The organism is Kamptonema sp. UHCC 0994, from assembly GCF_029167235.1.
Classification (GTDB): domain Bacteria; phylum Cyanobacteriota; class Cyanobacteriia; order Cyanobacteriales; family Microcoleaceae; genus Kamptonema.
Genome location: NZ_JARFTR010000079.1, coordinates 1 through 56772, shown reverse-complemented (window position 1 = coordinate 56772; position 56772 = coordinate 1). Strand labels below are relative to the sequence as shown.

The 56772-nt window shown below is 47.0% G+C and carries 26 protein-coding genes; 16 read left to right on the top strand and 10 right to left on the bottom strand.

The features are described 5' to 3' along the window. Together PY364_RS08015 and PY364_RS08010 are read left to right on the top strand one after the other, a co-directional pair. A partial coding sequence (locus tag PY364_RS08015) for a photosystem II protein D1 (RefSeq protein WP_275519719.1) occupies positions 1 to 120 on the top strand: 120 nt, incomplete at its 5' end. Between the two features lie 282 nt (positions 121 to 402). Continuing rightward, positions 403 to 1287 carry an ROK family protein gene (locus PY364_RS08010; RefSeq protein ID WP_275521714.1) on the top strand — a complete coding sequence of 295 codons (885 nt, stop codon included), beginning with the start codon at positions 403 to 405 and terminating at the stop codon, positions 1285 to 1287. A 122-nt stretch (positions 1288 to 1409) separates the two neighbouring features. Here the strand turns inward: PY364_RS08010 and PY364_RS08005 are convergent, their stop codons facing one another. The 3 genes from PY364_RS08005 to PY364_RS07995 all read right to left on the bottom strand — a co-directional run bounded on the left by PY364_RS08005 (position 1410) and on the right by PY364_RS07995 (position 4546). Next, positions 1410 to 1832, bottom strand: coding sequence for a hypothetical protein (locus PY364_RS08005; protein ID WP_275521712.1), 423 nt, complete (start codon positions 1830 to 1832; stop codon positions 1410 to 1412). 189 nt (positions 1833 to 2021) lie between these two features. Continuing rightward, positions 2022 to 3731, bottom strand: a complete 1710-nt coding sequence (locus PY364_RS08000) for a CTP synthase (RefSeq protein ID WP_275521711.1) — start codon at positions 3729 to 3731, stop codon at positions 2022 to 2024. A gap of 377 nt (positions 3732 to 4108) precedes the next feature. Next, the gene (locus tag PY364_RS07995; protein ID WP_275521710.1) at positions 4109 to 4546 is read right to left on the bottom strand and encodes a hypothetical protein; all 438 of its coding nucleotides are present in this window, start codon (positions 4544 to 4546) and stop codon (positions 4109 to 4111) included. 359 nt (positions 4547 to 4905) lie between these two features. Between PY364_RS07995 and PY364_RS07990 the strand changes: the two genes are divergently transcribed. Continuing rightward, the gene (locus PY364_RS07990; protein ID WP_275521709.1) at positions 4906 to 7407 is read left to right on the top strand and encodes a VIT domain-containing protein; all 2502 of its coding nucleotides are present in this window, start codon (positions 4906 to 4908) and stop codon (positions 7405 to 7407) included. Between the two features lie 309 nt (positions 7408 to 7716). Continuing rightward, positions 7717 to 8103: a lactoylglutathione lyase gene (gene gloA / locus PY364_RS07985; RefSeq protein ID WP_275521708.1), complete on the top strand. Its 387-nt coding sequence runs from the start codon at positions 7717 to 7719 to the stop codon at positions 8101 to 8103. Between the two features lie 202 nt (positions 8104 to 8305). Here the strand turns inward: gloA and PY364_RS07980 are convergent, their stop codons facing one another. The 3 genes from PY364_RS07980 to PY364_RS07970 form a co-directional block, all read right to left on the bottom strand. Next, positions 8306 to 13945: a type I polyketide synthase gene (locus PY364_RS07980; protein ID WP_275521707.1), complete on the bottom strand. Its 5640-nt coding sequence runs from the start codon at positions 13943 to 13945 to the stop codon at positions 8306 to 8308. Further along, complete coding sequence (locus PY364_RS07975; RefSeq protein WP_275521706.1) at positions 13942 to 18960, bottom strand: type I polyketide synthase; 5019 nt, start codon at positions 18958 to 18960, stop codon at positions 13942 to 13944. Before PY364_RS07975 ends, PY364_RS07980 begins: the two co-directional genes overlap by 4 nt. A 213-nt stretch (positions 18961 to 19173) precedes the next feature. Beyond that, the gene (locus PY364_RS07970) at positions 19174 to 20595 is read right to left on the bottom strand and encodes an amidohydrolase family protein (RefSeq protein WP_275521705.1); all 1422 of its coding nucleotides are present in this window, start codon (positions 20593 to 20595) and stop codon (positions 19174 to 19176) included. Between the two features lie 503 nt (positions 20596 to 21098). On the opposite strand from PY364_RS07970, the gene PY364_RS07965 reads away from it, so the two are divergent. From PY364_RS07965 to PY364_RS07945, 5 genes are all read left to right on the top strand, one after another. Then, positions 21099 to 22073: a transposase gene (locus PY364_RS07965; protein WP_275521704.1), complete on the top strand. Its 975-nt coding sequence runs from the start codon at positions 21099 to 21101 to the stop codon at positions 22071 to 22073. Beyond that, positions 22042 to 23484, top strand: coding sequence for a guanitoxin biosynthesis MATE family efflux transporter GntT (gntT, locus tag PY364_RS07960; protein ID WP_275521703.1), 1443 nt, complete (start codon positions 22042 to 22044; stop codon positions 23482 to 23484). Before PY364_RS07965 ends, gntT begins: the two co-directional genes overlap by 32 nt. Before the next feature lie 80 nt (positions 23485 to 23564). Beyond that, entirely contained in the window at positions 23565 to 24740 is a 1176-nt protein-coding gene (locus PY364_RS07955) for an arginine deiminase family protein (RefSeq protein ID WP_275521702.1), read from the top strand. A 14-nt stretch (positions 24741 to 24754) separates the two neighbouring features. After that, positions 24755 to 33478 (top strand): polyketide synthase, encoded by an 8724-nt coding sequence (locus PY364_RS07950; protein WP_275521701.1) that lies wholly within the window; start codon positions 24755 to 24757, stop codon positions 33476 to 33478. A gap of 4 nt (positions 33479 to 33482) precedes the next feature. Further along, positions 33483 to 39158, top strand: a complete 5676-nt coding sequence (locus PY364_RS07945) for a type I polyketide synthase (protein ID WP_275521700.1) — start codon at positions 33483 to 33485, stop codon at positions 39156 to 39158. Positions 39159 to 39211: 53 nt separating this feature from the next. On the opposite strand, the gene PY364_RS07940 is transcribed toward PY364_RS07945, so the two are convergent. Beyond that, the gene (locus PY364_RS07940) at positions 39212 to 39997 is read right to left on the bottom strand and encodes a sulfotransferase (RefSeq protein ID WP_275521699.1); all 786 of its coding nucleotides are present in this window, start codon (positions 39995 to 39997) and stop codon (positions 39212 to 39214) included. Between the two features lie 473 nt (positions 39998 to 40470). Between PY364_RS07940 and PY364_RS07935 the strand changes: the two genes are divergently transcribed. The 7 genes from PY364_RS07935 to PY364_RS07905 all read left to right on the top strand — a co-directional run bounded on the left by PY364_RS07935 (position 40471) and on the right by PY364_RS07905 (position 53732). Then, positions 40471 to 44577, top strand: a complete 4107-nt coding sequence (locus tag PY364_RS07935) for a beta-ketoacyl synthase N-terminal-like domain-containing protein (RefSeq protein ID WP_275521698.1) — start codon at positions 40471 to 40473, stop codon at positions 44575 to 44577. A gap of 51 nt (positions 44578 to 44628) precedes the next feature. Then, complete coding sequence (locus tag PY364_RS07930; protein WP_275521697.1) at positions 44629 to 46065, top strand: amidohydrolase family protein; 1437 nt, start codon at positions 44629 to 44631, stop codon at positions 46063 to 46065. Between the two features lie 53 nt (positions 46066 to 46118). After that, a complete protein-coding gene (locus tag PY364_RS07925) occupies positions 46119 to 46952 on the top strand; it encodes a 2OG-Fe(II) oxygenase (RefSeq protein ID WP_275521696.1) in 834 nt (277 codons plus the stop codon). Between the two features lie 252 nt (positions 46953 to 47204). Further along, on the top strand, positions 47205 to 49910 hold the full coding sequence (clpB, locus tag PY364_RS07920; RefSeq protein ID WP_275521695.1) for an ATP-dependent chaperone ClpB: 2706 nt from the start codon (positions 47205 to 47207) through the stop codon (positions 49908 to 49910). Positions 49911 to 50545: 635 nt separating this feature from the next. Continuing rightward, on the top strand, positions 50546 to 52534 hold the full coding sequence (htpG, locus tag PY364_RS07915) for a molecular chaperone HtpG (RefSeq protein ID WP_275521694.1): 1989 nt from the start codon (positions 50546 to 50548) through the stop codon (positions 52532 to 52534). Between the two features lie 160 nt (positions 52535 to 52694). After that, positions 52695 to 52931, top strand: a complete 237-nt coding sequence (rpmB, locus tag PY364_RS07910) for a 50S ribosomal protein L28 (protein WP_007353560.1) — start codon at positions 52695 to 52697, stop codon at positions 52929 to 52931. A gap of 189 nt (positions 52932 to 53120) precedes the next feature. Next, complete coding sequence (locus PY364_RS07905) at positions 53121 to 53732, top strand: Uma2 family endonuclease (RefSeq protein WP_275521693.1); 612 nt, start codon at positions 53121 to 53123, stop codon at positions 53730 to 53732. A gap of 37 nt (positions 53733 to 53769) precedes the next feature. Here the strand turns inward: PY364_RS07905 and PY364_RS07900 are convergent, their stop codons facing one another. The 3 genes from PY364_RS07900 to hemE form a co-directional block, all read right to left on the bottom strand. After that, positions 53770 to 54279 carry a DUF29 family protein gene (locus PY364_RS07900; protein WP_275521692.1) on the bottom strand — a complete coding sequence of 170 codons (510 nt, stop codon included), beginning with the start codon at positions 54277 to 54279 and terminating at the stop codon, positions 53770 to 53772. A 73-nt stretch (positions 54280 to 54352) separates the two neighbouring features. Then, positions 54353 to 55312 carry an NAD(P)-dependent oxidoreductase gene (locus PY364_RS07895; protein WP_275521713.1) on the bottom strand — a complete coding sequence of 320 codons (960 nt, stop codon included), beginning with the start codon at positions 55310 to 55312 and terminating at the stop codon, positions 54353 to 54355. A 244-nt stretch (positions 55313 to 55556) separates the two neighbouring features. Beyond that, complete coding sequence (gene hemE, locus PY364_RS07890) at positions 55557 to 56612, bottom strand: uroporphyrinogen decarboxylase (RefSeq protein WP_275521691.1); 1056 nt, start codon at positions 56610 to 56612, stop codon at positions 55557 to 55559. Between the last annotated feature and the right edge of the window lie 160 nt (positions 56613 to 56772).

Sequence of the window (56772 nt, the reverse complement as noted above, 5' to 3'; positions counted from 1 at the left end):
AACCGGGCTAACTTGGGTATGGAAGTAATGCACGAGCGTAATGCTCACAACTTCCCTCTCGACTTGGCTGCTGGTGAGTCTACCCCAGTGGCTTTGGTTGCTCCTGCTATCAATGGCTAGGTTTTAGTTGTTGATTACAAAAGACGCTCTCAGAAATGAGAGCGTTTTTTGTTGGGGAAAGTAGACAAAACAGTAGAAAAAACAATTTCAGGGATGAAAATACGCCTTCAACTTTGGTACGATATTTATCAATATAAGAGATGGCGCTGTCAAACTATCGCCGATCGCCTTATATTTTTTGATTAATAATGTCACTTTCACCATAACTATTATTAATTATACAACCAAATCAATTAAAGAATTACAATAAACTAACAAGCAACAACTAACAACTAACCAATGATGAAACAGGTAATCGGCATTGACTTAGGCGGCACAGCAATTAAACTAGGCAGATTCAGCGAAGACGGGACTTGTCACCAATCTTTAACAGTTCCCACCCCACAACCTGCGACACCAGAAGCAGTTTTAGCTGCAATTGCAGGCGCAATTACCCAACTCAACCCAACTGCTAACTCTGTAAAAGCAATCGGTGTAGGTATCCCCGGCCCCGCAGACGCAACAGGCCGCATAGCTAGAGTAGCAATTAACCTCAAAAACTGGCACGATGTCCCCTTAGCTGATTGGTTAGAAGCCAAAACAGGCTTACGGACAGTATTAGGAAATGATGCAAACTGTGCAGGATTAGGAGAAGCTTGGTTGGGTGCCGGTCGCAACTTTAAGAACCTAATTTTGCTAACATTAGGAACTGGCGTAGGTGGTGCAATTATCCAAGATGGTAAACTATTTGTCGGTCATACAGGAACCGCCGGAGAATTAGGATTAATCACTATCAATCCTGATGGCCCAGAATGTAATAGTGGTAATCGTGGCTCTTTAGAACAATACATTTCCGTTCAAGGAATTCGCCGCGACACGGGTTTAGAACCATTAGAAGTAGCAAATTTAGCGAAGGCAGGAGATGCTAAAGCATTAGAATATTGGCAAAAATACGGGCGATATCTTGGTGCAGGTTTAGCAAATTTTATCTACATTTTAACACCAGAAGCAATTATTATTGGCGGCGGGATCGGTGCCGGTGCTGAATATTTCTTGCCAACAGTCAAAGCCGAAATTGAACAACGAGTCCTCCCCAGTTCCCGCGAAGGTTTGCAGATATTAATCGCAGAATTAGGTAATCAAGCTGGAATTGTCGGGGCAGCAAAATTAGCAATTGGTAATTGGTAATTGGTAATTGGTAATTGGTAATTGGTAATTGGTAATTGGTGATTGGTGATTGGTGATTGGTGAAAAATTCTCGCCCTCTCCTAGTCTCCTCTCTTCCTTCTTCCTTCTTCCTTCTTCCTTCATTAAGGCATAGAATGACCAGTTGTTTTTTGGATGAAATCGTTAATTTTTTGATAAGCTTCCCCGCTAGTTTGTGGGTTAATTACAAGATTAGTTGAACTATCAGGCAACCAAAAAGATAATCTACCGTTAGGTTCCCATACAAATGTAGTAATTCTAGTCAAATCAATAAAAAATTCCTTGCGGTCATAATTAATTGAAACCCACCAACCTTTAGAACTTTTTTCAGTAGTTTTTTTAACGTATTCCAGAACTTGCTTATAAGCATCTAAATTATTTTGAGGAATCAAAATAATTGGCTGACTGCTATTCGGCAACCAAAACGTAATCCGCTTATTGTCAATTTCACTAGAAAACGCACTAATACTCTCAAGATCGATTAGGTATATGCCGCGTTCATAATTTATTTTAACCCAGTAGCCCACAAGACCTCCTCAAAGCTGTGAGTTCTGGCATTTCAAATAGCTCATGTAACTCAAAACCAAGTAAAACACAGAAGTGGGTTAGAAAATTTCGTTTAGCCATTGACATCAGGGTGAAGACTATTCGCGGTCGTCAGCCATTAGTATTTAGTTTATACTAATTACCAATGGCTGAGGGGTGACAACTAATAGCTAAGACACCTCAGCAGGTAAATGTAGGATTGACTCAGGGTTCGTACCCTCAATTCCTATATCTTTCCCAGAGACTATACCATCTATGGCGACAACCTCTTCTATTTTGCCATTTCGTGATTCACTTGCGGCCTCAACAAACCCTTTAAACAAGGGATGGGGGGTGGAAGGTCTAGACTGGAATTCTGGATGGAATTGGGTAGCAATGAAAAAGGGATGTTTTGGCAATTCAATAATCTCTACTAAGCGACCGTCGGGAGATGTACCACTGATGACATAGCCTGTTTCTAAAAAAAGATTACGGTAGGCATTATTAAATTCATATCGATGACGATGACGCTCATAAATTACTTCCTGCTGATAGAGTTTGAAAGCAAGAGTATCAGCATTTAACCGGCAAGGATACAAACCAAGACGCATCGTACCACCTAAATCGACGACATCTTGCTGTTCCGGTAATAAATTAATCACCGGATTAGCAGTATTCGAGTCAAATTCAGCGCTATTGGCATCTTCCAACCCGCCGATGGTTCGTGCCCACTCAATCACTGCACATTGCATTCCCAGACACAATCCTAAAAATGGAATTTGCTTGCGTTTAGCGTATTCGATCGCTGCTATTTTACCATCAACTCCTCGAATCCCAAAGCCGCCGGGTACGACAATGCCATTGATACCATCGAAATAGCTTTCGATCTCTCCTGATTCTAAATCTTCAGAGTTGATCCAGTGTAAATTGATGTCACTGCCGATCGCGATCGCAGCGTGTCGCAAAGCTTCTACTACCGATAGGTAAGCATCGCTTAACCTGACATATTTCCCAACGATCGCAATATCAATTGTCTGAGTCGGACTATACATCCGATTTACCAAAGTCTCCCACTGAGTCAAATCGGGTTGTCGTTGTTCTAATTGCAACAAATCTAAAGCTTGTTCCGCCAACCCTTCCCTTTCCAGCATCAGCGGTACTTCATAAATACTTTTTGCATCGTGAGAAGTGATCACGCACTTTTCTTGTACGTCACAGAAAGTTGACAACTTCTCCTTCATCCCCGGTTGCAAAGGGCGATCGCATCTACAAACCAAAATATCAGGTTGAATCCCAATCGATCGCAAACTTCCCACCGAGTGCTGAGTCGGCTTAGTTTTCATCTCCCCCGCCGCCGCAATCCAAGGAACCAGCGTTACATGAATATAAATCACATTTTTGCGTCCTACATCCCTGCGGAACTGCCGAATCGCCTCCAAAAACGGTTGCGACTCAATATCCCCCACCGTACCGCCAATCTCAGTAATTACCACATCGGGATTCGTATTCTTCGCCACCCGGTGAATGCGTTCCTTAATCTCATTCGTAATGTGCGGAATCACCTGTACCGTCCCGCCGTGATAATCTCCCCGGCGTTCCTTATTAATCACCGCCTGATAGCATTGACCTTGAGTGACGCTGTTCAGACGCGATATCGACGTATCTGTAAACCGTTCATAGTGTCCCAAGTCCAAATCCGTTTCCGCGCCATCATCAGTCACGAACACTTCACCATGTTGAAACGGGCTCATAGTTCCCGGATCGACATTCAGATAGGGGTCTAGCTTCAGAATCGAGACAGAATAATCCCGCGACTTCAGCAAACGGCCCAAGGAAGCAGCGACAATCCCCTTGCCAATGCTGGAAACGACCCCACCAGTCACAAACACAAACTTGGTCATAGGATTTTAGCTTTCAACTTTAGATTTTTCTATCCAACTCCCACTCTAAAATCTAAAAGCCAAAATTGGAAATTGTCTAGCGGGGACTGGAGACTGGGTATTGGTGTCAACTTAATATCAAACCCTCATTCTGACAGGGCTTAAAACCCCCCTCTTATAGCTTAAGTCCTCTTCAGAGGACTAATGAGTTCTTTAATCCTCTTTAGAGGATTTAATCTTTGAGACAGGGGTTTTAACCCCTGGCAGTGTTTCAGTTTAATTTGACACCAGTGGGGACTGGGGAACCTCACCCAATTTGTAGGATGGGTGAAGAGAAGCGAAACCCATCTTACAAATTTTTGTTAACTGTTAACTGTTAACTATTAACTGTTAACTGTTTAAGGCGTTAAATGTACAGATACATTAGGAGAAATACCCAGCTTAATATCAACCGCAATCCCCTTAAGGGCTTTGAGATTCAATTTTTGTTGTAGATCCTTAGTAATGAGTAAGGCGTTGAGAATTGTCCCCAAAAGTTTGTTGCTGGGATGATCTGCTATCAGTTTTTGTACCGCTTCTTTATCGATCCGTTCAACCGAACCAGATAGAGTGGTTCTAATCTCAGGTACAAGTCCCATTTCTAGTTTAAAACTCTCCACAGTTAAACCCAGACTTTCTGCCATCGGCAAAACTTTTTGATATTCTTCCAGAATGGCATTAAATTGTTCTTGAGCAGCAGCCGAAATTCCTGCAACTTGTTCAGTGAGTTTGCCTGTAGCTCCTTGTGCTTTATCTTTCGCACCCTGTATCGGATTGCCTAGATTTTTGATGTCCATGAGTAAATTTTAGAAAAATTGGTAAATTTTAACTTTTCTAATTTGTAGCACAGCACCATTAAGACACTTATGCACTCAAAAAAGCTTACTTTTTAGAATAAGGAATTAAGGAGCAAAAGTCAACTATTTTTTGCAAAAATTTGCTATGATTATAATCTCGGCTAATTTTCCTAGACAATAGGACTTACACATCGACAATGCCAACCGAATCAGGGGGACAGAAATAGGGGTGGTCATAGGCTTTACCAAGCACGCGATCGCTACTGTAACTTTACCTCTCTATTGGTCAGGAACGTTTTTCTGTTGCCGGGGTCATGGTATGCAGACCTAACGCTGTCACATCTGCTATAGAAACTGCTATGAAGTTCGCCCCTATTTTCCCAGTCCAAGGGTTGCTTTCCGTAGGCATCGCACTCATCACTGGCATGGGCCAAGGCTCGCGGGCAACAGACTACAAGCCAAATTTTCTCCCTATGTCTGGCCATTCTCCCACTCAACCCCCTATCCGCCTCGCTAGAGCTGAAGCTAACTGCTCTTTTAACAGCTCATCTGAACCTAGATGTCAACCCAGCGGCTTGTACGTCGAAACTCCTGGCAAAACAGAACAAGTTTTTCCTCTCAAGCATACAGAAGTTAAGGCAAAAATTGCCGGCAATATTTCCCGCGTCGAAGTTTCTCAGAAGTTTGAAAATCCTTTTAATGAACCTCTAGAAGCAGTTTATATCTTTCCCTTGCCCGATGGTGCAGCGGTAGACGATATGGAGATTAAAATAGGTGCGCGGATAGTTAAAGCTGATATCAAACGCCGCGAAGAAGCTCAAGAAATTTACGAACGTGCCAAGCAACAAGGTCGCACTGCTGGACTTTTAGAACAAGAACGAGATAATATTTTTACTCAATCTCTTGCCAATATCAAGCCAGGGGAACAAATAGAAGTTACGATTCGCTACACAGATTCCCTCAAATTTGAAGGCGGCGACTATGAATTTGTGTTCCCAATGGTAGTAGGGCCGCGCTACATTCCAGGGACACCAATTCCTCCTAAATCCCCCAATTCAGAAATTAACACGGATCGCGTTCCCGATGCTTCCCGAATTAACCCGCCCATACTTCCTCCAAACACTCGTTCGGGACATGACATCGGCGTTTTTGTCGAAATTGATGCGGGTTTACCTATTAGTAATGTCCGCTCTACTTCTCATAAAATTGAAACTGCTGCGATTGGTAATACAGTCCGCGTTCAACTGGGGAATTTAGATACAATCCCTAATAAAGATTTGATTTTGCGCTATCGAGTGGCTGGTACTCAAACTCAGGCAACTGTGCTGACTCAAGCTGACAAAAGAGGGGGACATTTTGCCCTGTATCTAATTCCTGCTTTGCAGTACAAAAGTAATGAAATTGTGCCGAAAGATGTTGTATTCTTAATGGATACTTCCGGCTCTCAGCAAGGCGAACCTTTAGTTAAATCTAAGGAATTGATGCGCCGCTTTATTAACGGGCTAAATCCTAATGATACCTTTACGATTATTGATTTTGCTAATACTGCCAAAGCGCTTTCCGTTGCACCTCTGGCAAATACAGCAGAAAATCGGCAAAAGGCTTTAGCTTACATCGATCAATTACAAGCTAATGGCGGTACAGAGTTGCTAAATGGCGTTCAAGCAGTGATGAACTTTCCCGCTGCTGAGTCAGGAAGATTGCGGAGCGTTGTCTTAATTACAGATGGCTATATTGGCAATGAAAATGAGGTAATTTCCCAAGTACAACGAAGTTTAAAACCAGGAAATAGACTGTACAGTTTCGGGGTTGGTAGTTCGGTAAATCGGTTTTTACTCAACCGTTTGGCGGAAGTGGGAAGAGGCACATCTATTGTAATTCGTCAAGATGAACCAACCCAAGATTTAGTCGAAAAGTTTTTGACAGAAATTAATAATCCGGTGTTGACGAATATTGAAATGGTTTGGGAAGGGGGAGGGGAAAAACCAGAGATTTATCCTCTAGTTGCACCAGATTTATTTGCTAATCAGCCGTTAGTTTTGTTTGGGAAAAAGAGCGATCGCGCTAACGGTCAAATCCGCATTACTGGGACTGTTGCAGGAGGCAAACGCTATGAAAAGATCGTGCCAGTTAATTTTATGGCGGCTATGGAACTTCGCCAGCGGGAGTCAAATCCACCAAGTGCGATCGCAGATTTTGGCAATCCCGCGATCGCGCAACTCTGGGGACGTTCTAGAATTAAAGAATTGATGAGTCAAATGTTTGGCGGCGAGACTAAATCTCTGGTGGATGCTGTTACGAATACCGCCCTCACCTATCGCTTGCTGTCCCAATATACGGCTTTTGTCGCCGTCAGCGAAGAGGTGCGGGTAGAACCAGATGGAACTCGTCGCCGCGTCCAAGTCCCCGTAGAATTGCCAGAGGGCGTTAGCTATGACGCAATTCTTGAGCCGCAGCAGGAGGCGGAAGTAACTAGAGGCGGAGGAGTGCGGAGTTTGGCTGCGCCTGCACCTTATCCTAGTTCCCTACCCATTTCTCCCATACGAGAGATGAGAAATGCCCCCCCTACTTCTAACGTAGAGGTGGTAACTGTTGAGGGATTGGATGGAGGTGCGATCGCATCTCTAACTCAACACCTCAAAGCGATAAATTTAGTTAACGGAGTTGGCGGCGATATCGTCTTGGAGTTATTCGTTAAAGATGGGCGTGTCGATCGCATTGTCTTAGATGATAAAGCTTCGACGCTGCAACAGAAAGATGTTGTTGATACTTTGAAGCGATCGCTCTTTTCTTGGTCATCTCCTGCGGGATTGCGTGGGACTATTCGTATTAAGTTGCGAATTGTTCCTATACCCAATTAAAGACAATAAAGCTGAGATATTCTCAAATATTCCGGCGATTAGGTATGTAGTTGCGCTTCAGCGCTCTTGAGGCAGACAAAAGAGCGCTGAAGCGCAACTACATACCTTTGTTTATTATTATTTTTTCCAAGGCAACTTGGTTCCCATTTCAGTCATGGCTGAGAAGATGAGATAGATAACTAATAAACTCATACCTGCAATTAAGGAAAGTAAATCGTTTTCCATATTATGCTATAGCTTAGGACGCATCTAATTTTACCACTTGTTATAGAATAGTAGTCAAAGCTCAAGAAATTTGGAGTTAGCAAAATGCGCCTACTACACACGATGCTGCGAGTCGGAAATCTCGAAGAATCACTGAAGTTTTACACTGAAGTTCTCGGAATGAAACTCCTACGCCAAAAGGAATATCCAGATGGTAAATTTACTCTGGCTTTCGTGGGCTACGGCGATGAATCCGACCATACGGTATTAGAATTAACGTACAATTGGGGTACTGACAAGTACAATTTGGGGGATGCTTACGGTCACATTGCGATCGGCGTTGATGATATTTATGCTACTTGCGATCAAATTAAGACTCGTGGTGGTAAAGTTAGTCGGGAACCAGGGCCGATGAAACATGGTTCAACAGTAATTGCATTTGTGCAAGATCCTGATGGTTATAAAGTTGAATTAATTCAATTGAAAGCTTAAAGTGGCGCAGAAAAAGCATTGATTGGGCGGTTGAAACCGCGTCTTGTCAAACAAAACCCGCCTGCGCGGGTTGAAATTCTATTAGTCCGCGTAGGCGGACTTCGTTTGTTTAGCCGCGAATTCTATTCGCCAGGGCTTATGTTAACTCTTCGCCATTTGTTCCAATCGCCAAAAGTTGCCAAGACCCGAACCGTATTGACACCTAATCTAGGTGTTTCGATAATTTTTGCAGGATGGCAGACAAAGATTCATCCTCATCTGTTGTACGAGGCATATGCTTTTGCATCGTACTGTCTAGCACATCTGTTTTGTTATCAAGGCTTGTTCCGAGGGAGGAGGGATCAAGGTTCTGGAAACTACTCGGCGACGAGTCTGCGAGTATGTTTGGCAACGAGTCTGCTTGCTGCGATGCTGCGCTTTCCATCGGCGTGAGTACGATTTCTGTGAGGTACTCAACCGCTAATTCTATGGTGGGGTAGTCAAAGGCAAAAGTGACAGGCAATGAGCAATCTAACGTGCGTTGTAAACTGTTACGCAGTTCGATAGAGGTGAGCGAGTCAAGACCTAATGTGACAAAACCGACTCCTTCTTCGCTTGGTAGATCCGCCGCGTTTATTCCTAACAATTGAGCGACTTGAAAGCGAAGGTGAACTTCTAACAATTTAGGTCGATCTTGCACGGCAGCTTGCTTCAGTTTTGTCTGAATATCTTCTATTTTGGTAGAATCATACGAAGCTTGCTTATAACTAGACTTAGAAAACTTCTCATAAAAAGGTGAATTGCCTTTTTGATAGTCCAAGAAGCGAGTCCATTGAATTGGTATGACACCAATTTGAGCGGCTGGCTCGTTCAGTAATTCGCCGAAGAGGTCTAAGCCTTTCTGTAACGGGATAGCCTCTTCGCCTCTTTGCGGCAATTTGTCCAGTAGCCCTTGTCGTGCCGCCATGCCAACTTCATCCCAAGCCCCCCAGTTGATGGAGAGGCTGGGTAGCCCTAGCCCTTGCCGATAGGCTGCCAAGCTATCCAGAAAGGCATTGGCTGCGGCATAGTTCCCCTGCCCAGGCGCGCCCAACAGAGAGCTGGCAGAAGAAAAGAGAACAAAGAAGTCTAGTGGCTGCTCAAGGGTCAGCTTATGCAGATTCCAAGCCCCCTGTACTTTTGGCAACAAGACATTTTTGAGTTTGGCTGGGGTTTGTTGGAGCAGACTGGCATCATCAAGCAGCCCTGCGGCGTGGATCGCACCACGCAGAGGTACGGTCAGATCGGTCAAAATCTGTGCCAATGCGTTCTCATCGCTAATATCGGCTTGAGCCACGATGATTTGCGCCCCTACTGCTTCTAGTTCATCCAACACCAGACGAACTTCGGTGCTAGGCTGACTGCGCCCCACCAAAACGAGATGTTTTGCCCCCTGTTCCACCAACCACCGTGCGACTTGTAATCCGACACCGCTCCGTCCTCCAGTAATCAAATAGCTGCTATCGTTGCGGATTTCAAGTGGTTGTTCGGATTTAGGTTTGTATCGGCCCAGACGTGGCACGTATGCTTGACCATTGCGCCAAGCCAACTGACTCTCTTGGCGTAGGCGCAGCCCGCCGCAGGCATCGCTTGATAGATGGCTTGTTAGCTGTGTAAATATCGTGTTCGCCATCTCTTCCCGTGAATATCCGGCCCCTACATCCATGTAGACACAGGACAATTCTGGGTGTTCTAGCATGATGACTTTGGCAAGCCCCCATAAAGATGATTGCGCGAAGCCATTTACTCGATCCTGTTCAACCACCGCTTGTGCATCACAGGTGACAATCAGGAAGGCTGGCGGGGTTGCGTATGTGTTGAGCAAGGCTTGCACAAGGTGTAGCACCGCCGTGCAGTTATCTTGTGCTTGCTGCATGGGGTGACAATCCTCTTTTCGATCCAACCCCCATAAATAGACAACTTGTTGTAAATCTGGCAAGGTAGGGAATATCAGCTCGTAGTTGGCCAGTTGCTCCGCCTGTATCGCGATCGCTGGCACCCCAGCAGTGTCCAACCTTTCCGCCAATGCAGCCCCTATTCCGCTCTTATCTGCTAAAACTAAGCAACTACCAGAGATAGCACCATCAGAAGGGACTATCGAATCAGGCGATTGAGCTTGCCACTCAATGTCTACGAGCCAGTTGTGTATGTGTTTTGTTCCAAGGAATTTTTCGGGAGAGGCTTCGCGAAGTACAAAGCCAATGGCTTTGGCAAAGGTTTCTCCGGCTTCATTCATAATCTGGAAGTCATATTTGAATTCCCCAACCTTCCTCGCGTAACACCACCACTCTGTTCCCGTGACGGGTTTGTAAAGTTGCAGAGAAGCAAATGACAAAGGCACTCTGGTTGCGGAGTCCCCGTACTCGTACTCCATAACAGCAGTGGTCGAAAGCGAACTATCAAGCAATATGCCGTGAAGTTGGTGTCCCGATACGGAGCCGATCGCCTCTGGTATCTGAAGACGGGTCAATGCTTCATCTTCCCCATGCCAAAGTTGCTGTACCCACCTAAAGGAGGGCCCCATTTCAAATTTTTGTTTGACTAAGCTATTGTACCAGTCATGACCATTGACGGTGTGCGGACAACGCTGACGTATATCATTCGGGGAGAGTGTTGGCGGTTGGGCATCGCGCAACATACGAAGACACCCTGTTACATGGACTTTTGGTTCGTTCTCTAAGCGACCATCCGGCATGAAGCTAATAATCTGGAAGGTCATAGGTGGGAATGTTCGATCGCTTTGATTCTCGCGTGACGTATCGGGTGTGAGAATCGCCTGCACGATGACCGTATCATCGTCATGAAAGATAATTGGCTGGTAAAAAGCAATATCGGTTAATTCATGCCGATCGTCTGGGTATAAAACTTGCGCCGCATTGAAGATTAATGAGGCTAATACTGCCCCCGGTACAATGACTTCACCGTAAATCCGATGATCGTAGATATGAGGCATCTGTCGCACGCCAAACTCGGTTTCAAACACCACCTTTTTCTCTGATGGCAGCCGAATCATCTTATCCAACATTGGGCCGACCCCTTGTTGTTGGGGCTTTTTGAGGGTACTTTCGACCCAATGTCGTTCTCTCTGAAATGGATAGGTAGGCAACAATATTTTGTGTCGCGAATAATCCTTGTCAAAGCCCGCCCAGTCAATCTCGACTCCATTGACTACGAGTTGGCTGCACGTAGAAAGCATCTGCTGCCAATCGCTGCCCTCTTCGCGCAAACTAGGTAGCATGAGCGGATGACTAGCTGAAGCGTTGTCACTATGAATCTGCTTTGCCATGCCCAACAATGTTGGTTTGGGCCCCACTTCTAGGAAGATATCAGTATTCTGTTCTTGCAATGTGGCAATACCATCGGCAAAACGGACGGTAGAGTGGACATGACGCACCCAATAATCAGGTGTGGCTACCTCGTCGGTTGCCAATTGCCCTGTGACGTTAGAAATCAGCGACAAGCTGGGTGGTGTATAGCTGATGGTGTTTGCAACGTCTCGGAATGCGTTTAGTATGGGAGTCATCATTGGCGAGTGGAAAGCGTGAGAGACGGTGAGCAAGTGTGTTTTAATGCCTTCCGATGCGAACTGTGCTGCTAGCTTGTCTATAATTTCATCTTTGCCAGAGATGACCACACTTTGCGGCCCGTTAATAGCTGCGATCGCCACATCTGCGCGGTAAGGCGCGATCGTCGCTTCCACTCGCTTCTCATCGCTTCTGATGCTAAGCATTTTTCCGTGAGGTAATCCTTGCATCAAACGACCACGCGCCGCAATCAGCTTTAGCCCATCTTCTAAACTAAAGACACCCGCCAGACAAGCGGCCACATATTCACCCACGCTGTGTCCCAGCACGACATCAGGTTCAATGCCCCATGATATCCATAGTTTTGCTAGGGCATATTCAAAAGCAAAAAGGGCAGGTTGGGTATAAACGGTTCGATCGAGTGGCGAATCTTGCGAGTAGCTTTGCGTCGTGCTACGTGAAGTGTAGAGTATGTTCAGAATCGATTCACCCAGCAATGGACGCAGAATGCCGTCACAGTCGTCCATAGTCCGACGGAAGGTGGGCTGAGTTTCATAAAGCTCGCGCCCCATGTCGATGTATTGCGACCCTTGGCCAGTAAACAGAAAAGCGATTTTAGGGCTTAGTTGATTATCCGGCACCACATTATGCTGCATTTGCATTGAGGGCCGCTGTGGATAGCATTTTAATTGTTCTGTTAACTGCGCGATCGAGTCGGAGATAATGCTTAAGCGATCGCCAAAATGATTACGCCCGACATTTGCGCTGTAACATAGATCCGCCAGGGACATGGCGGGCGCTTCATGGAGAAATGCCACGTAACGGGCTACCAAGGCGTTGAGCGCCGCTTCGTTTTTGGCTGAAAGCGTCAGAATGTGCCAAGGACGTTCAGGGCTATTTTCTGATTTTTCGTTTTGGCGTGCAGGTGCTTCTTCTACGACTAGATGACAGTTTGTACCACTCATACCAAACGAACTCACCCCAGCGATGCGCTTTTTCGCAGACCAAGGTATACATTGTGTCGGCACTCGAACTGGCGAAGATTCCCAATCAATGAAGGGATTCGGGTTTTTGAAATGGAGACTGGGAGGAATCTGTTTTTTTTGTAATGATAAAACGACTTTTATCAACCCCGCAATACCAGCGGCTGGTTCTAGGTGTCCGATATTGGTCTTCACAGAGCCAATCCACAAGGGTTCTGAACGAGAGGCTCCAAATACGGCCGTCAATGCTCCCACTTCAATCGGATCGCCCAGTTGTGTCCCCGTGCCATGCGCTTCGATGTAACTGACCGCTTCAGGCTGAACCTTAGCGTTTTGTAGCGCCTGACGCAGCAAGGCTTCTTGAGCCAGCTTGTTGGGAGCAGTTAAGCCACTGCTGCGCCCGCCATGATTGACTGCACTACCCCGTAGCACGGCTAAAATCGGATCGCCTGCCGCTAGAGCATCGCCGAGCCGTTTGAGTACGATCGCGCCACAACCCTCGCCCCGTCCATAGCCATCGGCGGCCGCGTCAAACGTTTTACAGCGACCTTCGGTCGCAAAGGCATTTAACTGGGCAGTCCCAATCATAGGGTCTGGCATTAACATCAGCTGAACGCCACCAGCCAGCGCCAGATCGCATTCCCCTAGCCGCAAACTTTGACAGGCAAGATGTACAGCGACTAAGGAGGAGGAACAGGCAGTATCGACAATCATGTTAGGGCCTTGAAGTCCCAACAGATAGGATAAACGCCCCGCAGCATAATAATTGCTATTGCCCGTTGCAGCGTAGACATTATCATGAGCCCCAGTATTTTTAAGGTGAGCGTAATAATCATTTTCGCTCATCCCGACAAAGACCCCTGTTTGGCTATCCATCAATTGGCTGGGAGCAATTCCAGCCCTTTCAAATGCCTCCCAAGCCACCTCAAGAAGCATTCTATGCTGGGGATCTATACTGGCCGCTTCACGTGGCGAAATATCAAAAAACGAGGCATCGAATTTATCCACCGCATCAACAAATGCGGCTTCGCGAATATACATTTTGCCTGACTGCCCAGGTTTGGGATCGTAGTAGTCATCGACTGCCCAGCGATCGGCGGGGATTTCGGCTACCATATCAACACCATTCTGAAGTAGTTTCCAGAATGCCTGTGGTGAATCCGCGCCCGGAAAACGCAGCCCCAGCCCCACAATTGCGATCGGTTCGTGCGTTCGGCGTTGCATCGCTTCAAGTTGTTGGCGTGCTTCCTGTAGGGCTAGCCCTACACGCTGAAGTAATGTAGCTGCATCTTCATTTCCTGTCATCTTTTCTGTCATTGTCGATCTCCTTTCATCTCATTCAGTAAGGATTCAAGTGCGAATAAATCTTCTGTTATGGAAGTAATACTGGGATCGACAGAAGCGCTGGTACTTTTGTCCTTATCGCTGTCTTTGTCCTCCGCATTTTCATCTAATGTGAGAATTGCTGAGGTGTCTGGCTCACACTGTATGTTGATTTGAGTCAATAAAAACTTAGCTAAACGATCCACCATCGGATAATCGAATGCAAGCGTTGCAGGCATCTGAATTTGCAGACTTTCTTCCAAACGCCGCCTCAATTCAAGTGACATCAACGAATCTATCCCCAACTCAGTGAAGGGTTGGTGGACTTTGGGTAATTCGGGACTACGCAAGACACCGGCAACTTGCGTCTGTAGATGGCGCAGCAAGATTTTCTCTCGCTCTTTTGGCCGAGCTTGCTGTAATTGTTCGAGCAAGGTAGGGCCGACTTCATGACGAGGTGTAGGGATATCTTGGGTGGTGGTGGAGGATATATCGCGATCGAGCAAAGCAAAAAAGGCCGAGCGTGTGTCGGACATCGTGCGAAGCCCATCCTTAGAAATGGCAGCAATTTGGGCCGATGGTTGTTGCAAGAGATAGGCAAAGAGTTGTAATCCCTGTTCTGGTGCAATTTCTAAAGTGCTACTATCTTGTCCAACTGCGGCGCTTTGTGAAGAAGCTTGTTTGAGACGTGCGGCCATTCCCACCTCAGACCAAGCATCCCAGTTAATCGAGAGCGCTGGCAAGCCTTGTCTTCGCCGATGATGAGCAAAGGCATCCAGAAAGGCATTGGCGGCAGCATAGTTAGCTTGTCCAGCATTGCCTAGCAATCCTGCACTTGAAGAGAAACAAACAAAGAAATCAAGCGGCATTTCTTTAGTTAGTGTATGTAGATGCCAAGCCCCCTCTAGTTTGGGGACGAACACCTTGCGAAAACGTGCCCAATTTTGCTGCAACAAGATCCCGTCGTCCAATACACCAGCAGCATGAACAATACCAGCTAAAGGATATGCTTTGTCGATCTGTACCAAGACATCAGCCACTTGGGAGCGTATCCCAACATCGGCTTGCGCCACCGTCACCGTTGCACCCAGCGCGGCTATCTCTTGCAGTTGTTGTTGGGCTGCTGGTTTGGGTTGGCCGCGTCCGATCAGCACTAGATGAGTAGCCCCCTGTTCGACCATCCACCGCGCCACAAGCAAGCCCAAACCACCCAAGCCACCCGTAATCAGATAAGTGGCATCTGGTCTAATCAGCATTTTTGGTGATGTCGGGGGATGCTGCTGATAACGCTTGAGTCGTGCCACATAGCGAGTCCCATTGCGCCAAGCGACTTGACTTTCGTGTGGTCTGGCGGTGTGTGTGAACTCAGAGGCGGCGCGGAGTTCAGCCGCCAGAAACTTGGCCTGTTCGTCTGGAAACCCTTCGCCATCGAGGTCAATCGATACACAGTTGAGTTCAGGGTGTTCTAAGGCTATCACCTTGCCCATGCCCCATAAGGGTGACTGAAGCACTCCGACTACGCTATCGTCTTTACGCACAGCTTGGGCGTTACTTGTCACGAGCCACAAGCTAGGGGTGGGCATCTCAAGTTGCACGACTGCCTGTAGCAAATGTAACAGAGTGCCAGTATTTAATTGTACGTTCTCGATTAGGTCTGATACTCTATCCAAGCTAGGTATATCTAAGCTCCAAAGATGAACGATACCGTACAAGCGAGGGAGAACAGCCAACAACCTTTTATAATCCTCCCCTTGCGTCGGATCGATCCGAAAATATGGGGTGTCCCCTTCGGTATTTGGTTCATTGTTAGCCGAGTGATATTCTTGGCCAGCATAGACGAGCGTAGTTATATCCCCTTGCTGGCGTAATTGAGCTGCAAGTGCTTCGCCGTAGCCACTAGCATCGGCAAAGATTAGCCATTGTCTGCCCTCTGTTGCTACGGCAGGTGCTTTGACAGGTAAAGTAGATAGCGGCAGTAACTGCGGTTGCCAAACTACTTCATAAAGCCAATCGTAGATTTGCGCTTGTGTCGCTTGTTCGCGCTGTTGTGTCACCAACAGTTCGATGATGCTGGGTAGGGCTTCCCGTGCGTCGCCTGAAAGTACATCCGTTGCCACCAACAGGTCTACGATTTGCTGCACGTTGCCTTGTTGGAGATGCTGCACAATTGTAGTCGAGGGCCGGACTTCTGTTGTTTCTAAAGGTGGAGCAGCCTGTTCCTCTATCCAATAACGTTGACGCTTCCAAGCGTAGGTCGGCAGGCGTACCTTGCGTCTGGCGTAATCCCCATCAAAGCCCGCCCAATCTACCTGGACACCAAGCGCATACAGTTGGCCCAAACTCTCCAACAGTGTCTGCCAGTTGGGTTGGTTGGGGCGCAACGTGGGAATAGTGACGGGGCGATCGCGATGAGCCACCTCGTCAAAACATTGTTGCACTAATCCTGACAAGGTAGGTTTTGGGCCAACTTCGAGGAAGACTCTGACATCCTGCGCTTGCATAGTCGCAACACCATCAGCAAAACGCACAGGATTGCACACATGATTTACCCAGTAAGCAGGGGAAGCGATCGCTCCTTCCTCAAGAGCAGACTCATCGGAAATCAAGTCGCCGGTTAGGTTACTGACAAGAGCTATTTTTGGAGCGCTATAGTTGATTTCCCTCGCCACCTGCGCGAACTCCTGCTGCATTGGTTCCATCAATGGAGAGTGGAAAGCGTGTGAAACGGACAATCTCTTGCACCGGATTCCTTGAAGTTCTAGCGTGTTGGTGACGACTTGTACGGCTTGGCGATCGCCCGAAATGACGACGCTTCGTGGGCCATTCACCGCTGCGATCGCGACTCGGCGGTAAGATTGAATAGCCGACCTCACTTCCTTGAGGGAGGCCGATATAGCAACCATCTCGCCATCTTGCGGTAGTGCCTGCATCAAACGGCCTCTTTCGGCAGCGAGTTTGAGACCATCCTCCAGAGAAAAGATACCCGCCACACAAGCTGCTACATATTCACCTATGCTATGGCCCATTACGATATCTGGCTCGATTCCCCACGATCGCCACATCTGTGCAAGCGCATATTCTACGGCAAAAAGGGCAGGTTGGGTATAAGCCGTCTGGTCAATTTCGTTTGAGTCATGGTCTGGATATAACACTGAAAGCAGCGGGTTTGCCCACGGACTGTTTCTTGATGAAAAAATGGATTGCAAGATTTCGGCACAGCGATCTAAACAATCACGGAAGGTAGGCTGAGTCTCATAAAGTTCTCGCGCCATCTGCACATACTGCGAACCTTGGCCTGTAAAGAGAAAAGCGACCTTCGGCGCACGAATGCTTGCAGGGGCGTAACCTTGATTGATGTCCAAACTTATCGACCCTTCTTTATAAGCGGCCAGATGAGCCTGCATTTGGACGCATGAAGTGGCAGATAGAGCAAGGCGATGAGCAAAATGGGTGCGTGCTGTATTGGCGGTGTGGCATATATCAGCAAGACTTGCATCAGTAGCGATCAGAAACTCTTGATAGCGCCCAACTAAGTTAGCCAATGCTTCTTCATTCTTGGCACTAAGGGTCAGCAAGTGCGATGGTCTTTCCACTGACGCGCGATCGCCGATTGGTTCGCTAGATGGGGCTTCAGACAACACAATGTGGGCGTTGGTGCCACTGAAGCTAAAAGCACTAACGCCTGCAATCCGCTTTCTATCCTTCGATGTCTTGTTATCCCAAGCATGAAGCGCGATCGGAATTTTAACGGGGAGATTTTTCCAATTAATATATGGATTTGGTGTCTTGAAATGCAAGTGAGGAGGAATCTGCTTGTTTTCTAGCATCAAGACAACCTTGATGAGCCCTGCAATGCCTGCGGCGGCTTCTAAATGACCAATATTTGTCTTAACCGAACCCACCCAAAGTGGTTCCGTTCGCTGACCAAACACTTCGTTCAATGAATCCATCTCAATAGGATCGCCAAGGGGGGTGCCTGTGCCATGCGCTTCTATATAACTCACGTCATCTGGCGCAACACCTGCTCTATGCAAGGCTTGCTTAATGACAGAGACTTGTGCGGGGCCTCTTGGAGCCGTTAAACCGCTGCTATGACCATCATGATTAATCATCGACCCGCGAATGATTGCCAGAATATTATCCCCATCTGCCGTTGCATCCGAGAGACGCTTCAGAGCAATCATTCCGCAGCCTTCGCCTCGCACATAGCCATTGGCATTTGCATCAAATGTCTTACAACTGCCATCAGGTGCCAGCATCCCCCCCTGAGAAAGGGCAATCATCTCATTTGGATCGATGAGTAAACCGACTCCGCCAGCTAGTGCTAGATCGCATTCTCGCTGACGCAGACTCTGACAGGCTTGATGAACAGAGACCAAAGAAGATGAACAAGCTGTATCGATCGCAAAACTGGGGCCCATCAAACCCAGGATATAGGATATCCTCCCCGCAGCGACGCTCACATCAGTGCCACTTAAGTCATACAAATCGGTTTTCCCAATCCGGTTCCTATTTTCGATCGTTAAAGATTTGTAGTTGCTGCCACCAATACCGATAAATACACCAGTCGAACTATCAAAAAGAGTTGCGGGAACGATATTCGCCGATTCAAGAGCTTCCCAACTGACTTCAAGCAGTAAGCGTTGCTGTGGGTCCATGCTAACGGCTTCACGCGCAGAAATGTTAAAGAATGATGGCTCAAATGTATCGATCTCATCCAAAAAACCACCATAACGAGTAAGCATTTTCCCGACCGATGTGGGGTCGGCATCATAATATTTATCCACATCCCAGCGATCGGCAGGAATTTCTGTGACGGATGATCTACCCTCGCGCAGTAATACCCAAAAACGCTCTGGAGTGGTAGCACCGCCCGGAAAACGGCAACTCATACCAACAATGGCGATCGGCTCATTCTTTTGGGCTTCTACCGCAGCTAATTGCGATCGGAGGCTATTGATCTCGTTCAAGGCATTTTTCATCAAAACGCCATAATTTGGCTGAGTCATCTTCGCTTATTACCCTGGGTAAGCCCCCATATCTTCTGACAGGGCTGTTTTATTCTAAGTTACTCCCTTCCCGCCAGAAAATTTTTGTATCTGGGGGTGGACAAATTATGCGATCGCACTGGTGGCCAGCCCGCCAGATCGACAAAACTATATTCGCCAAAAGTTATTAGCAATTAAATACTTGTGGCTACACTAGATAACTCAAGACCATTCCTACAATTGACCCCTCGCGATCGCCTCCATCAGCATCATTTTTTTGTGGATGGGATCGGCCGCCACACATTGGGACAATCGTTGGGCTTCTACTTGCGCGTCGGCAACGATCGCGGATTCATCTACAGTCAGAACTTGGTAGTCTTCAACTAACAGTTTTCCCGCAACCATAACACTTTTAACTTCATGTCCTGAAGCAGCGTACACGAAGTTGGGCACGAGATTGCGAATTGGATCGAGCAAGGTAGGCGAGAGGTTAAGGGCACTGAGGTCTACTAAGATCAGGTCAGCTTCTTTGCCAACTTCAAGGGAGCCAATCTTGCGATCCAAGCCGATGGCCCGCGCCCCTTCGATGGTAGCCATGCGTAAGACTTCCCAAGCTGGCATGATGGTTGGATCGTGATATTTGATTTTGTTGAATAAGGCGGTCAGTTTCATCTCATTGAAGAGATTATTGTAGCTGCTGCCGATCGCAACGGGGCCACCTGCCTGCCGAAAGACGTGCGCGGGCGGCACTATACCGTCGATGATGCCAATCATGCCCGAACAGAGCACCATGCCAGCACCACTTTTGGCTACTTGTATCGCTTCTTCATCTGTGGCATCTGTCAGGTGAACCGCCAGCAACTGTTCGTCCAAATAGCCAATGTCAGCCAGAAAAGCGATGGGACGCTTACCATATCGTTTAAGGATTTGCTCTGTTTCTCTATGTCCCTGCGCCACATGAAAATGCAGCATTAAGCCTTCCCGTTGTGCAATCTCTTTGGCTTCGCGTAGCATCTCAAGCGGCACCATATCTGGCGAATACATCCCTAACATGGTGGTGATACGTCCCTCTGCCGCCCCATTCCAGGCACGGGAAAAGTCCACAGCCTCTGCCATTGCACGCCGTCCCGCCTTTATATCGAAGGGATAAAGCTCCCCCTCCTGAAGCGGTGGAAATTCCAGTGGAAGTGCGTCGAACATAGGGGCCAGACTAGCCCGTACTCCAATTTCATCAAAAAATTCTCCCCAGAGAGGGCTAAAAACTTTATTATCGCAAAATGTTGTTGTGCCTGCCTTCAACTCTTCGACCACTCTCAAGCGTGTTGCAGCCATGCTCGCTATGGGTGTCATATGGGTGAAATAAGGCATTGTCGCGTCCATTAGCCAATTGGTTACATCTTGCGCCGCCCCACGCATAAGCACCAAACTTGTGTCTACGTGAGCATTAATCAGCCCCGGCAAGACGGCACAATTCGCGGCTTCAATAACCTTTTTGCCCTCAAAATGACTCAGCAACGCCTCGGTAGAATCAACGGCTACAATACGGCTACCCTCAATCGCGATCGCCCCATCAGCAATATATCCCACCCCCGCGCCCTGCATGGTAAAGAGATGAGCGTGGATCGCTAATGTATCTACCTGTTTTTTTGTTGTCATAAGATTCATGTTCGCTTCAGAAGAACGTAAACTTGAGATGAAAGACTGAAACTAAGTAATACCAAGTCCGGTTGTCAAAACTCTTTTATAAAAACTGACCCAATTCCGTTCTATCACCATCATCTTAGCTGCTGATACCGCTGCTCGTAGTAGTCCATACCAGGGTCGGCGTACTGTCCGCCAGTAGTCCAGAGCCGTTAGAAAACGGGACTTAAACGAAAATAGACAAGCAATAAAGGTACAATCCAGGCATGGCAGCAGATATTTCACATTAAAGCTTGAGTGATGAAAGAGCCAACTTCCGCCGCCATGCCTCCTTGCTTCCATAGATGGTGTAAACGCTTTGATGTTCTCTGGACACATCAAGCCCAAAAAAGGGAGTTTAGGAACTATATTGGGGGGTAACAACTGTTTGCAAAAGTCTACCTAAATCTGCTCAAATCTACCTAAAAACTGTACTATGACGACTAAATGAGGAGAAATCAAAAACGGTAATTGAGATTATGTACGCCATCAAACTCGAACTCAAACTCAATAATAAGGAACGTACCTTGATGGCGCGACATTCTGGTTACGCTAGATTTTGCTACAACTACGCATTGAGCCTTTATCAAGAAGTGAAAAACCTCCCAGGTGGTAGCACAAAAAAAGTAGCAGCAATCGAAAGAGTTTTCACCAACCATGTCAAAAAGATGCCGGAATATCAATGGACTAACACCCTGTCTTCTAGGGTTTACAAAATGACATTCCGGCATTTTAAGGAGGCTTTATCCCGTTTCTTCAAAGGATTAGGAGAGTTCCCTAAATTCAAAAGAAAAAAAGATGGTGATTCATTCACTGTGGATGCTGCTGATTGGAATCACTCACTTTTATTGACAGCTAATAAGTCAATTAAAATTCCGACTCTCGGAACATTTCGACTCAAAGAATTTATCCCATTTCCCTGCGTAGCGCAGACGTTTACCATCTCTCGCACGGCGGATAAATGGTATGTATCCTTTGCTATTAAAGCCGAAAAAATACCACCAATGTTTCATCCCGTTCCTGAACCAGTGGGAATTGACTTAGGGGTATCAACATTTGCGACTCTTTCTGATGGCAATTCTTACGAGTCTCCTCGTCCACTCACTCAAGCGAAAACCAAGCTGAGCAAAGAACAGTGGAGAAATCGAAAAAAAGAATTGGGCAACAGAAAGTTAGATGTAAAAGCATCAAAAAATGCTCACAAACACTATCGTAGAGTTGCTAAAATTCACGCGAAAGTCGCTAATCAACGCCGTGATTTCTTGCAGAAAACCACAACAGAAATTAGCCAAAAATATGCTCACATTCGCATCGAAGATTTGAATGTGAGCGGGATGATTGCTAATCATAAGTTAGCGGCAGCCATTTCCGATTGTGGATTTTATGAATTTCGTCGTCAGTTGACGTATAAATCTGAAATGTATGCCACGAAAGACGTTTCCAAGCCAGTATGACTTTATACCCCGCTACTTCAGACTAGCTTTTACCAACGTCCTATCGAATATTATGGTACCGCTGGCTAATTTAGTCAGTATCATGTTCTTAGGTCATCTCTCGGAAATCCACCACCTAGCTGGAGTAGCCCTAGCTGGAAACCTGCTTAACTTTCTCTACTTTGTTTTATCATTTTTACGAATGGGTACCACTGGGATAACAGCACAAGCAGTCGGACGAGATGACCGAGAGGGTGTGCTGTTGGTGGGACTGCGTAATGCTTTAATCGCTTTGGTGCTGGGGGTTGCGATCGTAATGTTGCAGTACCCGTTGGGGGTGGTGGGATTTTCTATACTAGATGTCGCCCCAGAGGTTAAGTCTTCAGCTCAAGCGTATTTTAACACCCAGAGTTGGGGAGCGCCTGCCATTTTGCTCAACTTTGTCCTGCTTGGCTGGTTTCTGGGACGGGAAAAAAATGGCTTAGTTGTGCTGTTGTCGGTTGTGGGCAATGCTGCCAATATCGCACTCGATTACTTGTTTATTATCCACTTAGACTGGTCGAGCATGGGGGCAGGAGTGGCTTCTGCTACAAGTCAATATCTCACCCTATTGGTGGGATTGTTTTTTGTGTGCAAAGAAATCCCTTGGCCAGAGGTACGAGAAATAGCTGGAAAAATTTGGGACATAAAAGCTATACGCTCCAACTTAACTCTCAATGGAAACATCTTTGTCAGCAATTTAGTTTTTATGTTTACCGCCTTAACGTTTAACTACGAGGGGGCGCAAATGGGGACAATTATCTACGCTCAAAATGCCTTACTCTTACAAATATGGAGTTTGAGTCTCTACATTGTTGAAGGATTGGGATTCGGTACAGAAACTCTGGCAGGAAACTTTAAAGGGAAAGGAGCCACAGAACAGTTAGTACCCCTGGCAAAAGTTTCTGTGGGAATGGCTCTGCTGGTGAGTCTGGTTTTCGGCGGAGTGTGTTGGCTATTTCCCGATACTGTTTTTGGGTTGTTAACCAACCACGCGGAAATCATTGAGAATATTGATATTTTTATTCCCTGGTTGGTACTTCTCCTAGTATGCAATTCAGTATATTGCATACTAAGTGGGTACTTCTTGGGTTTGGCTCAAGGGAATATCCTCCGCAATGTTAGCTTAGTCGCGGTTAGTGTAGGATTTTTACCTGCGGATGTAGCCGCAGTTAAATTTGAGAGCAACCATATCTTGTGGTTGGCTTTCTTTTTGTTCAACGCTATTGGAATGCTGATGTTTGGAGTCCAGATGGCCAGAACATATATCAGTGATGTTGAGGAGAATAGTGTATCTATTCCAGCTTTAGAAGCTTCTCGCACCTTGACTTTAACTATAGAAGAAACCAGTCAAAAGATGGTAGCTGAAAAAGTGGAGGTAGGTCAGGATTAAAGGTCATTGATAAACTAATGGTTAAATGTACTAAGAACAACAAACAACCAACAACTAACCCCAAAAATGTAGCGCGAGATATGCAAAAAAGAATTGTTAATGCCTGGAATGAATGGGATGAACTAGAAGAGATAGTGGTCGGGATTGCAGATGATGCCTATTTTGAACCGACTGAGCCAGGCAACCGCCCCACTTTACGCGACAAAAACATTGCGGAAATATTACCTTTCCCCAGGGGGTTCAAAAAGCAAGAAGTCACAGAGAAAGCTAATGAGGAGTTGAATGGGCTGGTAACACTTCTAGAATCACACTGCGTAACTGTGCGCCGCCCAGAGAAACATAACTTTGGCGTGTCTGTGAAGACACCGCTCTTTGAGGTAGAGAATCAATATTGTGCTGTCTGCCCGCGTGATGTTCTGATCACCTTTGGCAACGAAATTCTCGAAGCAACTATGTCACGGCGATCGCGTTTCTTCGAGTATCTGCCTTATCGTAAGCTGGTCTACGAATATTGGCACAACGATCCTTATATGATCTGGAATAGTGCGCCCAAACCGACCATGCAGGATGCCATGTATCGCGAAGAGTTTTGGGAGTGGCCGCTAGAAGAGCGCTTTAAGCGTATGCACGATTTTGAATTTTGCATAACTCAGGATGAGGTGATTTTTGACGCGGCAGACTGTAGCCGCTTTGGCTGTGATATCTTTGTGCAGGAGTCCATGACGACCAATCGTCTAGGAATTCTCTGGCTCAAACGGCATTTGGAGCCACGTGGCTTCCGCGTGCATGATGTTCACTTCCCACTAGATCTTTTTCCCTCCCACATTGACTGTACCTTTGTCCCGTTGGCACCTGGCGTTGTGCTAACGAATCCAGAGCGCCCCATCAAAGAGGGCGAAGAGAAAGTCTTCATGGACAACGATTGGCAATTCATCGAAGCACCATCCCCCACTTCAAGCAACGAGGAGATGCCCATGTTCTGCCAGTCAAGCAAATGGTTGGCGATGAATGTGTTGAGCATCTCACCCAAGAAGGTCATCTGCGAAGCGCAAGAGCATCGGCTCCATGATTTGCTCGACAAGCATGGCTTTGAGGTCTACCCGATTCCCTTCCGCAATGTCTATGAGTTTGGCGGCTCTCTGCACTGTGCAACGTGGGATATCCGTCGCAGGGGAACCTGTGAGGATTACTTCCCTAAACTAAACTACACGCCGCTAGCTGCAACAACCAATGGCGTGTCCTGCTTAATTATGTAGAAGGCCCTCCACCCATGACAGAGAAAGAACGTCAACAGGTTTTATTTGATTGGAACGCAACGCAAGCTGAGTTTCCAGATATCTGCGTTCACCAATTGTTTGAGCAACAAGTTTCAGAACAACCGGACGCGATCGCACTCATTGAGGAGGGGCAATCTCTTACCTATGGGGAACTAAATGTACGCGCTAACTACGTAGCCCAGCATCTCTTGTCCCTAGACTGCCAGCCTGATGACCTCATCGCCATCTGCATTGAGCGATCGGCTGAACTGTTCATTGGTCTGTTGGGTATCCTGAAGGCTGGATGTGCATACGTGCCGTTAGATGCGGGTTATCCTGCCGATCGCATCAACTATATGTTGCGCGACTCTGGCGCAGGTGTGTTGCTGAGCTCAAACAACCTTGCCCAGAAACTTGCGTCAACCGTACCTGCGCTGCGAGGGTGCCAGCTTGTTTGTTTGGATGGAGAGTTTGAGGTTTTTCAAGAAAAGACGGTCTCTGACACGCTACAAACAGAAGTTTCTCCCAACAATCTCGCTTACTGCATCTACACCTCTGGTTCCACTGGCAATCCCAAAGGGGTTTTGATGGAACATCGCTCGCTGGTCAATATGCTCTGGTGGCATCAGCAGACGCGGCGATCGGTTCGGGGTGTCAGGACGTTGCAATTTTGTGCAGTCAGCTTTGACTTCTCTTTCCATGAGATATTCTCCACCCTCTGTCTCGGCGGGACGCTGGTCTTAGTTCCAGAGGCAGTACGCCAAAATCCCTTTGCGCTGGCCGAGTTCATCAGCCAACAGGCGATCGAGAAATTGTTCCTGCCCGTCACCGCGCTGCTACAGTTAGCCGAGGCTGTCGATGGAAGCAGCCACATCCCAACTGCGCTTTGCGAAGTCATCACCACAGGCGAACAGATGCGCGTTACACCCGCCGTCGCCAACCTCTTTCGACAGACCGGTGCCATCTTGCACAATCACTATGGGGCAACGGAATTTCAAGATGCCACCACCCATACCTTAGATGGCGATCCAGAGAGTTGGCCGATGGTGGTGCCAGTGGGGTGTCCGCTGCACAATGTTCAAGTGTATATTCTCGATGAGGCCCAGCAACCTGTGCCTGTTGGTGAAGAGGGTGAGTTCTATGTTGGTGGTATTGGTGTAGCCCGTGGCTATCACAATCTGCCTGACCTGACGAATGAGAAATTTATCCCCAATCTATTTCAGGAATCCACTGAGGCTAACGGGCAGGGAGGAAAACTCTACCGCACGGGCGATCTAGCACGCTACCTGCCCGACGGCACGATCGAGCATTTGGGACGCATGGATCATCAAGTCAAGATTCGTGGCTTCCGTGTAGAGCTAGGTGAAATCGAGACTGTGTTGGCACGTCACCAGGCTGTGCGCGAATGTGTCGTTGTGGCACGGGAGGTTGCAGGTGATACGCAGTTGGTGGGGTATGTCATCAAAAACGATACAGATGGAGTCAGTTTCGATGAACTAGAACCCATCTGGCGGCGACATTTAGAAGAGGCGCTGCCAGAACACATGATACCCTCCCAATTTATCCAGCTCGACGTTATGCCGTTGACCCCCAGTGGAAAGCGCGATCGCCATGCCTTGCCTGTTCCCAAGCGTGCGCGTCCAGCTTTGTCCACACCATTGGTCAAGCCCCATACGCAGACGGAGCAACGTCTGGCAGAAATTTGGAGTAGACATCTTGCACTGGATAGCGTTGGCATTCATGACAATTTCTTTGAGTTGGGGGGTACATCTCTGCTCTTGACCCAGGCGCACAAAGCATTGCACAGCGTCTTTGACATTCAACTGTCGGCTGTTGCGCTCTTTCAATATCCGACGATTCAGACATTGGCCAATCATATCGACTCCCAGCGGCATGGAAGCCAAAACGGAGACAGTCAAAAAGGCGTACACGAGAATCTACGCCAGCGTTTTGCGTCTCGCCAATCTGAATCTGCACCATCTAATATTGCCATCATCGCAATGGCTGGACGCTTTCCTGGGGCCGAAACCATTGAGCAATTTTGGCAGAATCTCTGCAATGGTGTCGAATCCATCGCCTTCTTCAGCGATGATGAGTTGGAACAGAGTGCGCCAGAACTTTGCAAAAATCCCAATTACGTCAAAGCAGGCGCAGTATTGAATGACATCGATCGCTTTGACGCTGACTTTTTTGGCTACAGCCCCAAAGAAGCTGCTGCGTGCGATCCGCAGCAGCGTATATTGCTCGAATGTGCATGGGAAGCCTTTGAACGCGCTGGCTACAATCCCGAAACGTATCCAGGGCCAGTTGGTGTTTATGCCGGTTCGAGCCTGAGTACCTATCTGCTCAACAATATCTGCTCCGATTTAGGCATCATTACCGATCGCCCTTTTATCGAAACGGATATGGCGCAGTTTCAGGCCAAAATTGGCAACGATCGCAGCTATCTAGCCACACGCATTTCCTACAAGCTCAACCTCAAAGGGCCGAGTGTCAATGTGCAGTCTGCCTGCTCAACCTCATTAGTAGCAGTCCACATGGCCTGCCAGAGTCTCATTAGTGGAGAGAGTGACATGGCTTTGGCAGGTGGCATCTCGGTGGTTGTCCCGCATAAAGGGGGCTATCTCTATGAAGAGGGCATGATTCGATCGCGGGATGGTCACTGTCGCGCCTTTGATGCAGAAGCGCAGGGGACTCTTTTTGGTAATGGGGGGGGCTTGGTCTTGCTCAAACGCTTGCAGGATGCGCTGGATGATAACGATAACATTGTGGCTGTCATCAAAGGTTCGGCCATCAACAACGACGGTGCCCTCAAGATGGGCTACACAGCTCCAAGCGTAGATAGACAGGCCGATGTTATCAGTGATGCACTTGCCAGGGCTAACGTGGATGCTAGCACTATTGGTTATGTGGAAACGCACGGCACAGGCACCAAACTAGGCGACCCGATTGAAGTTGCAGGGTTAACACAGGCATTTCAACGCAGTACGGACAGCGTACTTGATGCACGGCAATGTGCCATAGGTTCGGTTAAAACCAACATCGGTCACTTGGATGAAGCGGCAGGCATTGCTGGTTTGATCAAGGCGGCGTTGGCTGTGCAACATGGGCAGATTCCACCGAGTTTGCACTATGTCAAACCCAACCCCCAGATTGATTTTGACGCAACCCCGTTCTTTGTCAACACGGAATTACGCGAATGGTCTAGGAATGGTCATCCGCGACGGGCGGGCGTGAGTTCTTTTGGTGTCGGTGGAACCAACAGCCACGTTGTGCTGGAAGAACCTCCTGTGCGAGAAACCACAGCGACTTCCTCTTTGCCAGAACGGAGTCATCACCTATTAACGCTCTCTGCCCCTACACAAAAAGCTTTACACGATCTGGTGCAACGCTACATCCACCAGATCGAGACACACCCTAATATTGAGTTAGCCGATCTCTGTTTCACAGCCAATACAGGACGCAAGCATTTTGAGCATCGTTTGGCAGTGGTGGCCGATTCAATTTTAGGCTTGCAAACCCAACTCAAAACTGCACAGAGTGCGATTTCAGCACAACAAGAAAATGCCACGCCGACGATCGCCTTCCTGTTTACAGGACAAGGTTCGCAGTACATCAATATGGGGCGTACCCTCTACGATACTGAACCAACATTCCGAGCAACCCTCGATCTCTGTGATGCCATCCTGCAACAAGATTTAGGGATCGAATCTATTCTCTCTGTCATTTTTGGCTCATCTGAGCATAGCCTCTCGTTAGATAACACGGCCTATCTCCAGCCCGCCCTCTTTGCCGTCGAATATGCGCTCTATCAATTATGGAGCTCGTGGGGCATCCAGCCGACCGTGGTGATGGGTCATAGCTTGGGTGAATACGTGGCTGCTTGCGTGGCGGGGGTCTTTAGCCTAGAAGATGGGCTTAAACTGGTTGCAGAGCGGGGACGGCTGATGCAGGCACTCCCTCGTGATGGGAGCATGATTTCTGTGATGGCAAGTGAGGCGGAGGTCACAGATTTCATTCGGCCTTATGTGGGGCAGGTGGCGATCGCAGCGATTAATGGCCCGCAAAGTGTTGTAATTTCTGGGCAACAGGAAGCGATCGCTGCTATTTGTGCCACGTTGGAAACTGAGAAAATCAAAAGCGAAAGGCTAAACGTCTCCCATGCCTTCCACTCGCCGCTAATGGAACCGATATTGGACTCTTTCTTGCAGGTTGCACAAGAGGTGACATACTCGGAACCGAAAATCAAGCTCATCTCCAATTTGACGGGAAAATTAGCAAACCAGGAAGCTTGTAGCGAGGAACCTCCGATCGCCACCGCAGAGTATTGGGTGCGCCACGTGCGGCAGCCTGTCCGATTTGCGGCGGGAATGGAGAGCCTTGAGCGTCAAGGGGCAAACATATTTATAGAAATCGGCCCCAAACCCGTTCTTTTGGGCATGGGACGCAACTGCTTATCCGAAGGCGAGGGGGTTTGGTTGCCTAGTTTGCGCCCGAAACAGGATGATTGGCAACAGCTATTAAGCAGTTTGTGCAAGCTTTACTTAGCAGGCGTGCCCGTCGATTGGGTCGGCTTTGATCGCGGGTATGCTCGTCGCCGCGTGCTACTACCGACTTATCCTTGGCAGCGAGAGCGGTATTGGGTAGAGCCAATTAGCGGCGATCGGCGATCGCTACCACCAGCCACAAATACTACCAAGCCAACTCGCTACGGCAGCGTGGCAGAGCATCCTCTGCTTGGTCAACGGCTCCATTTGTCCCGTACTCAAGAGATTTACTTTCAAAGCTTCATCCACTCCGACTCCCCAATTTGGGTTGCCGATCATAAAGTATTTGGAAATGTCATCATTCCGGGTGTCGCCTATTGCGAGATGGCACTGGCAGCAGGGAAGGCACTCAGACCAGAAAGTACATTCTGGCTCGAAGATGTGTCCATCGCGCAAGCACTCATTATTCCCGATGAAGGGAAAACTGTGCAAATAGTCTTAAACCCAAAAGAACATTCCGCTTATTTTTTTGAAATCCTCTCTTTAGAACAAGAAAACTCTTGGGTGCTTCATGCCTCTGGTAAGCTATTCGTCCCAGAGCAAGTGCTAGAAACCGAACCCATCGACTTGATGGCGTTACAGGCACATTGTTCCGAAGAAGTATCGGTAGATGTGCTTTATCAGGAAGAAATGGCGCGTCAGATGGATATGGGGCCAATGATGCGGGGGGTGAAGCAGCTTTGGCGTTATCCAGTCTCATTTGCCAAAAGCCATGATGCAGTGGCACTCGCCAAAGTCAGCCTGCCAGAAATCTTGCTTCAGGAGTCCAATGCCTACCAATTCCATCCCGTACTCTTGGATGCGGGACTTCAAACGATCACGGTATCTTATCCTGAAGCAAGCCAAGGTCAGACTTATGTACCCGTTGGTATGGAGCGCTTACAAGTCTATAGTCGTCCGAGTTCAGAACTTTGGTGTCGCGCCCAATATCGGCCTCCTTTGAGTACAGATCGAGGGCAGGGTATTGATTTTCCACCAAAGAAACTGATTGCAGATATTCATTTATTTGATAACCAGGGACGTGCGATCGCCATCATGTCCGGCGTGCAATCTGTCCTCGTGTCCCGTGAAGCGATGTTGCGATGGCGAAACGCCGCGCCGAAGGCATCGCCAGAATCTTGGCGAAATTGGCTTTATCAGGTCGTGTGGAAACCTCAAGCGCGTTTTGGACTCTTACCGAATTACCTGCCAACGCCAGATCGGATGCGGAAGCGCCTCGAAACAAAGTTAGCGACAGCGATCGTCGAGGCTGATTTGGCGACTTATGGGGTCGCCTTTACCCAACTCGAAAGGTTAAGTCTGGCTTACGTTGTGGACGCTTGCCGACAAATGGGGTGGCTGTTTGAGCTTGGCGAACGTTTTTCCACCGCCCAGAAGGAATCGGAGTTGGGGGTTGTCGATCGACATCGGCAACTGTTCGCTCGTTTGCTCGATATGCTAGCCGAAGCAGAAATACTCCGAGGCGAAAAGTCGATGACGATATGGGAAGTCATTTCACAGCCTGAAGCGATCGACCTACAAGTGTTTCTTGATGAACTCGAAGCAAAAGAAGCACAAGCTGAGATCGCACTGGTCTCGCGTTGCGGTGCAAAATTGGCCGAAGTTCTACAAGGAAGATACGACCCCATACAGTTGCTCTTCCCTGCGGGCGACACAACAACGTTAAGCAAGCTCTATGGCGAAGCCAAAGTTTTGGGTGTCACGAATACTCTTGTACAAGAAGCGGTTCTTTCCGCCCTTGAGCAGTTGCCGCCGGAACGCGGTTGGCGAATTTTAGAGATTGGTGCTGGCACAGGCGGAACCACAGCCTACTTGTTACCGCATCTGCCTGTCGATCGCACAGAATATGTCTTTACTGACATCAGTTCCTTTTTTATCGGCAAAGCGAGAGAGCGCTTTAAAGATTACCCGTTTGTGCGCTATCAGTTATTAAACATCGAACAAGCGCCACAGGCGCAAGGATTTGCATCCCTAACTTACGATTTAATCGTGGCGGCGGATGTATTACATACTACTAGCGACTTGCGTCAAACGCTGGCAAATGTCCGACAATTGTTGGCACCGGGCGGGATGTTGATCCTGATGGAAGACAGCGAACCCGCACGTTGGGCCGATATAACTTTTGGCTTAACAGAAGGCTGGTGGAAGTTTACAGACCGTGACTTACGCCCCAACCATCCGCTATTGTCTCCCGATCGCTGGCAAATGTTGTTGCAAGAAATGGGATTCAGCCAAACAACTGCTTTATGGCCAGAAATAGATGGCCCGCATAAATTGCCACGCGAGGCGGCGATCGTGGCGCATAAGGAATCAGCAGTCAGAAAACCGCGAAGATGGCTGCTTTTGGCTGATGAGGAGATTGGTGGGCTACTAGCAAAACGGTTGCGGGGAGAAGGAGAGGATTGTACGCTCCTCTTGCCAGGAGAAAAGTACGCAGAGATAGACTCGCAAACGTTTACGATCGCTCCTACAAGCCTTGAAGATTGGAAACAATTGTGGAAGCGGGTATCAAACATCCAAGAAATCGTGCATTGTTGGAGCATGGTTTCAACTGACTTGGGCGCGGCCAATCTTTTAAGTTGTGGCAGTACGCTGCACTTAATTCAAGCGCTGGCAAGCTATTCAGAAACCCCTCGCTTATCACTGGTCACGCTGGGCGCACAAGCCGTCAACGAACATCACGTTCAAAATGTGGTTGAATCGGCCCTGTGGGGGATGGGAAAAGTAATTGCGATCGAACACCCAGAGCTAGGGGTGGTGCAAGTGGATTTAGACCCCAATGCGAAAGTTGAGGCGCAAGTGGAAGCGCTTAAGGGCGAACTTCTCGCGATCGCAGAGCCTGCATTAACAACATCTGCACCCGATCTGCAAACGCGACCTCGCGAACAGCAAATAGCATTTCGCGAGCAAACGCGGTATGTAGCAAGACTTTCGCCCTTAGCCCCCCCCAACTCTAGAGGGGAAGGCAAACAACAGCCTCTCACAATCCGCGACGATGGTAGCTATCTGATTGCTGGTGGTTTAGGCGGACTGGGGTTACTGGTGGCTCGTTTTCTGGTTACGCATGGAGCCAAGCACCTTGTGCTGGTTGGACGACGCGGTGCGAGGGAGGAGCAGCAAGCTCAATTAAGCGAACTAGAGCAACTGGGAGCTTCCGTGAAAGTCGTACAAGCCGATATTGCCGATGCAGAACAACTAGCCCGATCGCTTGCAGCAGCAACCTACCCACCATTACGGGGTGTTATTCACGCGGCAGGTACATTGAACGATCGGATTCTACAGCAGCAAAGTTGGCAAGCCTTTGAAGAAGTGATGGCTCCCAAGGTAGCAGGTGCGTGGAACCTACATACACTGACCAAAAATCAGCCTTTAGATTTCTTTGTTTTGTTCTCTTCCGCTACTTCTTTGCTAGGTAACGCTGGGCAAGCCAATCACGCCGCCGCAAATGCTTTCCTGGATGCGATCGCCTCTTATCGTCGCCACTTAGGGCTACCGAGCCTCTCGATTAATTGGGGTACGTGGAGCGAAGTGGGAATTGCGGCTCGACTTGGACTAGATAAGTTGTCCAGCAAACAGGGAGAGGGAACCATTACCCTTGCACAGGGCTTGCAAATTCTCGATCAATTGCTCAAAGACGAGAGTGCGGTGCATCAAGTGGGTGTCATGCCGATCGACTGGCCACAATTCTTAGCAAGGCAATTGACTCCGCAGCCGTTCTTCAGCGATGCCATGAAAAATATTGACACCTCCGTAGGTAAACTAACCTTGCAGGAGAGGGACTCTCGCTTCCAAGCTTACGGGCATAATATCCGAGATCAATTAGAGAAAGCTCCGCCCAAAGAGGGTATGACTCTCTTGCAGGCTCATGTTCGGGAGCAGGTGGCCCTAGTTTTGGGAATAGACGCGAAGACTCTACTGACAAAGCAAGAGGTGGGCTTCTTTACCCTGGGCATGGATTCGCTGGCATCTGTCGAGTTAAGAAACAGGTTACAAGCCAGTTTGGGTTGCTCTCTTTCTTCTACTTTGGCTTTAGACTATCCAACGCAACAGGTTCTCGTGAATTACCTTGCCGACGAATTGCTCGAAGCACCTAAGCAGCTACAACAGCCTGAATCTGATGAAGAAGATGAGATGTCGTCAATAGATGAGATAACGCAGTTACTTGCCGCGAAACTAGAGATAGAACTTTAAGCAGATGGATAAAAAACTAGAAATATACGAACGATTAGTCAAGCAATCCTATCACAAGATAGAGGCTCTGGAAGCTGAAGTTAACAGGTTGAAGGAGAGCCAACGCGAACCCATCGCGATCGTTGGTATGGGCTGTCGATTTCCGGGTGCGAATAGTCCAGAAGCGTTCTGGCAGTTGTTGCGTGATGGGGTTGATGCTATTGGTGAGGTACCAAAAGATCGCTGGGATGTTGATGCCTATGTAGACGGAAATCTGGAAAGCGCAGACAAGATGTCAATTCGCTTTGGTGGGTTTGTCGAGCAACTTGAGGAGTTTGATGCCCAATTCTTTGGCATATCACCGCGAGAAGCGGTTTCTCTTGACCCGCAGCAACGTTTGCTATTGGAGGTGACTTGGGAAGCGCTGGAAAACGCAGGGGTGATGCCACCTTCGGCAACAGGCGTATTTGTCGGTATTAGTAACCTTGATTATCGTGAAATACTCTTAAAGCAAGGAGCAATTGATACTTATTTGGCTTCGGGTAATGCTCATAGCACAGCCAGTGGTCGCTTGTCCTACTTTCTAGGTCTGACAGGCCCCTGTCTCTCGATAGATACGGCTTGTTCTTCGTCGTTGGTCGCTGTACATCAGTCACTGATCAGTCTGCGCCAGCGAGAATGTGACTTAGCGTTGGTTGGGGGAGTCTATCGACTGATAGCGCCAGAGGAAAGTATCTCGTTAGCAAAAGCCCGTATGTTGTCTCCCGATGGTCGTTGCAAAGTCTTTGATGCGTCGGCAAACGGGTATGTCCGAGCCGAAGGATGTGGCGCGATCGTGCTCAAGCGATTGTCAGACGCACAAGCCGATGGGGACAACATCTTGGCGTTGATTCGCGGGTCAGCCATCAACCAAGACGGTCGCACGAGTGGCTTGACCGTTCCGAATGGCCCCCAACAAGCTGCCGTAATTCGCCAAGCGATCGCTAATAGCGGAATCACACCAGAACAAGTTAACTATATAGAAGCTCATGGCACAGGGACTTCATTAGGAGACCCGATTGAGGTCGGCGCGTTGGGAACAATCTTTAATCAGCGATCGCAGCCTTTAATTATTGGTTCAGTCAAAACAAATATTGGGCATTTAGAAGCCGCAGCAGGGATTGCTGGACTGATTAAAGTCGTCCTTACCATGCAGTATGGGGAAATTCCGCCTAATTTACACTTTCACCAGCCCAATCCTCGCATTAACTGGGAGCGATTGCCGATCGCCATCCCAACAGAACGAACAGCTTGGCCTGCTGGCGATCGATTTGCAGGGATAAGTTCTTTCGGTTTCAGTGGCACCAATGCTCATGTCGTGTTAGAGGAAGCCCCAAAAATAGAGCCGTCTACTGTAGAGATTCATTCAAAGCAGCGTATTTTTACCTTATCAGCAGAGACACCTCAAGCACTACAAGAACTTGCTCGGCGTTATGTGACTTATCTAACTGAACGCTTCCAGGAGAGTCTGGCGGATATTTGCTTTACAGCCAACACAGGGCGCAAACATTTTAAACATCGCTTTGCAGCAGTAGCAGAGTCTAAAACGCAGTTGCGCCAGCAATTGGAAACGTTTGCGCGATCGGGAGACGGGCTCTTTGAGGCGACCTCTCTCTCAAAAATAGCTTTTCTCTTTACAGGTCAAGGCTCACAGTATGTAGGAATGGGGCAAGAACTTTATGAGAGCCAACCTACCTTCCGGCAAACGATTGACCGCTGCGATCGGATTTTGCGATCGCATTTGGGCAAGTCAATCCTCTCAATACTCTATCCCAGGCAAGAGATGGGAGTGGACGCACCATCCCAAATTGATGAAACGGCTTATACTCAACCCGCTCTTTTCGCTCTCGAATATGCACTGGTGCAGTTGTGGCGATCGTGGGGCATTGAGCCTGATGTGGTGATGGGGCATAGTGTAGGAGAATATGTAGCCGCTTGTGTGGCGGGTGTCTTTTCTTTAGAGGATGGTCTCAAACTGATTGCTGAAAGAGGCCGTCTGATGCAAGAATTGCCGAGCGATGGAGCGATGGTATCGGTGATGGCCAATAAATCGCGCATAGAGCAAGCGATCGCACCTTTCAGCCGAGAGGTTTCTATTGCGGCCGTCAATGGCCCAGAGAGTGTGGTTATCTCTGGTAAAAGGGAGACATTACAACAGATTACCCAACAGCTAGTTGCCGAAGGCATCAAGACACGCCAACTGACTGTCTCTCATGCCTTTCACTCGCCATTGATGGAGCCAATATTAGGTCAATTCCGCCGAGTTGCCAACACCATCACCTATCAACCACCGCAGCTAAACCTGATCTCGAATGTCACAGGCCGACGAATATATGAAGAAATCGCCACTCCCGATTACTGGGTGAGACATTTGCAAGAGGCTGTCCGTTTTGCGGATGGGGTTAAGGTGTTACACGAACAGAATGTCAACTTCACGATCGAAATCGGCCCCAAACCCACACTGCTTGGCATGGTTGAGTTACAAAGTTCTGAGAATTCATCCTCTACACCAATGATGATGATGCCCAGTTTGCGCGAGCATCGTAGCGACTGGCAGCAGATGTTGGAGAGCTTGAGTCAACTTTATCTACATGGCGTTGAGATTGACTGGATCGGTTTTGATAAAGACTATGTGCGACATAAAGTTGTCCTGCCGACATACCCCTGGCAGCGGCAGCGTTACTGGGTAGAATCAGCCCAACAGAAGCAGGCCGCTAAAAGCTTGCGTCCTCTGATCGACAGGTGCATGAAACTGCCGCGTCATCACGAAACAATCTTTGAGAAAGAATTTAGTCTAGAGACATTGCCCTTTCTTGATGACTATCGCATTTATGGTTCAGTTGTGTTGCCAAGTGCAAGTTATCTATCAATGCTACTGAGTATTGCCGAGTCATATACAAATGGTCATGTAAATGGAGGGAATAGTGCAAAGCAAACTACCTATTTGCTAAAAGATGTGACATTCCCTGTACCTCTGGCGATCGCAGATGAAGCAAGTCGCACAGTGCAAGTCGCCTGTTCTCCCTCTAATGCTGCGCCACGCTTGGGTGGCGAGACGCAGTTTGAATTGTTCAGCTTTGCCGAGGATGTACCTGAGAGCAACAGTACAGATGCTAATTTTGAGACACCCCTCACCCATGCCAAGGGGCAATTTAAGCTTGAAAATACAGTGTCTCCTAGAGTGGAGCTAGAAGAAATACAAGCACGTTGCCCGCAGGAAATCGATCGCAATCTTTTCTATCAAACATTCACAGACAAAGGTCTGGTTTTTGGCCCTCGTTTTCGCTGGTTAGAAAAAGTATGGATAGGCAATGGAGAAGCATTGGCGCGTCTGCAAAAACCGGAAAGCATTGGATCGTTCAACGGATATGTGATTCATCCCGGTTTGTTGGATGCCTGTACGCAAGTGCCATTTGCTATTTCGTCTGGCGATCAAAGTGGGAAATCAGAACCGACAGTGCCCTTTGCGCTAAATGAACTACGTTGTTATCAGCCTGCAAGCGGACAAACGTGGTGGGTTCATGCCACAGAAAAAAATAGATACACATGGGATGTTTCTTTGTTTGATGAGAGTGGGCAAGCGATCGCGGAATTTGTAGGGTTAGAAGATCGTGTTGCTATGCCCGAAGCCGTGCAAGCGGTAGACTTTTGGCATGACTGGCTCTATACAGTCGATTGGCGATCGCAACCTCTACTAATCTCGGAGGGGCTGGATATTAATAAAACAGGTGCAGAAACGTGGCTTCTTTTTGCACAACCAGAAGGAATAGGGGCGGACTTGGCAGCACATTTGCAGAGTCAAGGAAAGCGCTGTATTTTTGTAGTGCCTGGGCGTGAATATACTGTTACCGAGCAACACATTGCACGCGCTGGAAATCTTGGTGATGTCGCCCTTAATGATGTGACAAAATTAACAACAGTTGTCACACTTAATCCCGCTTTTCTTAATGACTATAAATGTTTTTTGGAAACTCTGACTGACAGTGGATCGCCTTGTCAATATGTACTCTATCTGTGGAATCGTCACGATCTAACAAATGTCTTTAATAATTTAATAGTGCCAGATATCGTCCTAAACTTATGTGGTGGTCTTCTTCATTTGGTACAAGCCCTCAGCGAGATAGAGTGGACACCCAAACTATGGTTAATTACACAAAATAGTCAAGCGGTTGGTGATGACTTAGCGAATTTACAGATCGAACAAGCACCCTTATGGGCATTGAGTCGAACCATCCGTGCCGAACATCCTGAATTTGATTGTCGTTGTTTGGATTTTGATACGCTTTCAAATGGAGTACCACTGTTATTGAACGAGCTGCAAGCCACAGAAGGCGAATCTCAAATTGCTTACCGCCAAGGAATACGATATGTTGCAAGGTTGATTCGTTATCAAGTAGAAAATCACGCGCTGATTCAAACAGAAATCAAGCCCGATGGAGGCTATCTGATCGCAGGTGGATTAGGCGGTCTGGGATTGCAAGTGGCACTTGCACTTGCGGATGCTGGGGCAAAGCACTTAATTCTTAACAGTCGCCGTGGTACGCTCTCGAACGAAGCCCAGTTGATTATCGACCGACTACGCCAAGAGGGTATCAGCGTTGATTTGATTGTTGCAGATGTCTCTGATGCGGCAGATTGCGAACGACTTTTAGTAGAAAGTCAGAGCAAGACCTCTATCCGAGGGATTGTTCACGCGGCGGGTGTCCTGGATGATGGCATCCTGATCCAACAAAATCGAGAGCGTTTTGAAAAGGTGATGGCGGCAAAGGTTCGCGGAGCTTGGCATCTGCACCAACAGAGCCAAACCCTCGACTTAGATTTCTTTGTCGCGTTCTCGTCTGTTGCATCGCTCATAGAAGAGCCAGGACAAGCTAATTACGCCGCAGCCAATGCGTTTTTGGATTCATTAATGTATTATCGTCACGCCAGGGGATCTAACAGCTTGACTATCAACTGGGGGGCTTGGGCAGAAGTTGGCATGGCAGCTAATTTATCATTCAAACAACAGGGAATCGCGGCAATTCCGCCAAAGCAAGGAGGGCATATTCTCGTCGAACTTATTCAAAAACTTAATAAGCATACAATTCCCCAAGTTGCCGTACAACCGACTAATTGGGCCGAATATCTATCCTCTGTTGGCATGAATATGCCATTTTATGAATACTTTGCACACCACTTGCGTAACGAAGAAGAAGCCAAGTTGCAGCAAATAGTAGGCAGCACCTCAGAGAAAGTCAGTCTGCGACAACAACTTCAAACACTCCCGGAGACAGACCGCGATGCCCTTTTGATGGAACATCTTGAAACAACAGCACTCAAAGTTCTCGGTTTTGCTTCTAATCAAAAAATCGATCCTTCTCAGGGATTAATGAATATGGGACTGGACTCTTTGATGGCGGTTGAATTTCGGAATCAGTTGATATGTAGTTTGGAACTCCCTCTGCCAGCCACTCTACTCTTTAATTGCCCAACACTTAATTCATTACATGACTACCTAGTAGCAAAAATGTTTGATGATGATACCTCTATGCAAAAGACAGAGCAAATGGCACAATCAACAGCACAGACAGCACCAAGCATTTCAATAGAATCTAAAATAGATGATAATGAAAGCGTGGATGATATTGCGCGAATGCTGGCAGAAGCACTCAATATGGGGTAAAACTAGGGGTGACAATCTGCCCCAGTTCTTCTTCCTAGAGTAACAAAAGAGGGCTAAGAAAGTCGAAATTGATATAATTCCTGATAAATTTCATCGCAACGTTCACAGATATTGACAAGATGTAGCGGCAACGGCTCATCCTTAGCCTGATAGGGGAGAAAATTGGTAGAGCTTGCTACGGTGCTGTACCAAGGGGCTAGTTTTTCGTTCAACTCGACCTGCATGGGGGGCCAACTGAGCATAGCCTCAGTAAACTCAACCCCTACAGCCTGACAAAGCTTGGAGAGCATTCGCGGCGGATTATTCAGCAGGTCATGTGCATCTATGACAGGCGGAATTGCTCCGCTGTTTTGATGTACATAGTCAAACAGCCGTTTTAATTCGATCCAGCCTGTTTCTTCAAAGGTAAAATGCGGCACAATCTTATGAAAAGATAAGAGCATTTCTTTGGGTTGGCGAATCAGAAAGCAGTTGGTGAAGGGCAAGATCCACTCAAGCCCCATTATCTCTTCGATTAAATGATACGCTTGATGCTTCTGATAGCAAATCGATTTCCCTTCGGGCAGGGGAGCCTTTAACAGCTCGATGATGTATTGCAAATTCTCTTCGGGTACGGGAGCCTTTAACCGCTCAATAACGTATTGCCAATCTGTGTAGGGCATTTGGCTAGAATCAAGATCCGCCCAAGTAAAGCCCAGATCCTTGCCTTTGATAAAGAGATAGGGAAAGGAGAGAATTTCATCAAAGACAGCGGTATCTGGCCGACTCGACCAGGCTTGTAGCAGCACTGTACCAAAACTGCGTGGCACAGACCACATTGCGATGCGTTTTTCTTGCATGATATGCTCCTTTACATAAGAATTAGGTGGGTCAAGCTTCAAACTTGCCTTCTCATCAGTCAATATTTAGACACTATATCCCTATTTTATCCGCGAACTTTTTATTAAACAAATATCTCATGGCTATACCCAAATTGGCGAAAAAAGTTGACTATCATTACCACTCCCAAATGTACTGCATCTGCGATAACTTTTTTGAGTTTCCTTGATGCGAAAAACATAATTTTGTAAATGCTTTCTTTTGACTATATAGGACATATATTATATGGAATATGCTGTATTTTCCAAAAAATATTTAGATAATTACATGAAAAAAGATTTGGTTTAAGGGTTAATCTGATAGCTGGACTAGACAATTACGAACTTCGGCCAACCCTATTAATAAATAAGGAAAGCTTATAATTGACGGGCGCGATCGCCTAATTTCAGACTCCACATTACCCCAGCGACGACTTTTGCAAGAGGTCTAATCAATGAATAATTTGCCAGAGAATCAGGTAACTTCTATAGTCAAGAAGGCATTGAATAAAATAGAGGAGCTAAAAGCCGAGCTTGACCTTTTAAAATACGCGCAACGAGAACCCATCGCCATTATCGGAATGAGTTGTCGTTTTCCGGGTGCGGATACGCCCGAAGAATTATGGCAACTATTACGCAATGGGGTTGACGCAATTAGTGAGATTCCCAAAACCCGTTGGGATGTTGATAAATATTACGATCCGATGCCAGCTACACCGAACAAAATGTACGCACGCTATGCTGGTCTTCTGAAGCAGATAGATGGGTTCGATCCAGACTTTTTTCGGATCTCCGCGCGCGAGGCCGTTAGCTTAGACCCACAACAACGGCTGCTTTTGGAGGTGAGTTGGGAAGCATTAGAACGCGCTGGGCTGACAGGCAATGGCCTTAGTAAACAGACAGGGGTCTTTGTTGGCATCAGTGATTGCGATTATCGCGATCTGATTATGCGTAATAGTTCCGAACTAGATGTTTACTCTGGTTCTGGTAACTGCCATAGTACAGCCAGCGGTCGTCTATCCTATTATTTGGGACTTACTGGCCCCAATCTGGCCCTTGATACCGCCTGTTCATCCTCTTTGGTTTCTGTAGCATTGGCCGTCAAGAGCCTGCGTCAACAGGACTGCGATCTGGCCTTGGCGGGTGGTGTACAGACACAATTGGCACCAGATGGCTTTATCAGAGCCTGCCGATCGCGTATGTTGTCGCCTGATGGACGCTGCAAAACATTTGATGTGCGGGCAGATGGTTATGTCCGTGCTGAGGGATGTGGCATGGTAGTTCTCAAACGCCTATCCGATGCCATTACCGACAAGGACAATATCCTTGCCTTGATTCGTGGTGTCGCGGTCAATCATGATGGCTACACGAGTGGCTTAACGGTGCCCAGCGGGCCCTCACAACAGGCGGTGATCCGGCAGGCATTAGCGGATGGTGGGCTACACCCAGATAAAATTAGCTATATCGAGGCACATGGCACAGGTACGTCATTAGGCGATCCCATCGAAATGGGTGCGCTTGGGCAAGTCTTTGGTCAACGCTCACAGCCGCTTATTATCGGTTCGGTCAAGACAAATATCGGTCATACTGAGGCTGCTGCTGGCATTGCTGGCCTGATCAAGGTTGTACTCTCAATGCAGCACAGTGAAATCCCACCAAACCTACACTTCCACCAGCCCAATCCTTACATTGACTGGGAGCGATCGCCAGTCATTATCCCAACAGAAACAACACCTTGGTCTACCAGCGATCGTTTTGCCGGAGTCAGTAGCTTTGGCTTCAGTGGCACAAACTCTCATATCGTACTAGAGAAAGCCCCAAACATAGAGCAACCTACTAATGATATTAATCAAACGCAGCATATTTTAACCTTATCTGCAAAAACACCCAAAGCCTTACAAGAACTGGCTCAGCGTTATGCGGCTCAGATAGAAACCTATCCCGATGTTCGTCTGGCGGACTATTGTTTCACAGCGCACACAGGGCGCAAACATTTTAAACATAGGTTTGCGGTAGTTACCGAATCTAAAGAGCAACTGCGTTTGCAATTGGCAGCGTTTGCACGATCGCGGGGTGGGGAGCGACAAGTCAAATCGTTACCAAAGATCGCCTTTCTTTTTACAGGCCAAGGCTCACAGTATGTAGGAATGGGTCGCGAACTTTACGAAAGACAACCTACGTTCCGAGAAGCACTCGACCATTGTGACGACATCTTGCGTGCTGGCGCATATCTCGACCAGTCACTACTTTCGATTCTTTACCCAGAGGGAAAATCAGAAGCCATTCACCAAACCGCTTATACTCAGCCCGCGCTTTTCGCTCTGGAGTATGCACTGGCGCAGTTGTGGCGATCGTGGGGCATCAAACCAGATGTCGTGATGGGGCATAGTGTGGGTGAATATGTGGCCGCTTGTGTGGCGGGCATCTTTTCTTTAGAGGATGGCCTGAAACTCATCGCTACTCGTGGTCGTCTGATGCAAGCGCTACCTCAAGACGGAGCGATGGTTTCTTTCTTGGTAGATGAAGCTCGTATACAGGAAGCGATTACACCTTACCGAGACGATGTGTCAATTGCAGCGATCAATGGGCCACAAAGCGTGGTTGTCTCTGGCAAACGCACCTCTGTGATGGCAATTGCTGAACAACTCGCCACCGTTGGCATCAAGACACGCCAACTGACGGTTTCCCATGCCTTCCACTCCCCGCTGATGGCTCCCATGTTGGATGAATTCCGTCAGGTGGCAGCCAGTATCACCTATCACAAGCCCATGTTGCTGCTTGTCTCCAACGTTACAGGGAAAGTGGCAGGCACTGAAATCACCAGACCAGATTACTGGGTACGCCATGTGCGTGAGGCGGTGCGCTTTGCCGATGGGGTGAGGACGCTCCATGAACAAGGTATTAATATCTTTCTCGAAATCGGTCCCACAGCCACCCTGCTGGGTATGGCGCTGCGATCGCTCCAGGAAGAGTCAACTGCCCCAGAAGGGACTGCTACTTGCTACCTGCCCAGTTTGCGCGAAAGCCAGAACGACTCGCAGCAGATGCTCTCTAGTCTGGGTGAGTTGTACGTGCATGGCGCTGACATTGATTGGGACGCATTTAATCGGGGATATCAACGACGCAAGGTGGTATTGCCAACCTATCCGTTTCAGCGACAACGTTATTGGCTTCCCGACTCTAATTTGGCACAAAACCCGTCTGCACAAAGCTTCGAGCTGTCCAGTGCATCAGATACCCTTCGACAAGCTCAGGGCACCGCATCGCCACAAAATCGTGGCGCGGTGTCCACTTCGCTGATGGAATATTTGCAAGAAGGTGATATTCACTCTTTGGTGGCGCTTTTGGACGGCGATCGTAAACTCTCTCCTGCTGAACGAGTTGCATTACCAACTATTTTGGAGCATTTGGTAGAGGAACAGCAGCGACAGGCAAGCTTGACCACAAATAGTCAAACACTTTTACAAAAAATAAGTCAAACTTCGCATCAGGAACGATATGAAATATTGAAGAACATTATCAAATCTGAAATCGAACCGATTATCGGAAGTGTTCCCGCCGACGAACAGAGGTTCTCTGATTTAGGAATTGATTCGTTGATGGCGGTCGAACTGCGTAATAAGCTACGTTCTACCACAGGGTTGGAACTGCCAGTGGCGATGGTTTTTGACTATCCCACGATTAAGCAGCTAGCCAGTTTCCTACTCGAAAAAATTGTGCCACAGGCAGACCAACAGGACGTTCTCATCGAATCTTCGGTTACTTCAAAACAGGATGCGTTGGTTGAGGTGCAGTCTTTTGCACTCACCGAGCTGGGCTTGTCCCCTGCTTCCCGCCCCCTGCATCTTTATCCCTGGACGGTTCGACCCGCAGTAATGGCAGATGTAGCAAGACTAAGCCAGCTTGAAAGGGAGGCGTATGGCTGGATCGGAGAAGAGGCGATCGCGCCTCCCAAGCTGATTGCCGATCGGATCGATTTGCTCAATAGTGGTGATATGCCCTGGTTCTGGGTAATGGAGCGTAATGGAGAGCTGGGCGCGTGGCAGGTGCTACAACCAACATCTGTCGATCCATATACTTATGGAAGTTGGGACGAAGTGACTGACCAAGGGAGACTGCAAAAAACGTTCGACCCAAGTGGCCGCAATGTGTATATTGTCGCGGGCGGTTCTAGCAAACACTTCCCCACGGTAGCCAGCTACCTAATGACGCTTCAGACTTTGTTGATGCTGCGGGAAACTCGTCGTGACACAATTTTTGTCTGCCTAGCAATGCCAGGTTATGCCAAATACCACAGTCAAACAGGGAAATCACCCGAAGAGTACATTGCGCTGACTGACGAGGATGGCATACCCATCGACGAGTTTATTGCACTTTCTGTCTACGACTGGCCTGTGCTCCCATCGTTTCGTGTTCTGCGAGATGGTTATCCACCTGACCGAGATTCTGGTGGTCATGGAGTTAGCACGGTTTTCAAGCTGAGTGATTTCAATGCCGCGATCGCAGAAACATATCGTCGCATTATCCGCCATGCCGATGCGCTTGGTCTGGAAAGAAAGTAGTGTCTAAATTTTGACTAGGCTTGATGATGCAAATAATATGTATGAGGTCTTATGACTAAAAAACAGGTAGACACATTAGTGATACACGCTCATCTATTTACCATGCAGGGAAATGGTGTGGGGTATATTGCCGATGGGGCGATCGCGGTTGAGGGTAGCCGGATTGTGGCAGTTGATTCGACGGAGGCGTTGCTGAGTCGTTTTGAAGGCCACAAAACGATCGATGCCGTAAATTGTGCGGTGTTGCCTGGGCTGATTGATGCTCACATACACACGACTTGTTCTCTTCTGCGCGGGGTGGCACAAGATGTAACCAATTGGCTGATGGACGCGACAATGCCTTATGGACTTCAGATGACACCCGCAGCGAACATAGCCGCGACGCGCTTGAGTGTGTTGGAAGGGCTGAAGGCAGGCACAACGACATTCGGCGATTCTGAGTCTCCTTACCCCCTCTGGGGAGAGTTTTTCGATGAAATTGGGGTACGTGCCATTTTGGCCCCCGCGTTTAACGCCTTTCCACTAGATTGGTCGGAATGGAAGGAGGGAGACCTATATCCCTTCGATGTAAAGGCGGGGCGGCGTGTGATGGCAGAGGCTGTGGACTTTGCCTGTTCGTGGAATGGAGCGGCAGAGGGACGTATCACCACTATGTTGGGGCTACAGGCGGCGGATATGTTGCCACTTGAGATGCTACGCGAAGCTAAAGAGATTGCACAACGGGAAGGCTTAATGCTGCATATTCATGTGGCGCAGGGCGATCGGGAAACTGAACAAATTGTCAAACGATATGGTAAGCGTCCCATCGCTTTTCTAGCTGAGATTGGCTATTTGGACGAACAGTTGCTAGCGGTTCACCTGACAGATGCCACAGATGAAGAAGCGATACAAGTGGCCAAAAGTGGCGCTAGCATGGCACTCTGTTCGGGCGCTATTGCCATCATCGACGGTCTCGTGCCGCCCGCACATATCTTTCGGCAAGCAGGCGGCCCCGTTGCGATCGGTTCCGATCAAGCCTGCGGCAACAACTGTTGTAACATCTTCAATGAGATGAAACTGACCGCTTTGTTCAACAAAATAAAATATCAAGACCCGACCATTATGCCTGCTTGGGAAGTGTTACGTATGGCGACCATTGAAGGAGCGCGGGCGATTGGTTTAGATCGCAAGATTGGCTCGCTTGAAGTAGGTAAAGAAGCCGATCTGATTTTGATCGATCTTACCGTTCCTAATCTCTCACCAACCCTGCTCGATCCAATTCGCAATCTCGTGCCCAACTTCGTGTACGCTGCTTCAGGACATGAAGTTAAAAGTGTCATGGTTGCGGGAAAACTGTTAGTGGAAGACTACCAAGTTCTCACGGTAAATGAGGACGCTATTCTCGCTGAAGCGCAAGCGCAAGCGCAACAGCTTGAGCAACGGGTAAAAGCTGATTCCGCTCACCAAAAACTGGTATTGATGGAAGCGATGGCAAACGGTAACTTATAGTATACATACTTATCTGCAACAACATTTCTGAATCAAACCTGGAGGGCAAACCAATGACTGCATATGAAAATAAGCTGGGTAGCGATCGAAAAAATCAAGATGCCATAATATCTGCGAAAGAACTTGAAGAATGGCATTTAATTGGACTTCTAGACCATTCAATAGATGCGGTAATAGTACCGAATTATTTTCTTGAGCAAGAGTGTAGGACAATTTCAGAAAGAATAAAAAAGAGTAAATATTTTCGCGCTTATCCCGATCACCCATCAGTTAGTCGATTAGGACAAGAGTTGTATGAATGCGAAAGTGAGCTTGAATTAGCAAAGTATCAAGAAGATTCACCCACATTGATTAAAGAAATGCGGAGGCTGGTACATCCGTACATAAGTCCAATTGATAGGCTTAGGGTTGAACTTGATGATATTTGGAGTAATGGCTGTAATTTAGCAAAACTTGGTGGTAAAAAAGTGTTTGCTGGGATAGTTAGAGAGCATAAAGAAGATAGCCCTGGCGGACCACATTGTGACGTAATGGCATGGGGTTTTATCGAACATTATAAAGAAAAACCGAATATCATAAATCAAATCGCGGCAAATGTATATTTAAAGACATCTGAATCAGGAGGAGAATTAGTGCTTTGGGATGAATGGCCAACTCAAAGGGAATATAATATGGCACGCAACACAGATGATCCAGCTAGTTTCGGTCTTGATAGCAAAAAGATCGCACAACCAAAACTTGAGATCAGACCGAACCAGGGAGATTTAATTCTTTTCAATTCAATGAGAATTCATTCGGTAAAAAAGATAAAAATGGGTGTGCGTATGACATGGGGATGTTTGATTGGATACTCTGGAACTGATGACCCGCTTGTTATTTGGACTTAATATTTAATACCAATTCTCTAAATGCCGACTACGTGGCTGGACGAGGTGCTGTAACCATTGTTTTCAAAGGCTTTGAGAGTTCTATTTCTATTTTCCTCTCACGCTCAGTGACAAAAGAGGATTACCACCCGAATGCTTCGCCCCGACCCCAAATCCGAAGAGACTCAGACACCCGTTTAACCTCTATCATAGTTATGAGAGTATATCTGAAGGGACAAAAAGTATAAATCCCTTCGATCGCGAGGAAACACCGTGCAGCCAACAGACCCTAGCAAATTTACCGATAAAGCCTGGGAAGCCATCGTCAAATCCCAGGATGTAGCCCGCCGCTTTGCCAATCAGCAGCTAGAGGTCGAACATTTAGCGATCGCACTTCTAGAACAGCAAGGCCTTGCCAATAGCATCCTCAGCAAAGCAGGGGTTGACCATCTACGGCTAGCCCAGCAGCTAGAAGCATTTGCCAAACGCCAACCCAAAGTCGCCAATGCCGAACAACTTTACCTCGGACGCGGCTTAGAAGTGATGTTAGACGCTGCTGAAGCTGCAAGAGTGGCTTGGCAGGACGGTTTTATCGCTGTAGAACATTTATTAATCGCCTTCATCGAGGATGAACGCATTGGCCGCCGTTTGCTGACAAAAACCGAAGGCCCGCCCCCTCGCCCCGGTTACGATCGCACTCCTCCCGCTAAAGTCATCGATCGCCAAAAACTTGAAGAAGTAATTAAAGCTATCCGAGGTTCTGCAAAAGTTCAAGACCAAAATTCCGAGTCAACTTATGACGCACTCGCTAAGTTCGGCCGGGACTTGACAGAAGCCGCAAAATCGGGAAAACTCGACCCTGTAATCGGTCGCGATGAGGAAATTCGCCGCGTAGTCCAAGTGCTCTCTCGTCGGCAGAAAAATAATCCCGTATTAATCGGCGATCCGGGGGTAGGAAAGACTGCGATCGCAGAAGGTTTAGCCCAGCGAATTGTTAACGGCGATGTGCCCGAATCTCTCAAAAATCGCCAGTTATTTTCCCTCGATATGGGCAGCTTAATTGCCGGGGCCAAATTCCGAGGCGAATTTGAAGAACGCCTGCGGTCAGTATTGCGAGAAGTGATCAATTCTGACGGTCAAATCGTCTTATTTATTGACGAACTGCATACAGTTGTCGGCACTGGTGGCGGTGGAAGTTCCGGTTCGGGAATGGATGCCGGCAACTTGCTGAAACCGATGTTAGCCAGAGGTGAATTGCGCTGTATTGGCGCAACCACCCTCGATGAATTTCGCAAGAATATTGAAAAAGATCCTGCCTTAGAAAGAAGATTTCAACAAGTATTTGTCGATGAACCTAGCGTCGAAGATACTATTTCAATTTTGCGCGGACTTAAAGACCGTTATGAAAGACATCATGGAGTTAAAATATTAGACTCTGCCTTAGTTGCTGCGGCTACTTTGTCTTCCCGTTATATTTCCGATAGATTCTTACCAGATAAGGCCATCGATCTAGTAGATGAAGCCGCTGCTCAATTGAAGATGGAAATCACTTCTAAACCCGCAGAATTAGAACAAATCGATCGGCGGGTGATGCAGTTGGAAATGGAAAAACTGTCGATCGAAGGTGAAGGCAAAGGGGTTCAAAATCTTGGTTTCACTACTAGGTTAGAGCGCATTCAAGCTGAAATTGATGCTTTGAAAGAAAAGCAGGAAAAGTTATCAACTCAGTGGCAAGGTGAAAAGCAATCTTTAGATGCAATCAATCAATTGAAAGCGGAAGAAGACGAGTTAAGGGTGCAAATTGAGCAGGCAGAAAGGGCTTACGATCTGAATAAGGCGGCACAGTTAAAGTATGGAAGACTGGAGACTGCGGTGCGCGATCGCGAAGCCAAAGAAGCCGAATTATTGAAACTACAATCTCAAGGTTCATCCCTGTTGCGAGAACAAGTTACGGCTAGTGATATTGCCGAAATAGTTGCAAAATGGACGGGAATACCTGTTAATAGATTGTTAGAATCAGAAAGGCAAAAACTGTTACAATTAGAGAAACATTTACACCACCGAGTCATCGGTCAACACGAAGCCGTAGAAGCAGTTTCCGCCGCCATTCGTAGAGCTCGCGCCGGCATGAAAGACCCCGGTAGACCCATTGGTTCTTTCTTATTTATGGGGCCGACTGGTGTAGGAAAAACAGAATTAGCGCGGGCTTTAGCTGAGTTTCTATTTGATACCGATGATGCGATCGTGCGAATAGATATGTCGGAATACATGGAGAAGCATAGCGTCTCGCGATTAGTGGGAGCTCCGCCGGGATATGTGGGTTATGATGAAGGCGGTCAACTTTCGGAAGCAGTACGCCGTCACCCTTATTCAGTCGTACTTTTTGATGAAGTAGAAAAGGCGCACCCGGATGTTTTTAACATTTTATTGCAGGTGTTAGATGATGGTAGAATTACCGATTCTCAGGGGAGAGTTGTTGATTTTAGAAATACCGTAATTGTGATGACTAGCAATATTGGTAGCGACTACATTCTGGATGTTGCTGGCGATGATTCTAAGTACGAAATGATGTACAAACGGGTAACGGAGGCGTTACGATCGCACTTCCGTCCTGAATTTCTCAACCGCGTTGATGATATTATTTTATTCCACACTTTAAGTAAGACAGAATTGCGGCAAATTGTCAGCATTCAAGTCAAGAGAATTGAACGGTTGCTGGGAGATCAAAAAATTAACTTGGAACTGTCAGAAGCGGCCAAGAATTATATCGCTGATGTCGGTTACGACCCTGTTTATGGTGCGCGTCCTTTGAAACGTGCGATTCAGCGAGAATTAGAAAACCCGCTGGCGAATAAGTTGTTAGAAAATACCTTTGTGGAGGGTGATACTATTGTGATAGATTGTGTTGATAACAGTATGATTTTTAGTAAGAAAGACTTGGTATCTACCCTGGTGGTCAGTGGCAAGGAGATAACTTAGGTGTTATACTTTTAGCAATCGCTAAGACCTAGAGATTGCTTCGGGATTGCTTCGCTTCGCTCGCAATGACATAATAATTGTGGTTGCAATGACATAATTATGCTTGTCCGAAGAGATTGCTTCGCTTCGCTCGCAATGACATAATAATTATAGTCGCAATGACATAGTTATTAATGACATAATTATGCTTGTCCGATCTGTCATTGCGAGCTCCGCGAAGCAATCGCCAAGACCTAGACATTGCTTTGCAGAGTTCGTAATGACATAATTATCAATGATATAGTTATGCTCCCAACTTCCTGAAAGTAGGGTAAACCGAATCATCCTTTTAGGGTAATCCCTTTGCAAAAAAGCGGCGCGATCGCACAAAATCATTAAATACAGGACTTACGCAGACAGAACTTACGCATTACTTACGTAACGCCGCCTTCTAGGCGGTAAAGAAACCGCCTAGAAGGCGGCGTTACTGTACAAGTGTGCGTAAGTAAAGATCCCCGAACTCCCCGAAAAAGGGGACTTTTGAGATTCCCATCCCCTCCAAGGGTTTCCTCCTGTTTTCAGGGGGGTTAAGATGGATCGAAGTTTAAGCTTCATCGTGCGTCAATCCTATACTCACAGTCACTTAAAGTAAAACTATGACAGTCCTCGAACAGGGAACAATTACGATCCATACCGAGAATATTTTCCCGATTATCAAGAAATCTCTCTATACTGACCACGAGATATTCTTGCGGGAACTGGTATCAAACGCCGTAGATGCGATCGCGAAACTGAAAATGATTTCCCGTTCCGGCGAATTTAGCGGCGACATCGGCGAACCAGAAATTCACCTCGCCATTGATAAAGAGAAAAAAACCCTCTCTGTCTCTGATAACGGTATTGGTCTAACAGCAGACGAAGTAAAAAAATACATCAATCAAGTTGCCTTTTCCAGCGCCGAAGAATTTATTCAAAAATACAAAGGAGAAGGTAACGACGCAATTATCGGTCACTTTGGTCTGGGTTTCTACTCTTCCTTCATGGTTGCCAAACAAGTAGAAATCGATACCCTTTCCTACCAAGAAGGTGCTCAAGCAGTACACTGGTCTTGCGACGGTTCACCAGCCTTTGAATTGACAGATTCTCCCCGCACAGAACGCGGTACAACGATTACTCTCACTCTCCAAGATGAAGAAGAAGAATATTTAGAAAGCAGCCGCATTAAGCAGCTAATTAAAACTTACTGCGACTTCATGCCAGTGCCAATTAAACTGGATGGCGAAGTAATTAACAAGCAAAAAGCTGCTTGGCGAGAATCTGCTAGCAACCTCACCAAAGAAGATTATTTAGAACTCTACCGCTACCTCTATCCCTTCCAAGAAGAACCGCTTTTGTGGGTACATCTAAATACAGATTATCCTTTCATTGTCAACGGGATTCTATATTTCCCTAAATTGCGGCCCGATGTCGATGTTACTCAAGGCAATATTAAACTATTCTGCAATCAAGTCTTTGTCAGCGAGCACTGCGAAGAAGTTATCCCTAAATTCTTGATGCCATTGCGAGGGGTAATTGATAGCACAGACATTCCTTTGAATGTATCTCGCAGTTCCCTACAAAGCAACCGTACAGTCAGGAAAATTGCTGATTATATTGCCAAAAAAGTAGGCGATCGTCTCAAAGAACTTTACCGCGATAACCGCGATGAATATATCCGTTGTTGGCAAGACATCGGTACATTTGTCAAGTTCGGATCGCTGAATGATGAGAAGTTTAAGAAGCAAGTCGAAGATATCCTAATTTATCGCACGACTTACCAACCAACGGCAGAAAAATCAGAAAATGTAACGCCAGAAGTGCAAGTACAAGCTGAGGATGGAGACGCATGGCAAGAAGTAACGCCGAAGTCGGAAACCTCAACTTCAACACAACCTTATACTACCCTTCAGGAGTATTTGGAACGCAATCAAAAACGCCACGAAAACCGCGTATTTTATTGTACTGAACCGGCATCGCAGGCTACTTATGTGGAACTGCACAAGAGTCAAGGTTTGGAAGTCCTATTTATGGACTCTTTCATTGATACACACTTTATCAGTTCCTTGGAGAGAGACTATAAAGATGTCAAATTCTCACGAGTTGATTCTGAACTTGATGAGACGCTGATTGATAAGGAAAAAGAAGCTGAGATTGTTGACCCGAATACCAATAAAACTCGCAGCGAACAAATTAAAGAGTTGTTCCAACAAGCGATCGGTAAGCCAACAGTTACTATTCGTACTGAAGCTTTGAAATCTGACGATCCGCAGGGTACGCCACCGGCAATTGTTTTATTACCAGAAGCGATGCGGCGACTGCGGGATATGACGGCTTTATTGCAGCAGCAAACGGCTGGATTTCCTGACGAACATATCTTAGTAGTAAATACGGCTCATCCGCTGATTCAAAATCTGGCTAATTTGAGTCAAGGCGCGATTATTCAAGGTAGCGGAGTATCTCCATCTAGCGAGTTGGCAAATATGATTTGCCATCACGTTTATGACTTAGCTTTGATGGCTCAAAAAGGGTTTGATGCTGAAGGAATGAAGGATTTTGTGGAACGGTCAAATCAGGTGTTGACGCGGTTAACTGAACGAGCATTGTAATCAATTGTCCTCAAATCCCTCTGAAAAAAACTACAGTTTATAAACTGTAGCTTGAAAACAGGGGGATTTTGATAGGATACTCCTGATTTGACCTATTTGTGCGAATCGATCTATAATTGAAGGTTGCATCGCAAAGAAAAACGGTAATCTGGAGGGTAATATGTCTCGGAAATGTCAGTTGACAGGGAAAAAGGCGAATAATGGGATGGCTGTTTCCCACTCGCACCGCCGCACTCACAAGTTGCAGGAGGCGAATTTGCAGTGGAAACGGATTTGGTGGCCCCAAGGGAAGCGCTGGGTGAAGTTACATCTTTCTACGAAGGCGATTAAAACCATACAACTCAAGGGTTTGGATGCTCTGGCGCGGGAAGCTGGAATTAACTTGAACAAATATTAAATCGGCAATTAATACCATTTGGTTGAAAAGGCTGGTAATTTTTTGGGTGCGATCGCGTTTATTGATGCGATCGCACTCAATTTTTTTAAGGGAACCGCACCGAGCAATTAGGTTGGAAACTGCACAATTGGCGGATTTCTAGCAGTAGGTAATAATGATTTAAGGTCTAATTATTTAGGAGGTGCGATCGTGGTCATTGCTCAAACCAACCCGCCAAACCTTGTTCCAGATGTGACAAAGACTCACCTCACTCCAGATGAGTATCGAGCGATCGAGGAAACTGCTGAAGAACGTCACGAATATTGTAACGGAGAGATGATTACTATGTCAGGAGGTTCCCCCGCTCACAGCCGCATAGCCGTAGACATTACGACTTTTCTCAATGTAGCTCTGCGAGACACCAACTTTCAAACCTATAATGGCGATCTACGAATTTGGATTCCTAGCTTTAATCACGGAACTTATCCCGATGTTCTCGTAATTGATGGCGAACCAGAATTCAATGGCGATCGCACGGATGAAATTCTCAATCCTTTGCTGATTGTTGAAGTCCTTTCGCCATCTACTGAAGGCTACGATCGCGGTGAAAAATTTAGAAAATATCGCTCTCTTGCTAGTTTTTGTGAATATCTGCTTGTCAGTCAAACTGAACCTTACATTGAGCAATATCACAACAGCAATCGCGATAGTAAGGAGCGTTGGGAATGGCAAGTTTACGATCGCATTGAACAGTCGATTTTACTGCATAGTTTAAATGTAGAACTTCCGATGTCGGAAATTTATCGCCGCATTAAGTTTTAAGAAAGATAGCTAAAAAGCTTACCTATAAATCTTGAATCTAATCAACCCAATCTTCTCCACCTGGCAATTTAATAAATTCCTGATTTATTGCATCCCGCAATGTCTGATTTGAATGCAAATAAGTCAATCTCAGTAATTCATTAGCTCTCGTTAAAATCCTGCTTTCATCAAGTATTTGTCTGAGTTGACGCGGTTTATATGCTCCATTAGCTACTTCCGTACTTGCCTCAAAAATAGCATCTTTAAAAGCCATTTCTAACCGCGAGTCCCATTCATTTTCTTTGATATAATATGAAGTGTTATTTTCTTTTAGATTCAAATCTTGAATCTTAATAATCGAATCTCGAATCGAAGCCACCCAAGAATTAGTTAACCTCTGTTCGACTTCGTTTTTAATCAAATGAACCAGCATTCTAACTAGAAAACTCTCAATATTTAGCAAAATGCCTTTTTTACTCATCCACTCTAGCTCATCAACAATAACCAAAGCATCTTCATAACGCCCTTCAACAATACTCGCTCTTAAATCTATCAGCTCTTGAGTCACGACAATATTCCCTCACTTTCACCTGAAAAATGTCTTGTTACTAAGATAACTAATACCGCTAAATTTATACCATTCACTCCTTCCCTGGAACCCCACTTACCCTTAAAACATCTGCAAAATTAGTGCAGTAACTAGGCAACCCAAGACTTTGAGGATTCAGAGGTTCTTTATAGCTAAAATGGCGATATTCCAAACAAAATCTATCCCAAGGAGCCATCTGAATCTGGAACAATACAATTAATAAATCTGCTAACCAAGGAGATAGAGTAATCCGAAAAAATATTTTTTTATTCAAATAAGCACAAGCTTCTTCTACTACCTGATTAACTGTTATTTCTGGATTTCCCAGCACAAATTTTCGCTTCTCTTTAGATGCCGGAGGATGTTCAACCAAGTAGCGTACTACTTCAGCAATATCCACCCCGTGCATAAAGTGAAAACTCGCATCAGCTTTAAACCAGCGAATTACATTAATCCATTTTGCTACTTCCGGTATGCCTGATGACAGATGAGAATAAGGTTTATTAGCATCGCCTCCCAATACCAAAGTCGGAAAAACACTCGTAATCGGAGGCACATCTGTCAGTCGAGATAACTGCCACATACAGTCATATTTTGACCGGATATAGTCCGTTCCGAGTTGACCAGCTTCCTTAAGTAAATTGTTATTACGATCGAGGATACTTGCAGTAGAAAAGTAAATAACTTGCTGACAATTTTGTGGAGAAAGTAACTTGATCAACCTAATAGTTTTAACAACATTAATATCAAAAACTTCCTGCGTGCCACCCCAAGAAGTTGCGGCGAGAATTGCCACATTAATTGTCTTTAACAAATCGGTGAATTTATCCACCTCTCGCAAGTCAGCTTGAATTATATTGATACCAGGACGAGCATTTAAGTCAAAACCTAGCTTGTCTGGGTTACGGACTAGCAGATACAATTCATGGTCTGTATTTTGGATCAGGGTTTCGGCGATATAGTGACCAATGCAGCCGCTAGCACCTGTCACAAGAATTCGCTTCGGGTTCATTGCAGGAAGGGAGAAGAAGGATGGGAAGATGGGAAGATTGGGGAGATGGGGAATATGGGGAGGATGGGGAGGGTTTACCTTCCTCATACTTTTAACTCCCTCTTCTCTTTCATCTCTCCTACCTTCCCTTACTTAATGTTAGGTGGAGACAGAAACAGGACTTACGCACTAAGTACGAAAAACATAGTTTGAGATTGCTTCCCTACGGTCGCTTTTGACAAATTATGTTGTCCGTGCGTAAGTTCTAAGAAAGTAATTTGTCAGCTTGTTTTGCTGTTTCAAAGAAAAAGCCGACATTTTCTTCTGGTGTATTTTGCAAAACACCGTGTCCTAAATTCAGGATGTGGCCTTTGTTTCCTGCTTTGCGAATGGTTTCGAGAATACGTTCCCGAATAAAATCTTTTGAGCCAAATAATACACAAGGATCGATGTTTCCTTGCACCCCAACTTTAGAACCGAGCCTAGCTCTTGCTTCGGCCATATCTACTGTCCAGTCTACACTAACTAGGTCAACGCCAGACTTGGGCATCCGCTCCAGTAGTCCAGCACTGCCATTAATATAAAGGATCAGAGGTGTATCTGGGTGAGTAGCTTTCACTTGCTCAACTACTTGGCGCTGATAAGGTAGAGCAAAGGTTTCGTAGTCTTGGGGACTCAACTGTCCCGCCCAAGAGTCGAACATCTGTACTACTTGTGCTCCGCAGTCAATTTGGTAGCGGACATAAATAGCGATCGCGTCTGCTAATTTACTCAAAAATTGATGCAGCATTGCGGGCTCTGAAAATGCCATGCCCTTAATCACAGTATAGTCTTTGGAGCTTTTACCTTCAATAGCATAGGCTGCTAAAGTCCAAGGAGCGCCCACAAAGCCCAATACTGTCGCGCGATCGCCTACTTCTTGGCGCAAAGTCTGTAAAATCTCCCGGATGAAAGGCAGTGACTCTGCTGGTTCCAGCGGGTGAAGTTGCTCGATTTGTTTCAAAGAGCGGATCGGCGGGTCAATCATCGGCCCGCGACTTTCCACAATATCAAAATTAATGCCAATTCCAGGCAGGGGGGTCAAAATATCTGAAAATAAAATCACACCATCAGGTTCAAAAGCTCGAAAGGGTTGCAGGGAAATTTCCACTGCGATATCTGTTTTTTCCGAGCGATCGCGAAAAGATGGATACTTATCTCTTAAATCCCGATAAGCTTTCATATAGCGACCCGCCTGCCGCATCATCCACACCGGCGGACGCTCTAACACTTCACCGCGTGCGGCCCGTAATAACAAGGGTTCTTGGGTTGATCCGGCCATCTCTACTTTACTCTGAACTACATATTTAAAGGTTGTTGATAGCTTACCATTCCCAGATTCCCCTTTTTCACGCAAACCTTGTTAAAAATTAAAAATTAAAAATTAAAAATTTGAAATTTTTATATATTAGGACTTACACAAAACTCCTTGTAACGCCGCC

Excerpts from the sequence above, each read along its gene's own strand:
- PY364_RS07930 (WP_275521697.1), top strand. The coding sequence starts at position 44,629 with ATGACTAAAAAACAGGTAGACACATTAGTGATACACGCTCATCTATTT.
- PY364_RS07965 (WP_275521704.1), top strand. The coding sequence starts at position 21,099 with ATGTACGCCATCAAACTCGAACTCAAACTCAATAATAAGGAACGTACC.
- PY364_RS07950 (WP_275521701.1), top strand. The coding sequence starts at position 24,755 with ATGACAGAGAAAGAACGTCAACAGGTTTTATTTGATTGGAACGCAACG.
- PY364_RS08010 (WP_275521714.1), top strand. The coding sequence starts at position 403 with ATGAAACAGGTAATCGGCATTGACTTAGGCGGCACAGCAATTAAACTA.
- PY364_RS07990 (WP_275521709.1), top strand. The coding sequence starts at position 4,906 with ATGAAGTTCGCCCCTATTTTCCCAGTCCAAGGGTTGCTTTCCGTAGGC.
- PY364_RS07940 (WP_275521699.1), bottom strand. The coding sequence starts at position 39,997 with ATGCAAGAAAAACGCATCGCAATGTGGTCTGTGCCACGCAGTTTTGGT.
- PY364_RS07970 (WP_275521705.1), bottom strand. The coding sequence starts at position 20,595 with ATGACAACAAAAAAACAGGTAGATACATTAGCGATCCACGCTCATCTC.
- PY364_RS07895 (WP_275521713.1), bottom strand. The coding sequence starts at position 55,312 with ATGAACCCGAAGCGAATTCTTGTGACAGGTGCTAGCGGCTGCATTGGT.
- PY364_RS07980 (WP_275521707.1), bottom strand. The coding sequence starts at position 13,945 with ATGACAGAAAAGATGACAGGAAATGAAGATGCAGCTACATTACTTCAG.
- PY364_RS07935 (WP_275521698.1), top strand. The coding sequence starts at position 40,471 with ATGAATAATTTGCCAGAGAATCAGGTAACTTCTATAGTCAAGAAGGCA.
- hemE (WP_275521691.1), bottom strand. The coding sequence starts at position 56,612 with ATGGCCGGATCAACCCAAGAACCCTTGTTATTACGGGCCGCACGCGGT.
- PY364_RS07945 (WP_275521700.1), top strand. The coding sequence starts at position 33,483 with ATGGATAAAAAACTAGAAATATACGAACGATTAGTCAAGCAATCCTAT.
- gntT (WP_275521703.1), top strand. The coding sequence starts at position 22,042 with ATGCCACGAAAGACGTTTCCAAGCCAGTATGACTTTATACCCCGCTAC.
- PY364_RS07995 (WP_275521710.1), bottom strand. The coding sequence starts at position 4,546 with ATGGACATCAAAAATCTAGGCAATCCGATACAGGGTGCGAAAGATAAA.
- gloA (WP_275521708.1), top strand. The coding sequence starts at position 7,717 with ATGCGCCTACTACACACGATGCTGCGAGTCGGAAATCTCGAAGAATCA.
- PY364_RS07925 (WP_275521696.1), top strand. The coding sequence starts at position 46,119 with ATGACTGCATATGAAAATAAGCTGGGTAGCGATCGAAAAAATCAAGAT.
- htpG (WP_275521694.1), top strand. The coding sequence starts at position 50,546 with ATGACAGTCCTCGAACAGGGAACAATTACGATCCATACCGAGAATATT.
- rpmB (WP_007353560.1), top strand. The coding sequence starts at position 52,695 with ATGTCTCGGAAATGTCAGTTGACAGGGAAAAAGGCGAATAATGGGATG.
- PY364_RS08000 (WP_275521711.1), bottom strand. The coding sequence starts at position 3,731 with ATGACCAAGTTTGTGTTTGTGACTGGTGGGGTCGTTTCCAGCATTGGC.
- PY364_RS07955 (WP_275521702.1), top strand. The coding sequence starts at position 23,565 with ATGCAAAAAAGAATTGTTAATGCCTGGAATGAATGGGATGAACTAGAA.
- PY364_RS07975 (WP_275521706.1), bottom strand. The coding sequence starts at position 18,960 with ATGACTCAGCCAAATTATGGCGTTTTGATGAAAAATGCCTTGAACGAG.